The sequence below is a fragment of the Microbacterium sp. Marseille-Q6648 genome, from assembly GCF_943181415.1.
In the GTDB taxonomy this organism is placed as follows: Bacteria; Actinomycetota; Actinomycetes; order Actinomycetales; family Microbacteriaceae; genus Microbacterium.
Genome location: NZ_CALPBZ010000002.1, coordinates 286,040 through 343,710 on the forward strand (window position 1 = coordinate 286,040; position 57,671 = coordinate 343,710).

The window sequence follows — 57,671 nt, forward strand, 5'->3', positions numbered from 1 at the left end:
GCGATCGGCATCCTCATCTTCGCCGGCGTCATGACGCTGCCGATCATGTACGCGTTCGCGCTCGGACTGGGTGTCGTGGCCGCCTTCGACAACCCGGCGCGCCAGGCCTTCGTATCGGACCTGGTCTCGCGCGAGAACGCCTCGAACGCGGTCGCGCTCAACGCGGCATCCTTCAACGGCGCCCGCATGATCGGCCCCGCCGTCGGCGGTCTGGTCATCGTCGCCGTCGGCACCGGGTGGGTGTTCGTCCTCAATGCGGTCACCTTCCTGGCGATGCTCGCCGCGCTCCTGCTCATCCGCACGCACGAGCTGATCCCGCGGGTGAAGGCGCCGGGCTCCGCGCGGCTCGCGGACGGCTTCCACTATGTCGCCCGGCGGCCCGACCTCATCGTGACGTTCGCGATGGTGTTCCTTGTGGGCGCGTTCGGCATGAACTTCCCGATCTTCGCCTCGACCATGGCGCTGGAATTCGGCCAGGAGGCCGACGGCTTCGGGCTGCTCAGCTCGATCCTCGCGATCGGGTCCCTTGCCGGCGCGCTCATGGCCGCCCGCCGCGACCGCGCCCGCATCCGCGTCGTGATCGCGGGCACGCTGCTGTTCGCCGCGGCCGCCACCGTCTCGGCGTTCATGCCGACCTACTGGACATATGCCGTCACGCTCATGTTCACGGGGTTCGCGGTCGTGACCATGCTGACCACAGCCAACGGCTACGTCCAGACGACGACGGATCCGGCCCTGCGCGGACGCGTCCTCGCCTTGTACATGGCGATCCTCATGGGCGGCACGCCGATCGGCGCCCCCATCGTCGGGTGGGTGGCCGACGAGTTCGGCCCGCGCGCGGCGATCATGATGGGCGCGGGCGCCGCCCTCGTCGCGTTCGCCGTCGGAGCGACGTGGCTCATCGTCTCGGGACGCCTGCACCGCCATGAGCGGCGCCGCTTCCGTCTCACGCTCGACGAGACGCGCCCGATGTCGGTGATCCCGCCCGAGGAGTTCAGCGACCAGATCGCGCAGACCACGCCGCTGCGTCCCTCGTCGGAGCGGCGCGCCTCCTGACCCCCCGCCCCGGTGACGCGTGCGCACGCGTCACACCCGTGCGTGATTCCCCCGCACGCCGGTGCTGCGTGCGCACGCGTCCCAGGACGAGGACGGTGGGGGGCCCGGTGACGCGTGCGCACGCGTCACACCTGTGCGTGATTGCCACGCACGCCGGTGGTGCGTGCGCACGCGTCCCACGGGGGGAGGAGGGGCGGGGGATGCTGCGTCAGCGGTGCGCGATGACGACCGCCCGGGCCGGGGCGAACCCCTCGGCAGACACCGTCACCGTGATCTCACCGGCGCCGGTCGGCCGGACGATCGCCAGCGCGCGGCCGTCGTAGGTGGTCACGGTGTCGCTCGAGAAGGTCTCCTCGGTGCGGGCGCGGCCCGTGCCGAGGCCCGCCAGCTCGCCGGGCCCGGTCACCTCGACCCGGACGCGCGTATCGGCGTCGCACGGGACGATCCCGGTGGCGTCCTCCACTCTCGCGACGACGTAGACGAGGCCGTCGGGACCCGCCTCGTCCGATTCGGCGCGGGCCACGAGCGCGAGCGATCCCGCCGAGGACCGCAGCGCGTGCCGGCCGGATTCCGCGCCGGCGCGCCGCGCCACCGCCACGAGCTCCCCCGGCTGCCAGGTCGTCTCGAACCGCGCACGGAACGCCTTCTCGCCACCTACCGGCTCCACCCCGATCGAGACGCCGTCGAGGAGCAGCTCGACCTCGTCGGCATCGGCGTACACATCGACCGTGACGGGGGCGCCGGGCGCGGCATCCCACGACCACGAGGCGACCGTGTCATCCCACGACCACGGCGTCGTCGCCGTGGGGCGACCGTGGTGCTGCGGGCGGTGCACCGCGATGTAGGGGTCGGTCCGCAGCCCGTAGACGATCTCGCGATAGAACGACACCGTCCGGCGGTGGCCGGTGATGTCGAGATCGCCGCACTCCGCGGTCAGGTAAGGGAAAGGGCCGGCGGTTCCGGTGGGGGCGTAGCCGTCGACGTCGGTGTAGTCGACCCGGCCGATGCCGGCCTCGCCCAGGTAGTCCCAGCCGGTCCACGTGAAGTCGCCGATCACGTGCGGCAGCACTTCGACGAGCGCCCACATCGCATCGATGTGAGCCGGGAACGTCTCGGACCCGACGATCACGCGGTGGGGGTACTGCTCGGCATCCTGCCGATAGCGGGAGTCTGCGTAATTGAAGCCCACGATGTCGAGGACGGCGGCGGACTCCTCGATGGAGTCGCTGACGAGCGCCGAGGCGTTCATGCGGGCCATCTGCTCGCCCATGTTCGCCATCATCGTGTTCGGGTCGGCGGCTTCGAGTTCGGCCATGGCCTCGGACATCCGCGGCAGGTTGGCGATGATGCCGTTGATGCCGTTGGTGACCGGGCGCGTGGGGTCCAGTGCGCGGACCTCCTCTGCCAGGCGCCGGCTCCACGTCGCGCCGTGCGGGGTGCCGAGCTCGAGGATCTCGTTGCCGATGGAGTACATCACCACGCTGGGGTGGTTGACGTCCTTCGCCACGAGGGCGGCGACGTCGTGACGCCACGTGTCCGGGAAGGTCACCGCGCTGTCGAAGGCCGTCTTCGAGCGCGTCCACACGTCCGTGAGCTCGTCCATCACGAGTACGCCGTACCGGTCGCACGCGTCGAGCATCGCTCGGCTCATCGGGTTGTGGGCGCTGCGCAGCGCGTTGAACCCGGCCGCTTTCAGCAACCGCACCCGGCGGTCCTCGGCGGCATCGGGCGTCGCGGCCCCCAGTGGTCCGTTGTCGTGGTGCACGCACGCGCCGCGCATCAGCACCGGCAGCCCGTTGATGCGCAGGCCCCGCGCGGGGTCGACCTGAAGACGACGGATGCCGAAGGCCACGGTGTCGGCATCGAGGTGAACGTCGCCCTCGTCCAGACTCGTCCGGGCCTCGTACAGCCAGGGCGTGTCCGGGTGCCACAGCTGCGCGCCCGGGACGGCGATCCGCACGCGGGCGACAGCCTGCGAGCCGGGAAGCACCGTGACCGGCGCATCCGCGCGAGCTGCCACGGTGCCGTCGGGAGCGACGACCTCCCACGCGACGCGCGGCGTACGGGTGTGACGAGTGCCGTTCGCGACCGTCGTGGCGATCTCGACCACCGCGCGGTCCGCGTCGATGTCGGGCGTCGTCACCCGCGTCCCGCCCAGGGGCACGTGGACGGGGTCGGCAATCACCAGATGGACCGGCCGATGGATGCCCGCGCCGGAATACCACCGGCTGTCGCGATGCGCTCGGGCCTCGACGGTGATGCGCTGCGTCTGCCCGAAGCGGAGGAACGGGTCGAGGGCAACGACGAAGCCGTTGTAGCCGCTTGTCTCGTGCGCGACCACGGCGCCGTCGACGAACACGGTCGCGTCGCGGTACACACCCTCGAACTCCAGCTGGACCGTCTTGTCCCGCCATTCCAGAGGCACGTCGACGCTGCGGGCGTACTCGAAGACGCCGCCAGGGTGATATCCGCTGTTGACCCCCTGGTCGCTCGCGGCGGAGCGCGCGAGGTCGCGGATCGCGTCGTGCGGCAGACGCACCGGCCGCGGAGCCGTGTCGGGGGTGGGCTGCTCGAACGCGCCGAGCTTCGGGCCGACGGTCCACCCGTCGTGGAACGGGACGCGGATCATGCGAGGTCCTTCGATTCGGGATCGGCACCTTCGGCGCCGGACGCTTCGGTGGCTGAGATGGTCGGGGTGGCCTCGGCTTCAGCGGCCTCCGCTTCAGCGGCGCCGGCTTCCGTGCCGGCGGCTTCCGTGCCGGCGCGCGCGTCGAGCACCCGCTCGATCGAGCCCAGGTCGTAGCCGACCACGAAGCCGCGGAAGAACTCCGCGAGTGCGTCGGCCATGTCGACGACATCGCGATCGAGCAGCCACTGCACCTGCAGACCGTCCATCAGGGCAATGGTGGCGACAGCCGCGCGGACCGGATCGACACCGTCCTCGAGCCGTCCGTCGTCGGCGAGCTTGGCGAAGGCCAGCGAGATCATCTCGCGCGTCCACTCGTATCTGCGCACGAAGTAGGCGTGGGCGGGGTGATCGGGCGAGGTGGCCTCGGCGGAGAGCGTGGTGTAGAGCTCGACGACGCCGGGCGTGCCGGCGTTGTGGGCCGCGAGCGCGACCAGACCGCGAAGCGTGTCGGCCCCGTCCGGCTGGGTGACGTCCACGTAGCTGCGCGAGCGCTCGTCACGATGGTCGAGCACGGCCTGCAGCAGGGCGCTCTTGCTGCGGAAGTGATGCAGGAGACCCGCCTCGCTCATCCCGACGCGCGCTGCGACTTCACGCAGCGATCCGGAGCGGTACCCCGATTCGGCGAAGACCTCGAGCGCCGCGTCGAGGATGGCCGTGCGCGTGGCGGCGCTCTTGGCGTACTCTCCGCGAGGTTTGCGAGCGCGGGTGGTCGCCGCGGTCGCGGAGGTGTCCGTCATGGTCTCACCGTATCCCGCGGCTCCTCCCCCATCGGTGGTGCTCGCGGACCTTTCACGACCGTTCTATAACGAATTACGAGCGATCGCTAGTTTTTCAACGTAAAAACCTAGTGCTCATTCGGAATTGCTGTTACGGTCTCCTCCAGAAGGCGATCCACAGGGGCATCGCCGCTTAGAAGGGACCAAGGATGTTCCGTTGGAAGGCCACAGCAGCCGCCCTCGCGATCACCGCTCTCGCCCTCACCGGCTGCGCCGGCGGAGGCACTGACTCCGGCAACGGCGGCGGCAGCGCGAGCGGAGGCACCCTCACGCTCGGCGCGATCATCGAGCCGCTCACCCTCGACCCCGCCGGCGCCGAGTGGGGCAACCGCTCGCCGTTCTACCAGGCGATGTACGACACCCTCCTGCTCGCGACGCCCGAGGGCGAGATCGAGCCGTTCCTGGCGACCGCGTGGGAGTACAACGAAGACAACACCGTCCTCACACTGACGATCCGCGAGGACGTCACCTTCACCGACGGCAGCGAACTGACCGCCGACGTCGTGGTCGAGAACCTGCAGCGCTTCAAGGACGGCACCTCACCCGACGCGTCCTACTTCGCCGGCGTCACCTCCTTCGAGGCACCGGACGCGACCACTGTCACGATCACCCTCGACGCGCCGAACCCGGCGCTGCTGAACTACCTGACGCGCGACGCCGGCCTGATCGCCTCGAGCGAGGCCATCGCCGCGGGCGACCTCGCGACCAACCCGGTGGGCTCCGGGCCGTACGTGCTCGACACCGGCGCGACCGTGGCGGGCACGAGCTACGTCTACACGGCCAACGAGGACTACTGGAACCCGGAGCTGCAGCACTACGACCGCCTGGTCATCAATGTGCTCAGCGACCAGACCGCGGCCCTGAACGCCATCAAGGCCGGCGAGGCCAACGCCGTCAAGGTGACCTCGAGCGACAACCTCGCCGAGATCGAGGGCGCCGGCTGGACCGTCAACGCCAACGAGCTGGACGTCGCGAGCCTGCTGCTGCTCGACCGCGCAGGCGACATGAACGAGCCGCTCGGCGACGTCCGCGTCCGCCAGGCCATCAACCACGCGTTCGACCGCGAAGGCCTGCTGCAGGCGCTCGAGGGCGGCAACGGCACGGTGACCGGTCAGATGTTCCCGCCGTCGTCGGCCGCGTACGACGCCGAGCTCGACGAGTACTACGGCTACGACCCCGAGAAGGCCAAGGAGCTGCTGGCCGAGGCCGGCTACGAGGACGGCTTCACCCTCGAACTGCCGAACTCGGCACTCCTGGGCGGCACGACCTACACGCTGCACGAGCAGCAGCTGGCCGACATCGGCATCACGGTCGAGTACACCGACCCGGGCAGCAACTTCATCGCCGACCTGCTCGCGCCGAAGTTCCCCGCCGCCTACATCCCGCTCGAGCAGAACCCCGACTGGCAGCTCATCCAGTTCATGCTCTCGCCCACCGCGATCTTCAACCCGTTCAAGTACGAAGACCCGCAGGTGAACGAGTACATCGAGCAGATCCAGAACGGCGACGAGGCCACGCAGGACGAGGTCGTCAAGGAGCTCAACCGCTACCTCGTCGAGCAGGCCTGGTTCGCCCCCATGTACCGCGTGCAGGGCAACTTCCCGTCCGACGCGAACACCACCGTCGAGATGCTGCCGACCAACACCTACCCGGCCATCTACGACATCTACCCCGCCAACTGATCACTCCCCGGCCCGCCCGCGCACCGCGGGCGGGCCGGGACCGATCCCCTGGGACGACACATGCTGACTTTCATCCTCCGGCGCCTGCTCGCGGGCCTCGTGCTGATCTTCGCGGTCTCGCTCGTCGCGTTCACCATGCTCTACGCCGGCGGCGGAGACATCGCCCGCCGCATCATGGGCCAGAACGCCTCGGACGAGACCGTCGCCCTGCGCGCGCAGCAGCTCGGCCTCGACCAGCCCCTGGTCGTCCAGTACGTCAACTGGCTCACCTCGGCCATCACCGGCGACTTCGGGGTCTCGTGGTTCACGAGCCAGCCGGTCACCACCAGCCTGACCAGCCGCCTCGCCGTGACGCTCTCGCTCGTCATCGGCACCACCATCGTGGCCGCGATCATCTCGGTCGTCCTCGGCGTCCTCGCCGCCCGCCGCGGCGGATGGGTCGACGCCGTCGTCCAGTTCATCGCCGTCATCGGCTTCGCCGTCCCCGGCTTCCTCATCGCCCTCTACCTCGTGCTGTGGTTCGCAATCGAGCTGGGCTGGTTCAAAGCGACCGGCTACATCCCCATCGGCACCTCCTTCACGGGATGGCTCTCGTCGGTGACACTGCCCATCGCGGCCCTCTCGCTCAGCGCAATCGCGGCCGTCGCGCAGCAGGTGCGCGGCTCGGTCGTCGACGCGCTCTCGCGCGACTACGTCCGCACGCTCCGCGCCCGGGGCCTGAGCATGAACCGCGTCGTCTTCAAGCACGTGCTGCGCAACGCCGGCGGCCCCGCGCTGGCCGTCCTCGCCGTGCAGTTCGTAGGGCTCCTCGGCGGCGCCGTCATCGTCGAGCAGGTGTTCGCCCTTCCCGGCGTCGGCCAGCTGACCGTCAGCGCCACCAGCTCGGGTGACATCCCCGTCGTCATGGGCGTGGTCATCGCCACGGCCGTGATCGTCGTGGTCGTCAACCTCCTCATCGATCTCGCGCAGGCTGCGCTCAACCCGAAGGTGCGACTGTCATGACCGCCATCGAGACTCCCCAGACCACGCCGACGCGAGGACTCGCGCACCCGCACCTTCTGCGCCGCCTGGTCCGCCGGCCCCTCGCGCTGATCTCGCTGATCTTCCTCGCCGTCGTGGCGGTCATCGCCGTCATCGGCCCGCTCATCGCGCCGTACGACGCGAACGAGGCGTCGCTGTCGCTCATCCTCGCCCCGCCGAGCGCAGACAACCTCCTCGGCAATGACAGCGCCGGACGCGATGTGCTCTCGCGCCTGCTCGCGGCCACCCAGGTCAGCGTCGCCGCCGCACTCCTGGCGCTGGTGACCGCCCTGGTGATCGGCGTGATCTCGGGCCTGATCGCCGGATACTTCCACGGCTGGTTCGACGCGGTGTCGTCATGGGTCACGTCGCTGTTCATGGCGCTTCCGGGCATCGTCGTCCTCCTCGCCGTGCAGGCCGTCGTCGGCCCCTCGGTGTGGATCGCGATGTTCGTTTTCGGCATCCTGATCTCACCCGCCTACTTCCGCCTCGTCTACGCCTCGGTGAACGCCGTGCGCAGCGAGCTGTACGTCGACGCCGCACGAGTGTCGGGCCTGAGCGACCTGAGCATCATCGGCCGTCACGTCCTCTCGGTCGTCCGGGCGCCGATCATCATCCAGTCGGCCATCGTGGCGGGCATCACCATCGCGATCCAGGCGGGGCTCGAGTTCCTCGGCCTCGGCGACCTGTCGGTGCCCACGTGGGGCCAGATGCTCAACGACGCCTTCACCAACATCTACCGCGCACCGCACCTGATGATCTGGCCGTCGTTGGCGATCGCGCTGACCTCGATCGCACTGACCCTGCTGGCCAACGCCATGCGCGACGTCCTCGAGCGCACCGTCACGGTCCGCCGTCGTCGCCGCCGCGCCGTGACCACCGCGACCGGCTCGATGGCCGCCGTCACCACCTCGCTGTCCACCGGCGGCGGCGACCTGTCGTCCCTCGAGGACTCGACCGAGCTGCCGGTGGTCGAAGGCGCGACCATCGTCCACGACGACGCGCCGGGCACTCCCCGCGCGGACGACGTGCTGCGCATCCGCGATCTTCGCGTGGCCTACCAGCAGACCCAGGGCGAGGACATCGAGGTCGTCCACGGCGTCTCGCTCGACATCCGCAAAGGCGAGATCCACGGGCTCATCGGAGAGTCGGGCTCCGGCAAGACCCAGACCGCCTTCGCCGTGCTGGGGCTCCTCCCCCGCGGCGGGCACGTGACCGCGGGCTCGATCGACTACGAGGGGACCGAGCTGGCCGGTGGGGACGAAGGCGCCTATGCCGGCATCCGCGGAAAGCGCATCGGCTACATCCCGCAGGAGCCCATGTCGAACCTCGACCCGTCGTTCACCATCGGCTCCCAGCTGGTCGAGCCCCTGCGCACGCAGCTGGGGATGTCCAAGAAGGACGCCACCGAGAAGGCGCTCGCACTGCTGGCCAGGGTCGGCATCCCGAACCCGCAGCGCACGTTCGACGCCTACCCGTTCGAGGTATCGGGCGGCATGGCCCAGCGGGTCCTCATCGCCGGCGCCGTCTCGACCGACCCCGACCTGATCATCGCGGACGAGCCCACCACGGCCCTCGACGTGACGGTCCAGGCCGAGGTGCTCGATCTCCTTCGCGACCTGCAGTCGGAGCGTCAGATGGCGATGCTCCTCGTCACGCACAACTTCGGCGTCGTCGCCGATCTGTGCGACCGGGTCACCGTGATGCAGCAGGGACTGTTCGTGGAGCAGGGACCCGTGCGCACGATCCTCGGCAACCCCACCCACCCCTACACGCGATCCCTGCTGGACGCGATCCTCGACGAGGGACCCGCACGTCCCGCGTACACCGTTGGAGGCCGGTCATGACCGATCCGCTGCTGACCGTCGACGACCTCGTCGTCGAGTACCCCGGCAAGGGGTTCCGCGCGCAGCCCTTCCGTGCGCTCAAGGGCGTCTCGCTCGACATCCGTCCCGGCGAGACCGTCGGCCTGGTGGGCGAGTCGGGCTCGGGCAAGACGACCCTCGGCCGCGCCGTGCTGGGGCTGGCCCCCGTCTCAGGGGGAAGCATCTCCTACGACGGCCGCGACATCTCGCACCTGAACCGGCGTCAGCGCCGCGACCTCGCCAGCGAGATCCAGGTGGTGTTCCAAGACCCGTACTCGTCGCTGAACCCCAACCTCACGATCGAGCAGATCCTCGCCGAACCCCTCACCGCACGCGGCGTGGCCGGCAAGGAGGCCAAGGGCCGCGTGCGCGACCTGCTGGACGCGGTCGGCCTGCCCTCGGATGCCCGCAGCCGTCTGCCGCGGGAGTTCTCGGGCGGTCAGCGTCAGCGCATCGCGATCGCGCGGGCACTCGCCCTCGACCCGAAGCTCATCGTGTGCGACGAGCCGGTCTCGGCGCTCGATCTGTCGACGCAGGCACGTGTGCTCGACCTGTTCATCGACATCCAGGAGCGCACCGGCGTGGCCTACCTGTTCATCACGCACGACCTGGCCGTGGTCCGCCACATCAGCCACCGTGTCGCCGTCATGTACCGCGGCGAGATCGTCGAAAGCGGTGACGGCGACCAGGTCACCTCCGCCCCCGCGCACCCCTACACCCAGCGCCTCTTCATGGCCGCCCCCATCCCCGATCCTGACAAGCAGGAGCAGCGTCGCCGCGAGCGCCGCGAGTTCCTGGCGAGCCTGTCCTCGAAGGAGAAGCGGCATGACCGCCCCCACCCGCGTCCAGACCCCCGCCGTCGCCCACCTCGTGCCGCTTCTCGAGAAGCTGACGCTCGAGCAGAAGGCCGCCCTCGTCCAGGGGGCAGACTTCTGGACCACCGTCCCGCTGCCGCACATCGGCCTGCGCGCGATGACGCTGTCGGACGGCCCCGCGGGCGTCCGCGGCCCGCGATGGGATGAGCGGGAGCCGTCGCTGAACCTCCCGTCGGGCTCGGCGCTCGCCGCGTCATGGGACGAGGATCTGGCCTACCGCTACGGTGCGGCTGCGGCATCCGAAGCCCGTCGCAAGGGCGTCGACGTCGTGCTCGGCCCGACGATCAACCTGCACCGCTCGCCGCTGGGCGGGCGCCACTTCGAATGCCTGAGCGAGGATCCCGAGCTGACCGCCGGGCTCGGCGCAGCCTATGTCCGCGGGATGCAGGACAACGGCGTGGGCGCATGCCCGAAGCACTACGTCGCGAACGACAGCGAGACCGATCGCTTCACCGTCGACGTGCAGGTCGACGACCGCGCCCTGCGCGAGCTGTACCTGGCACCGTTCGAGCGCGCGGTCGAGGAAGCGGGCGCGTGGACGATCATGAGCGCCTACAACTCCGTCCACGGCGTCACCATGACCGAGAACGACCTGCTCGAGACGCCCCTGAACTCGGAGTGGGGCTTCGACGGCGTCGTCATCAGCGACTGGACCGCCGTGCGCTCGCTCGGATCCATCCCCGCCGCACAGGACCTGGCGATGCCCGGACCCGCCCCGGCATGGGCCGATCTGGTGGATGCCGTCCGCGACGGCCGCGTCGACGAGGCGGACCTCGACCGCAAGGTGCTGCGGCTCCTCCTGCTCGCCGAGCGCGTGGGCGCGCTCGAGGGTTCGGATGCCGCGGCGCCCGCACCCGTCGACGGACCCGCCTTCGCCCGCGAGGCCTCGATCGAGGGCACGGTGCTGCTGGCCAACGACGGCGTACTGCCCCTCGACGCCGGGTCGCTCTCGCGCGTCGCCGTCATCGGCCACAACGCCCGCGAGGCGCGCACGCAGGGCGGCGGAAGCGCCACTGTGCTGCCCGAGAAGATCGTGTCGCCCCTCGACGGCATCCGCGCCTCGCTCGCCCACGCGCAGGTGACGTACGAGATCGGCGCCGTCGTGCAGGAAGGCGTCGCCGAGATCCCGCTGGAGCAGCTGGTCAATCCGGCCACCGGCGAGCCCGGTCTGCGGGTGAGCTTCTTCGGCGCCGACGGCGCGGAGCTGTTCACCGAGGACCGGCGCGCGACCGCGCTGGTCTGGTTCGGCGGCGACGCCCCCATCGGCGCGAGCCGCACCGTCGTGCTCGAGACCCGCTACACCCCCGCCGAATCCGGCGAGATCCAGCTGGGCTTCGCCGGCGCGAACCCCGGCAAGCTCTTCGTCGACGGCGACCTCGTGCTCGACGACGCCCCCGTCCTCGAGGGCACCGACCTGGGCGCCGCGTTCCTCAATCCGCCGTCGCTGACCGCTGCGGTGCGCGTCGAGGCGGGACGCGCGATCGCCGTGCGCGCGGAGTTCACCCGCGCCCAGGGCGGCCCGCTGGACGGCGCGCTGAGCGTGACGCTCGGCATCGCGCCGGAGCGCACCGACCCCGCCGCGCTGATCGCGCGCGCCGTCGCCGCGGCCGAAGCCGCCGAGGTCGCGGTCGTGGTGGTCGGCACCAACTCCAAGGTCGAGTCCGAGGGCTACGACCGCGAGAACCTCGATCTGCCCGGCCACCAGGACGACCTCGTCCGCGCGGTCGCCGCGACCGGCACGCCGACCGTGGTGGTCGTCAACGCCGGGTCGCCCGTGGTGCTCCCGTGGGCGGATGAGGTGTCCGCGGTCGTGCAGGGATACTTCGGCGGTCAGGAGTTCGGTGCGGCGCTGGCCGACGTGCTGACGGGAGCTGCCGAGCCCGGTGGGCGCCTGCCCACCACGTGGCCCGCGGCCCTGTCCGACGTGCCCGTGACCGAGGTCGTCCCCACCGACGGCGTGCTGCGGTACACCGAGGGGATCCACATCGGCTCGCGCGCGTGGCTGAAGGCGGATGCCGCACCGGCGTTCGCGTTCGGTCATGGTCTCGGCTACACCACCTGGTCGTGGGGTGCCGCCCAGCGCGTCGGCGACGACGTGGAGGTTACCCTGGCCAACACCGGCGATCGTCCCGGCAAGCAGGTGGTGCAGGTCTACGCCGAGCGCCCCGACTCCACCGTGGAGCGCCCGGTGCGGTGGCTCGTGGGCTACGCGGTGGTGCGCGCCGAGGCAGGCCAGACGGTCACCGCCCGCATCCCGCTGCCGACGCGACGGTTCGCGTACTGGTCGGACGGCGCCTGGCGCCTGGAGTCCGGCGAGTACACGCTGCGCGCGGGCGCCTCGGTGGTCGATCTGCCGCTGGAGCTCGCGTGGCAGGTGCAGGCGTGACGACGGAGCAGGTTACCGGCGGCACCCTCCAGGGCCGCGCCGACGCCCGGCTGAACGGGATCGTCGAGCGGCTCGAGGGCTTCCTTTCGGCCGACCCCGACCTGTCGTTCCAGGCCGCGGCGTTCCAGGGCGGCGAGCCGGTGCTCGACGTGTGGGGCGGGCCGCACCTGTCCGAGGACTCGGTGATGGTGCCGTACTCGGTGACGAAGAACACCATCGGCGTCACCGTCGGTCTGCTCGTCGAGCAGGGAGTGCTCGACCTCGACGAGCCGGTGGCGGCCTACTGGCCCGAATTCGCGCAGAAAGGGAAGGCCCGCGTCACCGTCCGCCAGCTGCTCTCGCACCAGGCCGGCCTGCCGCAGGCAACGCCGGCGCTGACATGGCACGAGCTCCTCGATCACCACGCGGCTGCGGAGCGGCTCGCCGCGACGACGCCGTTCTGGCATCCCGGCAGCTCGTTCGGGTACCACGCGATCACGATCGGCAGCCTGGCGTCCGAACTGGTGTTCCGCGTCACCGGGCGCACGCTGCACGAGGTCTACGACACCGAGATCCGTCGCCCGCACGACATCGACTTCTTCCTCGGCCTGCCTCCCGAGCACGACCGTCGGCGCGTCGACACCCTGCCGATGATCCGCCCGGTGTCGGACTCGTCGACGATGTACAGCTCGGTGCTCGGCCCGATCGTGTGGAATGCGGCCGGACCGCCCGTCGACCTCGCCAACGACGAGGTCAGCTGGCGGTTCGGTCACCCCGCCGCCTCGGGCACCGGCACCGCACGCGGCCTCGCCCGCCTCATGGCGTCGGCGGTGACCGGTGTCGAGGGTGCGCCCGCGCTGCTGTCGCCGGACACGGTGGCGGCGATCGGCCAGCAGCAGGTCAGCGGCTATGACGAGGTGCTGGGGCAGCCGCACCGCGCGCACGGCATCGTCTTCCAGAAGCCGACTCCGTCGCTGCACTTCGGCGGTCCGCGGGCCTTCGGCCACGACGGCGCCATGGGTGCGCTGGCGTGCGTCGACCCCGACACGGGGGTCGCGTTCGCGTGGACCATCGCCCGCGGCCCGTGGCCCGGGGGCGCCGATCCCCGCGCCCTCGCACTCGCGCGCGACCTCGGAACCCTGCTCTCTTCCTGACCCTTACCCGCTCTTTCGCGGAGCGATCCGACATCATCGAGGAATCATGACCACGCTCCCCAACCCGCTGCTGAACGGCTTCCACCCCGACCCGTCGGTCGTGAAGGTGGGTGAGGAGTGGTTCCTGGCCACGTCGTCGTTCGAGTACCTGCCCGGCATCCCGATCCACCGCTCGCGGGACTTCGAGACGTGGGAGCTCATCGGCCACGTCGCCACGCGCCCCGGTCAGCTCGGCGTCGAGAACGTGCCGACGGGCGGCGGCGCATGGGCGCCGACGATCCGCCACCACGACGGCGTGTTCCACCTCGTGATCACCGACGCGATGGGCCGGGGGATGCTGCACTTCACCGCCGCCGATGCGGCCGGTCCCTGGTCGGACGGCGACGTCATCCTCACGCACGACGGCGCGGGGAGCGTGTTCGGCATCGACCCCGACATCGTGTGGGACGACGCGGGAACCGCCTACGTCACCTTCTCGGGACTCGTGCTCGACGGCGCCCTGAACCCGAACGAGCCGACGCACCTCGGCATCCAGCAGGTGAAGGTCGACCTCGACACCCACCGGGCGCTCGAGGAGCCGCGGTCGCTCTGGTCGGGCACAGGCCTGATGTTCCCCGAGGCGCCTCACCTCTACCAGATCGACGGCCGGTGGTATCTCGTCATCGCCGAGGGCGGCACCGAGCGTGGCCACACCATCTCGATCGCGCGCGGCGACGCGCCCGAGGGTCCGTTCGAGGGGGCCCCGGGGAACCCGCTCGTGTCGGCACGATCCACGCCGCGTCCCGTCCAGAACACCGGACACGGGGATCTCGTCCTCGGGCCCGACGGCCAGTGGCTGTGCGTGCTCCTCGGGGTGCGCCCCCGCAGCGGCACCCGGGCATTCTCCGCGCTCGGGCGCGAGACGTTCGTCACGCCCGTGAGCTGGAGTGACGGGTGGCCCGCCATCGCTCCCGTGGAGCTGAACCCGCGTCCGGGCACCCGGATCGACATCGCCTTCGACGCGCCGCTCGACGACGAGTGGGTGGCCGTTCGCCGCCTGCCGTCCGACGTGGCGTCGATCGAGGACGGCCGACTCGTCCTGGCCGCCGACGGCAGCACCCTCGCCGACCCGCGGCCGGTGTTCGTCGGCAGGCGGCAGGAGCATCTCTCCAACGAGGTGACCGTCCGCGTCGACGTCTCCGCCGGCACCGGCGGTCTCGCCGTCCGCTACGACGAGCGGTTCCATGTCGGTCTCGAGGTCGGCGGCGGCCGCATCGTCGCGCGCGCGGCGATCGGCGGACTGCTGCAGGAATGGGTGCACCCGTTCTCAGGCGACGAGGTCGACCTGCACATCGTCTCGCGGCGGCCCGCGGGCGGCGGCGGTCTCGTTTCGACGAGCGACGTCTTCCACCTGGCGGCGACCGTCGCCGGGGAGCGCATCGAGCTCGCGCAGGTCGATGGCCGGTTCCTGTCGTCCGAGGTCACCGAGTCCTTCACCGGTCGCGTGATCGGCCTGTACGCCATCGAGGGTCACATCTCCGCGAGCTCGTGGGTGGCCGAAGGGAACGACGAATGAGCACCTCCCCCACCGCCGTGCTGCGTGCCGAGCTGCGAGACGACACCGCCGACGTCGCGACTCCCACGCCCCGGCTGAGCTGGAGGGTCGAGGGCGCACCGGACGCGTGGCTGCAGGCTGACGCCGAGATCACCGACGGTCGGCAGACGGTGACGATCGAGGGCCGCGACAGCGTGCTCGTGGCGTGGCCGTTTGCGCCGCTCGAGCCCGGCGAGACCCGGGAGGTCGCGGTGCGGGTGAGCGCCACGACCGGCGCCCTGACCGAGTGGAGCGTACCTCGCACGGTGCGGGCCGCCTTCCTCGCCCCAGGCGAATGGGTCGCACAGCCGATCGGCCTTTCCGAGCCCGATCGGGATGCGCAGCCGTTCGAGGCCCGCACGTCGTTCACGATCGACCGGGCGGTGGCCTCGGCTCTCCTCTTCTGGACCGCGCTGGGGGTCGCAGAGCCCGCCGTCAACGGTGCGCCCGTCTCGGACGACGTGCTCGCCCCCGGCTGGACCGCATACCGCGACCGCCTCGTCCACGAGTCCGTCGATGTCACCGCTCTCGTGCGTCCCGGCGAGAACGTGCTTTCGGCCACGGTTGCCGGCGCCTGGTACACCGAGAAGTACGGCTTCTTCACCTTCACCGATCGGCTGTACGGAACGCAGCCGTCCTTCCTGGCGCAGCTGCGGGTGACCTACGCCGACGGAGCCGTCGAGACCCTCGCCGCCACCGGCGCCGGGTGGGAGGCCGCCGGAGACGGCCCCGTCGTCGACAGCGGTGTCTACCCGGGCGAGCACCAGGACCTCCGCCGCTCCGCGACCAGATGGACCCCGGCTCGCGTCGGCGCTGCGGCGAAACCCGGCTTCAACACGGTGCCCGTGCCCGAAGCCCGGATCGCCCCTCCGGTGCGCCGCATCGAGACCCTGCCGGTGTCGGCCGTGATCGACACACCGTCGGGCGGCCGCATCCTCGACTTCGGCCAGAACCTCGTCGGCCGACTCCGCGTCCGCGTCCGCGGTGAGGCGGGCCGGCGTGTGACGATCCGGCACGCCGAGGTCCTCGAGGACGGCGAGCTCGGCATCCGCCCCCTTCGCAACGCCGCGGCGACGGCGACCTTCGACCTCAGCGGCGGCGACGACGTCCTGGAATCCCGGTTCTCGTTCTACGGGTTCCGGTACGCCGAGATCACCGGCGCCGACATCGACCCGTCCGCCGTCGAGGCGGTCGTCCTCCACACCGACATGACGCGGACCGGGTGGTTCGCGGCATCCGACCCGCTCATCGAACGACTGCACGAGAACGTCGTGTGGGGCATGCGCGGCAACTTCCTGTCGATCCCGACCGACTGCCCGCAGCGCGACGAGCGCCTGGGGTGGACGGGAGACATCCAGGTGTTCACCCCGACGGCGAGCTTCCTGTACGACTGCGACGGGTTCCTGACGTCGTGGCTGCGCGACCTCGCGCACGAGCAGCGCCACACCGCCGACGGCTCGGTGCCGCTGGTGATCCCCGCCGCCCTGCCGTCGTTCGGCGGCGGCGGCCCGGTCGCCGCGTGGGGCGACGCGGCGACCGTCGTCCCGACGGTGCTGCACGAGCGCTTCGGCGACGCCGGCGTCCTCGCCGACCAGTACGACAGCATGCGCGCGTGGGTGGAGTCGGTCTTGACCGACGCCGGCGACTCGGGCCTGTGGGCCGGGCGCATGCAGCTCGGGGACTGGCTCGACCCCGCCGCGCCGCCCGACAAGCCCGGACAGGCCAAGGTCTCGAGCGACATCGTGGCCACCGCCTACCTCGCCCGCTCGCTGCAGCAGGTCGCCGATGCCGCACGCCTGCTCGGACGCCACGACGACGCCGCCCGCTACGACGTGCTCGCCGCGCGCAGCCGCGACGCGTTCACCGCCGAGTACGTCACGCCCGCCGGGCGCATGATGAGCGACGCCCCCACGGCCTACGCCCTCGCACTCGAGTTCGACCTGGTGCGCGAACCGCGCGTGCGCGCGGGACTGGCCGCGCGGCTGGCGGACCTCGTCCGCGAGGGCGGGTACCGCATCGGCACCGGGTTCGTCGGCACGCCGCTCGTCACCGACGCCCTGACCGACGGCGGCCATCTCGACGCCGCCGAGCGCCTGCTCACCCAGGCCGAGTGCCCGTCGTGGCTGTACCCCGTCACGATGGGCGCGACCACGGTGTGGGAGCGGTGGGACTCGATGCTGCCCGACGGGTCGATCAACCCGGGCGAGATGACCTCGTTCAACCACTACGCTCTGGGCGCGGTCGCCGACTGGCTGCACCGGGTCGTGGCGGGCCTCGCACCCGCCGAGCCCGCGTACCGCGCGCTGCGCATCGCTCCGCACCCGCTGGCCTCGCTCGCCCACGCCTCGGCGCGGCACATCACCCCGTACGGCGAGGCGTCGGTCGGATGGGTGCGCGACGGCGACGAGATCGTCGTCACCGCGACGGTTCCCGCCAACACCACCGCCGTGGTCGAGCTCGCCGGGCGCGAGCCGTTCGAGGTGGGGTCGGGCGCTCACGAATGGCGGATGCCGCACGTGGCGGCATCCGATCGTCCGCAGCTACCCGGACTCGACGCGTCGCTGGCCGACGTGATCGACGACCCTCGCGCCTACCGGGCGCTGCTCGACACGCTCGCCGAGATCGACCCGGAGCGCGCCGAGAGCGTGCGCGCCGAGACCCACTGGGGCCGGGGACGCACGGTGTCGACGGCGCTGATGTTCACTCCGCCGCCGGTGCTGGCCGCCGTGGACGCCGCGATCCGGACCGCCACCGCCTGACGCCCCGGGCGGCCGTGCCGGACGGCCGCGCGGGACGGGCCGGCTGGTCGCGCGGGACGGGCCCGGCTGGTCGGCTCGGTCCCGGCCTGCCGCTTCGGGTCGCGTGCGCACGCCGCCCCTGCGTGCGGGGTTCTCACGCACGCGAGGGGCGCGTGCGCACGCAGCCCGAGTCCGACGTCAGCGGACGGTGAGGATCACCCGCTGCCACGCCTTCAGCGGGGTGGGCGCGTCGTCGGTCGCCTCGGCGATCACGTGGATCGTCTCGCCGGGCCGCGCGTCGGCGGGCACGACGATCGAGGTTCGGATGCCGTGCTCGGCAGCCGGAGACACCTCACCGTCGTAGGTCCCGGCCTCGCGGTACACCCACCAGCGGCAGGACACATCGTCGCCGTCGGGGTCGCCCAGTTCGGCCGTGAGCGTCACCTCGGAGCCGGCGGACACATCGACGTCAGTGCCCTCCGCGATGCGGACGGTCGGGTGGTGATTGACCTCGGCGAACGGTCGCACCGTCCACTGCAGGCGTGCGGCGAAGTCCGCCTGCGCGTCGGCGAACCAGCGCACCACCGAGCCCTCGTCGCCCGTGGCCGACGAGTCCGCCCAGTCGGCTCCGCCGACCCGGAACGCGGCGTCCGCGAGGCCCCAGGTGTCAGCACCGTCGTCGGTGCGCACGTAGCGTCCGCCCCACCCGCCGTACGACGGGTGTTCGTGTGCGCGCAGGCCGGGCACGAGGAGGTTCAGCATGTTGGTCGAGTCGCCCTCCGAGATCCATTCGCCGGGCGGTTGAGGCGGCATCCACACCCCGTACCCCAGCGCACGCAGCTCGTCGGCCGACAGGCCGGACAGGTGGAAGTAGTCGGTCATGTCGCCCGGGACCATCTGACGCCCGTCGCCCCACACGCGGTACAGCGCGCCGAGGGGACCGACGCCGGTGACGTTGTCGCGCGTCCAGGACGCGCCGAGCAGATGGTGGTCCTCGGGGCGGATCGTCCGGCGCGCCATATAGCCCCACGCCAGCGTGGCGACCTCGATCACGCGGATGCCGGGCCACGCGACGGCGATGTAGTCGTCGTAGGTGTCGTCCTGCGACGCGAACTTGCTGATGACGGCCTTGGCCGACACGGTCGCGTGGACCGCCTCCCACTCCGGAGTTTCGCCGAAGCGCTCTTCGATCGACATGAGCGCTCGTGCCACCGTGCTCGGCCCCGCCCACAGCTGCAGGAACACCGGACCCGGCCGGTCGTCCAGGAGGACGTCGGCGATCAGGTCCGACCCCGGAGAGGCGTGGGCGGTGTCGCCTTCGAAGTCGACGTTCCCCTCGCGGATGACGCTCCGCAGCCGATCGGGTGCGGGGTAGCGCTCGTCATGCGTGACGAGCGTGTCGTAGACCTGGGCGTACGCGTCGACGGCATCGTCGATGAAGCGCTCGCCCGGAGCCCATCGCCACGACCTCTGCGGCTCGGTGTACTCGCGGTCGGGGAGGAAGAACTCGGTCCCGGCGCCGTCGCCCCGCCAGTGGAAGCGGCTGCTCGCATACACGAGGCCCTCGATCTCGACCTCGTTGCCGTAGAGCAGGAACCGGATCATCGAGTTCAGGTCGTCGAGTTCGGGGTCGGCGGTGACGATCGTCCGCGGCCGCGCGGTCACGAGGTCGCTCCGCCCGGCGCCGCAGCGTCGTCGGCGGGCCGGCCGGGCGCGTGCACCGCGGCCTGCTGCCACCGGTCGAACTCACCGAGCTTGAGATAGAAGTCCTCGAACATCAGTCGCGTGTCGACCCACGTGTACACGCGCAGGGGTCGCGCCCCGGGGACGACGCGGTACGAGCCATCGTCGTCGATCGCGGGCGTCGGCACGCTCTCGTAGCGGCTCGAGGACGGGTCGGGCTGGAACACCGACTGCAGCGCGGTCAGCAGAACGAGCGGCGAGTCGCCGAGCGCGTAGGTCTCGGCCGCGCCGCCGAGGTGGGCTGCGACCATCGCCATCACCCGGGCGACTTCGTCGTACAGGTGTCTTCCGAGCGGACCGGTCGCGGCGACGCGCAGCCGCAGCTCGGCATCCGACACCAGGCACTGCCGGTAGACGTCACGCGGCACCTGCCAGATCGGCAGCGCCGAGTCCTCGAAGACCACCTGGGCGGCGGCGACGTCGATGAGCAGGTTGTACTCGATCGGCATCGAGTCGGGCGGGGGCACGGCGAGTCCCTCGTGCTCGGCGCCGCCGATCCAGACGACGGTCATCCGGTCGGCGATGCGCGGTTCGCGGAGGTACGCCGAGGCCAGGTCGGTGAGTCCTCCGCCGGCGACGTAGAACAGGGGCGTCGCGACATCGTCGCGGAGGGCCTCGGCGATGATGGCGTCGACGGCCGGAGCGGGTTGCGGTGTGGTCCGGTTCGCCAGCGCGACGTCGGACCCGGCCGCGACGACGTGTGCGGCATCCAGCCCCATGCGGGCGAACACGTCGTGGACGATCGCCGCGGCGTTCTGCGCCTGTCGGTCGCTCGCGTCGAACGGGTCGTCCGCGCGCAGGTGCGACGCGACGATCAGGGGGATCTCGACGCTCGGAGAGAGCAGGTGGTGCACGAGCTGGAAGAGGTCGTCGGGGTCGCCCGAGAAGTCGTTGTCGATGATGACCCGCGCACGAGGCGGCGTCGTCGGGGCGATGGCCTGCCACGGCGCCTGACCGAGCGTCCAGCGACGCGGGGCCTGGACGGCTGCCGTCGCTTCGGGCGTGGGTATGGTGCTCATTCCAAGCCTCCGGTCATGCGAACCCTGGTCATTCGGACCCCTTCGTCGTCGGGCACAGCCTCCGCGATCGTACCACCGGTTGACCAATTCAGCCCGGCGGGCGGTCCTCGCCGGGGCGCGGTCGGTCGACGCGTAGCCCCCTGGCCCGCCGCGCGTGAGCCGTCACTCCTGTCCGGTGGAGCGACGGGAACCCGACACACGTGACGGCTCGCGGAGCCCGCTGACCGTCTCCCGACGCGCGGCCCCTAGCCCGCAGCGCGTGAGCCGTCACTCCTGTCCGGTAGAGCGACGGGAACCCGACACACGTGACGGCTCGCGGCCACGCTCACGCCTCGCCGGACCCACGTGACGGCTCGCGGCCCGCTCCCTCCGCGCCGAACAGCCCGCACCGCGCCGAACAGCCCGCACCGCACCGCACAGCCCGCTCCGCACCGCACGCCCGCCCGCACCGCACGCCCGCTCCGAACCGCACGCCCCACCCCGGCTCAGCGCGGTTCGCGCACTCCCACCCGCACGAGGTGGTCGTTGACGAAGCGGCCGTCGGGGTCGAGGCGCTCGAACACCGCGCGCGCGTCGGCCAGGCGCGGGTGCACGCGCTCGATGGCCTCGCGTTCCATGAGGTGCAGCTTGCCCCAATGCGGCCGCGCGCCGAAGGGTGCGAGCGCGGCCTCGATGTCGGGGAGCAGCCCCCGCACGGCCACCGGGTCGTTGTGCCACGTGAAGTGGATGGCGAGCACGTCCTGGCCGTACGCGGGGCTCAGCCACAGGTCGTCCGCGGCCGCGGTCCGCAGTTCGGTGACGAACAGGAGCGGGGCGATCCGGTCGGCGAGCTCGCGCACGGCCAGCAAGGCGCCGGGAGCATCGGATCGCGCGACGAAGTACTCGGACTGGATCTCGTCACCGAACGAGGGGGTTCCGTCGAGGCGGAAATGCGGCAGTCGCAGCATCCACGGGCCGGGGACGCCGCCCAGCTCGGTGACGTCGGCGAGATCCCCGAGCGGGTTCGCGCCGGGGTCGATGACACCGTCGAGCAGGGTGTCGGCGACGGCGTCGTCGTCCCGCTCCAGACGCGACTTCACCCACACCGCGCCGAACGTGTCGGGTTCCCAGAGCGAGAACACCGACACGCTGAAGCCCGCACCCGTCACCGCGTCGAGATCCTCGAGCGCGGCATCCCACGTGACCCCGCTGTAGATGTCCTGCCGCACGCGGAAGGCCGGCACGACGTCGAGCGTGACCTCGACGACGATGCCGAACGCGCCGACGCCGACCACGAGCGCGTCGAAGTCCTCGTCGCCGCGGCGCAGGTCGTGCACCTCGCCGTCCGCACCCACGTAGCGCAGCGCGCGCACCGACGCCGAGAGGGTCTGGTTGCCGTTCCCCGACCCGTGCGTCCCGGTCGCGGTCGCCCCGGCGGCGTTGATGTGCGGCAGCGAGCCCATGTTCTTGAGCGCCCAGCCGCGTTCGTGAAGCCACTGCGCCAGAACCCCGTAGCGGATGCCGCCGGCCAGCGTCACGGTGCGCTGCTGCTCGTCGAGAGCGAACTCGGCGGGGAGTCCCGTCACGTCGATCAGGGTCCCGGCGGTGTCCGGGAGATCGGTGAAGGAGTGCCTCGTGCCGAGCGCGTGCACCGGCCCCGGCGTCGCGACGGCACGGCGAACGTCGTCGACGCTCGTCGCCTCGACGATCCGCGGTGCGCTGTACTCGTAGGTTCCGGCCCAGTTGCGCGACATCGCGCTCCTCTCCTCGGTCCGCGATCTCAGTCGCGGCAGGTTCTCGGTCAGTGTCGGTCCGACCAGCGTATGGGCCGGTCAGTCCGTGGCTTCGGCAGCGAGCCGCGCGGACGCGGTCGCCATGTGCGCGGCCATCGCCGAGGCAGCGGCGTCCTCGTCGCCGCGCTCGACGGCTGCGAAGACGGCGTCGTGCTCGGCGATCGCAATGAGCGCGGCCGCCTCGTCGTGGACGGCGCGGTCGGCGTAGACCTGCAGCAGCGATCGGACCACGTGGAGCAGGTCGACGAGGGTGTCGTTCCCGGCGGCCGCGGCGAGCGCATTGTGGAAGTCCAGATCCGCGCGCGCGAAGGCCTTGAGATTCGTCGTGCCGGCGCGCATGCGCTCGACCGTCGCGCCGAGTGCTTCCCGATCGGATGCCGCAGCCCGGCCCGCGGCCAGACGGGCGACGTAGATCTCCAGACCCGATCGTAGCTCGAGCAGCTCGGCCGTGCTCTTGCGCCCGATCAGCAGCCCCCACCGAAGCGTCTGCGGAAGGAGGTCGCTGGCGGTCCCGCGAAGATAGGTCCCCGACCCCGGCCGCACGTCGACGATGCCGATGATCTCGAGGGCGGCGAGCGCCTCGCGCACAGCGGAGCGGCCGACCCCGAGCCCGGTGGCGAGCTGCCGCTCCGGAGGCAGCCGGGTGCCGGGTTCGATGGATCCGCTCGTGAAGAGATCCATCAGGCGGCGAGCGACTTCCGACACCGGCGTCCCCGCGGGAAGCGTGCCGAGGGATGCGGCGATGTCTGCCGACCGATCGGCGGGGTACGCGGGCATGGGGACACCTTACCCGGGCGCACGCCGCCCGCGCTTGCAATTGGTCAACCGGTTTGTGACACTGGAGTCATGCCCGCGGGGTTACCCACCCCTGCCCGACCGATCGAGGAGACGCGATGACGCGCCTGTGGAACGAACCCGCGGACTTCGCGGACGAGATGATCGACGGCTTCGTGGCTGCGAACGCGCGGTCCGTGCGACGGGTGACCGGTGGCGTGGTCCGCGCCACGGTATCCCCGCGAGGTCAGGTCGCGGTCGTGGTCGGCGGCGGCTCGGGCCACTACCCGGCGTTCGGGGGGCTCGTGGGCCAGGGGCTCGCGCACGGCGCGGCGATGGGCAACCTCTTCGCCTCGCCGTCGACGCAGCAGATCCACGCCGTGGCGAAGGCGGCCGACAACGGCGGCGGCGTGTTCTTCTCGTACGGCAACTACGCCGGCGACGTGCTGAACTTCGATGCCGCGCAGGAGCGGCTTCGCGCCGAGGGCATCGCATGCGAGACCGTCGCCGTAACGGACGACGTCTCCAGCGCCCCGCCCGCGGAACGGCACAAGCGCCGCGGCATCGCCGGCGACCTGACCGTCTTCCGGATCGCGGCGGCCGCCGCCGAGGCGGGCGCGGATCTCGGCGAGGTGGCACGGCTCGCCGGGCACGCGAACGACCGCACCCGCTCCTTCGGTGTCGCGTTCACCGGCTGCACCCTGCCGGGCGCCGAGAAGCCACTGTTCAGCGTGCCCGAGGGCCGCATGGCGGTCGGTCTCGGCATCCACGGTGAGCCCGGCATCGACGAGACAGGGATCCCGACCGCGGACGGCCTGGCCGAGATGCTCGTCGAAAAGCTGCTCGACGAGGTTCCCGACGGCGTGACGACCGACGGCGCCCGGGTCGTCCCGATCCTCAACGGCCTCGGGTCGCTGAAGTACGAGGAGATGTTCGTCGTCTACCGGCGCATCGCCCAGCTCCTCGAGGCCGCGGGCATCATCGCGGTCGACCCGCACGTGGGCGAGTACTGCACGAGCTTCGACATGGCCGGCACGTCGCTCACCATCTTCTGGCTCGACGACGAGCTCGAGCGGCTGTGGGACACTCCGGTCGACGCCCCCGCCTACCGCCGCGGCTCGGTGACCGCGGCCGCCCGTGCCGAAGTGGGGCCGGATGCCGCAACCGCCGCCGCCGAGATCCCCGACGCCGACGCGGATTCACGCGCGGCCGCGGCCGTGGTCGTTCGCGCCCTCGAGACGATCGTCGCCACGGTCGACGCGAACGTCGAGGAGCTCGGGCGGATCGACGCGATCGCCGGCGACGGCGACCACGGGATCGGCATGCAGCGTGGCTCGCACGCCGCTCTGACCGCGGGAGCCGCCGCACACGATGCGGGCGCCGGCGCCCGGACGACCCTCGAGCGCGCCGCCGACGCGTGGAGCGACAAGGCCGGCGGCACGTCGGGCGCCCTCTGGGGCGTCATCCTCACGAGCCTCGCCGCCGAGCTCGGCGACATCGGGCGACCGTCGGCGTCCACAGTCGCCGCGGGCGTCGCCGCCGGGTCTGCCGGGGTGATGGCCTACGGCAAGGCCGACGTGGGCGACAAGACCATGGTCGACGCGCTCGTCCCGTTCACTGACAGCCTTACCGCGGCCGTCGACAGCGGCGCCGCGCTCGCCGAGGCCTGGCGTCGTGCCGCCGAATCGGCGACCACCGCCGCCGCGGGCACCGCCGAGCTGCTCCCCCGCATGGGCCGGGCGCGCTCGCACGGCCAGAACAGCGTCGGAACCGTCGACCCCGGCGCGCACTCGCTCGCCCTCATCGTGACCGCCATCGCCGACGTCCTCGACGCCGGCCCCGCGAACCAGGAGAACCCGTCATGACCACCACCGCGCCCCTGCGCATCGTCATCGGCTGCGACGACGCCGGCTTCGACTACAAGGAGATCCTGAAGAAGGACCTGCAGGACAACCCCGGCGTCGCCTCGGTCGTGGATGTGGGCGTCGACGCCGACGGCCACACGCCGTACCCGAAGGTCGCGATCGAGGCCGCTGAGCAGGTCGCCGCCGGCACCGCCGACCGGGCGCTGCTCATCTGCGGCACCGGCCTCGGGGTCGCCATCGCGGCGAACAAGGTCCCCGGCATCCGCGCCGTGACCGCCCACGACTCGTTCTCAGTCGAGCGGGGCGTGCTCTCCAACGATGCCCAGGTGCTCACGATGGGCCAGCGCGTCGTCGGGATCGAGCTCGCCCGCCGTCTGGTCCGCGAGTGGCTCACCTACCGCTTCGACCCGACGTCGGCGTCCGCGGCGAAGGTCGCCGTGATCGGCGAGTACGAGAGCACCGGCAGCTGCTGATGCGCCGCGTGGTGGTGGGGGTGAGCCTGAAGGCGTACTTCGGGCGGCGTGACGCGCGCGCCTGGTTCGCCGCGGTCGCCGAGCGCCTGCACGACCACGCATCGGTGCGCACCGGCCGGGTGACGGTGTTCGTCATCCCCTCCTTCCTCCAGCTCGACGACGCCGTCGCCGCACTGTCCGGCACGGGCGTCGCCGTCGGCGCCCAGGACGTCTCGGCCTACCCGCCCGGCGCCTACACCGGTGAGATCACCGCCGCCGAGCTCGGCGAGTCCGGCGCGCTCTTCGTCGAGGTCGGCCACGCCGAGCGCCGCCGCCTGTTCGGCGAGACCGAGGCGGTCGTCGCCGCGAAGACCACTGCCGCACTGGGCGCGGGGCTCGTCCCGGTCCTCTGCCTCGGCGAAGACGAGCGAGCGGATGCCGCGGCCGCCGCCCGCGCGACCGTGGCGCAGCTGCGGTCCGCGCTCGAGGGCGCTGCCGACGGTCCCGTCGTCGTCGCCTATGAACCGGTGTGGGCGATCGGGGCCGCCGAGCCTGCCCCCGTGGACCACATCGTCACCGTCACCCGCGCCGTGCGCGCCGCACTGGATGCGCTTCCCGAGCGCGCGGGCTCGAGCATCATCTACGGCGGCTCGGCCGGGCCCGGCCTTCTCACGCGACTCGGCGACGACGTCGACGGCCTTTTCCTCGGTCGCTTCGCCCACGACCCCGACGCCCTCGTCTCCGTTCTCGACGAGGCCGTCGCCCTCGACGACCGGCGTCACGGCGGGCTGGAGGTCGCCCCGTGATCGGGCTCGGGACGTACGCGTTCTTCTGGCAGCACGCCGGACGAGAGTCCGCCCCGCTGTCACTGACCGGGGCCTTCGAGGCGACCCGCGAGATGGGCCTCGAGCTGTTCCAGATCTGCGACTTCGAACCGCTCGAGCGGATGAGCGACGACGAACTGGCCGTCGCGGCATCCACGGCCCGTGATCTGGGCCTCACGATCGAGCTCGGCACGAAGGGCATCGAGCCGGCTCGACTGGCACGCTTCCTCGAGATCGCGGCCGTCTTCGACGCGCGACTCGTGCGCAGCATGCTCTACAGCCCCGAGTCGCGGCCGTCGCTCGCCGATGCCGAGGACTGGATGCGCCAGGCGCTGCCTGCGTACGAGGCCGCGGGCGTCACGCTCGCCCTCGAGACCTACGAGCAGCTCGCGACGGCGGATCTCGTCGCCCTGGTCGAGCGCATCGGCAGCCCCCGCCTCGGCGTCTGCCTCGACCCCGGCAACGTCGTCGCGCGCCTCGAGCGTCCGCGTGACTGCGTCGAGGCCGTCGCCGACCACGTGAAGAACGTGCACGTGAAGGACTTCGCCTTCGCCCGGCAGCCCGGCTGGGTCGGCTTCACGTATTCCGGAACGCGCATGGGCGAGGGCCTGCACGACTATCCGCATCTGCTCGAGACCGTCCGCCCCCGTGAGCGTGGCATCAACGAGATCGTCGAGCACTGGCTGCCCTGGCAGGGCGACGCCGAGACCACCATCCGAACCGAGCGGGAATGGACCCGCGCCACCGTGGACTACCTGAGGAGCACGACATGACCACCACCACCAGCACCTACAAGATCGCCGTCGTCGGCGCCGGCGGCAAGATGGGCATGCGCGTGTCCGACAACCTCGCGCGCACGGATCACACCGTCTGGTACGTCGAGAACTCCCCCGCCGGTCAGCAGCGCACGATCGACGCCGGGCGCGAGCTCACCGACGCCCCCACCGCCGTCGCCGACGCCGACATCGTGGTGCTCGCCGTCCCCGACCTCGCGCTCGCCCCCGTCACGGCCGACCTGGTGCCGCAGCTGAAGTCCGGTGCGATCGTGCTGACACTCGACCCGGCGGCCGCTTACGCGGGACTGCTCACCACCCGCGAGGACGTCATCCAGGCCGTCGCGCACCCCTGCCACCCGTCGATCTTCCTGCAGCGCCAGACGCCCGAGGAGTGGGCCGACACGTTCGGCGGCATCGCCGCACCCCAGGACGCGATCGCGGCGATCGAGAGCGACGACCCGGCCAAGCAGGCCGTCGTCGAGGCCACCGTGCGCGCGATCTACGCACCCGTGATCGATGTCCACTGGGTCACGATCAAGCAGCTCGCCCAGCTCGAGCCCACCCTCGTCGAGACCGTCGCCTGCATGATCGGGGCCCTGCTCAACGAGGCGCTCGACGAGGCCGTGAACACCATGGGGGTCCCCGAGGCCGCCGCGCGCAGCATCCTGTACGGGCACACGCAGGTGGCGCTGGCGAATGGGCTCCGCGGCGACAACCCCTTCAGCGACGCGTGCCTCATCGCGATGGACTATGGCCGCGAGAGCATCATCAAGGAAGACTGGAAGAAGATCTTCCGCGACGACGAGCTCGACAAGAACCTCGCGCGGATGCTGCATCTCGACCGCATCGAGCGCGACCACAGCGAGCGCTGAGGGGAATCATGAGCAGGCTCGAAGGAAAGACCGCCCTCGTCACGGGCGCCGGAACCGGCATCGGCCTCGCGGTGGCCGAGCGCTTCGCCCGCGAGGGCGCGCGTGTCGTGATCGCCGATCGTGATGCGGATGCCGCGTCGCGAGCCGCGGCATCCATCGGCGACGCCGCGCGTGCCGCCGTCATGGACATCTCGGACGAGCTGTCGGTCGAGATGGCGTTCGCCGATCTCGTCGCCGACGAGTGGAGTCCCGACGTCGTCGTCGCCAACGCCGGCGTGCAGCTTTTCGGGCAGGACGCCGCGGCGGCCGACCTGGATCTGGACGTCTGGCGTCGCACGATCGACATCAACCTGACCGGGACGTTCCTCACCGTCAAGCACGCCGTCCGCGCGATGCTGGCGAGCGGGGGCGGGTCGATCATCCTCACCGGCAGCCCGACCGGCCTCAACGGCGAGGGCAAGGACTTCACCGCCTACAGTGCGTCCAAGGCCGGCATCCACGGGCTCGCCCGCACGGTCGGCGCCGCGTATGCCGATCGCGGCATCCGCGTGAACACGGTCGTGCCGGCGTACACCGAGACGTCGCTCGTGACCACCATCACGAGCGACCCGGAATCGCGTGCAGCGATCATCGGCCGCATCCCGATGGGGCGTGCGGGCACACCTCAGGACGTCGAGGGCATCATGGTCTTCCTCGCGTCGGACGACGCCGCCTTCGCCACGGGTGGCCTCTTCGCCGTCGACGGCGGCATGACGACGCTCTGACATGTCCTGGTTCTCGTCGTCGCGCCGCTGGGAGAGCGGCCCGTGGTCACTGCAGCTGCGCGACGACGAGATCGCCGATCTGTCGTACGAAGGCACCCGGGTGCTGCGGAGCGTCCGCACCGTCGTCCGTGATCGCAACTGGGATACCGCGCCGCTGATCGTCGATCGCGTGCGCGACACGGACGTCACCCTGACCCTGCACGTGCGATCCGAGGAGCTCGGCTCGAGCTTCCGCGGCATCGTCCGGGTCGAGGCTCGCGCGGCCGGACTGGTGGTGCTCACAGACCTGGAGTCGCAGCATCCGTTCGAGACGAACCGCACCGGACTCGTCGTGCTGCATCCGCCGCAGCTGGCGGGCACCGCACTGACGGTGACCCACCCCGGCGGGCTGTCGGAGCAGACCGGGTTCCCCGAAGCGATCAGCCCGCACCAGCCGGTGGTCGACATCGCCGCGCTCGCCTGGGAGCACGCGGGCCTCTCGGTCGCGATGGAATTCTCGGGCGACGTGTTCGAGATGGAGGACCAGCGCAACTGGACCGACGCCTCGTACAAGACCTACAGCCGTCCGCTGACGCTGCCCTTCCCCTACCCGGTCGCCGCCGGCGAGCGCGTGCAGCAGTCGGTGATGATCCGGGCGCAGCGGGTGAGGGCGCCCTTCGACGCGGATGCCGGCGCGGACCGCATCACGCTGACTGCGGGTGGGAGATTTCCGACGATCGCCCTCGGCGCCGCGACGGGACCCGATCCCGCGCCCGCCGTCGCACCGATCGGGTCGGAGGTGATCGTCGAGCTGGACCTGGCGACTCCGAACTGGCGCGCCGCGCTGGAACGCGCTGCGCGAGCGGGGCTGCCGCTGGACGTCCGGTTCGTCCTGGACCCGGCTGAGGCCGGCGAGATCGAGGCGCTCGCCGAGGCGGCCGGGGCCCTGCGGGGCATCGATGTGGTGCGCGTCGGGGCTTTCGAGCGCAGCGGCGACGCGCGCGATGTCACCGACGCCGACGTGGCGGCCGCGGTGCGCGGTGCGCTGGCCGACGCGGGAGCGGCCGTCGCGGTGATCGGCGGGTCGCGTTCCCACTTCACCGAGCTGAACCGCGAGCGCCAGCGCGTGCCGGACGATCTCGACGGCTGGGCGACGACCGTGACGCCGCTGTTCCACGCGCTGGGCACGGAGCAGCTCGTCGAGTCGGTGGCGATGCAGCGGCTCGTGGCGCGGCAGACGGTCGAGGACGCCGGTGGCCGCCCTGTCCACTTCGGTCCGGTGTGCCTGCGCCCGCGCTTCAACAACGTGGCGACCGCTGCGCAGCCAGGGCCGACCCGCTCCGACCTGTCGGAGGGCTACGGGGCGGAGTTCACCGGGGCGGTGGATCCGCGGCAGTCTGCTGCCGAGCTCGCGGCCTGGACGATCGCCAGCGCGGCCGCGCTCGGGATCGCCGGTGTCGCGTCCCTGGCCTACTTCGAGGAGTGGGGTCCGCGCGGCATCCGCACCGCGAGCGGTGACCCGCTGCCGGTCACGACGGCCGTCGAGGAACTCGCCGCGATGGCGGGCGGCGAACTGCTCTCGGGCGAGAGCCCCGACGGCCTGATCTGGGCGATCGGCTCCCGCAGAAACGGCGTCGAGAGCGCGCTCGTCGCCAATCTCGCCGCAGCCGCTCGGGTCGTGACGGTGTCTTTGCCATCCGGCGACATCGAGGTGTCCGTGCCCGCGTGCGGCTGGGTGCGCGTCGGTCGCTGACCCCAACCTGTGACGCGTGCGCACGTGTCACCCGCGTGCGTGGTTTTCCCGCACGCGGGGGCGGCGTGCGCACGCGCCCCGCAACAGGGGCACTGACAGACCGACCCGAGAAGCTGAGTCAGCTGCTCCCACTGACGCGCATGCGGCCCGAGCCGAACGGCAGCGCGGGCGCCCGATACTCGAGGGCCGGCGACTGCGACGGCTCGAGCCGAGTCTCCGCCTGCCCGAACCGCCAGACGCGATTGAAGAGGAAGACCCCGAGCAGCACCGTCTCGTCAGCGGGCACCTGCCAGGTGCCGAGCCCCCACTGCACCGGCTGGCCGCGCCCGCCGATCACCAGCGTCGGCCGGACGCCGGCGTAGAGCGCGAACCACGGTCGGTGCAGGGTCAGTTCGATGCGCCGCGTCGGCACGGCACCCGCGGTCATCCTGCGACCCTCGTGCTCGCGCGAACCACCAGCTCGGGATCGAAGACGCGGTGGACCTCGTCGATCCGGACCCCCTCGATCGCGTCGAAGAGCAGGTCCACCACGGCCGAGCCGTATCCGTCGTGGCGCCCGCTGACGGTCGTGAGGGGAATGAGCGACGCCTCGGCGAACTCGTTGTCGTCGTAGCCGACGATCGCGATCTCGCCGGGCACATCCACTCCCCCGAGGACGAGCGCCTGAAGGATGCCGAGGGCCAGCAGGTCGTTCGCCGCGAAGATGCCCTGCGGTCTCGCCTCCGGTGCGCGGGCGAGAAGAGCCGCGCCCACCTGGTGTCCACCGCGCACCGTGCGTTCTGGCATGTCGATCACCTCGAGCATGGCCTTGCCCGACGCGCGCACGACATCGCTCGCGCCGGCCAGCCGGTCCGCGACCTGGGGGATGCCGAGCGGGCCCCCGACGAGCGCCACGCGACGGCATCCGATCTCGAGAAGGTGGGTCATCGCCTGGCGGCCGCCCGACACGTCGTCGAGCGACACCGACGGCTGGTCGCTGTTCAGGGCGCGCTGACCGACGAGCACCGACGGGGTCCCGCGGCGGCGCACCTGCGCGAGACGCTCCTCGATCGGCTCGTGCGACGACACCAGCAGGCCCTGCACCCGGTGCTGCTCGAACACGGCCAGGTAGGCGTCCTCGCGCTCACGACTGCGGTGCGAGTTGGCCAGGAACACCGAGACACCGCGCTCGCTCGCACGGCGCTCGACGCTCTCGGCGATCTCGGCGAAGTGGGGGTTGCTGACGTCCGGGGCGATGTAGCCGATGACGCTGCTGACACCGGAGCGCAGCTGCCGGCCGGCGTGGCTCGGAACGAAGCCGAGCTGATCGATGGCCTGCTGGATGCGCCGGGCCTTGTCGAGCGACACGCGGTCGGGGTGGTTGAGGTAGTTCGAAACGGTGCCGATCGCGACGCCGGCTGCGGCGGCGACATCCCGGATGCCCATTCGTGTCACCCGCAGACTCCTTCGCGCCGCGATCGCGCAGTCTCGAGGCCGCGCAGTCCCGAGGCCACGCCGACGCGAGGCCGCTCCCGTTGCGAGCGTACCGGAGCCCTCAGCGCCAGTCGTGCTGCGCGGCGAACCCGAGCCGATCGCGGATCTTGCGCGTCGACATGAGCGATTCGTAGTCACCCAGGTCGTCCGCCACCCGCGTGCCGGGGAACCACCGCTCGGCGAGATCACGCGAAGGGATGCGCGAACCCGACTCCGGAGCGGCGACGTTGTAGACCTCGAAGCCCGGTCGCGCATGCTCCAGCGCCAAGGCGACCGCGAGGGCTCCGTCACGGGCGTCGATCCACGACCCGATGAGGTCCCGGCGGTAGTCCGGATCGGCGGCGCGATCGAAGGTGGCGTACTCGTCGGCGGCGACGACGTTGGTGAAGCGCAGAGCGGTGATGGATGCCGCATCGGTCCACTCCGCCAGCTGAGCCGCCATCGCCTCTTCGACCACCTTGCCGAGACCGTACGTGTTGCGCGCCCGGGTGACGGTCTCGTCCACGGGAAGGACGTCGGGAGCCTCCGCGAAGGGGAACCCCATCGCCGTGATGCTCGAGGCGAACACGAGCGTGCGGATGCCGGCACGATGCGCGGCGAACATCACATTGAACGACGCCGTCACGTTGTTCTGGAAGGTGGCCGCGTCGGGGACGACTCCGTTCACCGGGATGGCGGCGAGGTGGACGACGGCGTCGAGTCCCTCGTGCCGCGCCGTGACCCCGAGGAGCGCGTCCAGCGTCTGGCCGTAGTCCGAGAGGTCGACGCGGGTGAACCCGGCGCCGGTCGCGCCGGCGAGGTCGAAGCCGACGACCCGGTGTCCTCGCTCTGCGAGCAGCGCCGTCGTGGCGCGTCCGAGCTTGCCGCCGCTTCCCGTGACCCCGATGATCATCGCCACTCCCTCGGCCGCACCATTGAAACGTCACAATCGTATCGAGCGGAAGCCGCGATGTACAGATCATTCACCAGCGAATAGACTTGCACGGGTCACGGAAAGGAGCCCGGATGCCCACACGATACGGCCCCCCGATCGACGTCCAGCTGCGCCAGCTGACCAAAGTCGCCGTGATGTATCACGAGCAGGGCATCAGGCAGGCCCAGATCGCGCAGACGCTCGGCCTGTCGCAGGCGAAGGTCTCGCGCCTGCTCAAGCGCGCCGAGAGCCTGGGCATCGTCCGCACGACGGTCTCCATCGCCCCGGGCCTGCACACCGAGCTCGAGGGCCGACTCGAGAAGGCCCACGGACTCGACGAGGCCGTGATCGTGGACGTCGACGACACGGCGGACGACGCCGAGACGATCGCCGCGATCGGCGGCGCAGCCGCGGCGTACCTCGAGGGCGTCTTCACCGGCGACGACCGCGTCGGCATCTCCTCGTGGAGCCAGACCCTGCTGGCGACCGTCGACCGCATGCGTCCGGCCGTCACCCCCGCCGTCAGCCAGGTCGTCCAGCTGCTCGGAGGTGTGGGCGTTCCCGAGGTGCAGACGCAGGCCCAGCGCCTGGCCGGCGAATTCGCCCGCCTGCTGGGCGGCGCCCCCTACTTCGTGCAGGCACCCGGGCTCGTTCGCGACCGGGCGACACGCGACAGCCTGATGCGCGAGCCGGGGCTCGCCGCGGTGACCCAACGGTGGCGGGAGCTCACCGTCGCCGTCGTCGGGGTCGGGAGCATCGAGCCGAGCGACCTGCTCGCCGAGAGCGGCAACGCCTTCGACACGCGCGACACCGAGGCCCTCCTGGCGGCCGGTGCCGTGGGCGACATCTGCCACCGCGTCTTCCGCATCGACGGCACACCCGTCGACGGCGACATCGACGACCGGACGATCTCCATCCCGACCGCGGACTTCCTCGCGATCCCCCGGCGCATCGGCATCGCCGGCGGCTCCCGCAAGCTCGCACCGGTGCGCGGTGCGCTCGCGGGACGATGGGTGAACACGCTCATCACCGACGCGAAGACCGCGGAGGCCCTCCTCGACGCGTGACCGGGCCTCGGCTTCCGTACCCGACCTAGGGTGGAGGGATGACTGATTTCCTGGCGATCACCGGTGGCCGCGTCGTTCCCGTCAGCGGCGAGCCGATCGAGAACGGAACGGTCGTCGTCACCGACGGCGTCATCTCCGCCGTCGGCGGACCGGAGACGCCGGTGCCGGACGACGCCCGCGTGGTCGACGCCGCGGGCAGCTGGGTGCTCCCCGGCTTTATCGAGGCGCACGGGCATCTGGGCGTCCACGAGGGCGGCGAGGGCTGGTCGGGTGACGACACCAACGAGATGACCGATCCCAACGGCGCACGCTTCCGTGCGCTCGACGGCATCGACATCGAAGAGGTCGGCTTCCGCGACGCGCTTCGCGGCGGCGTGACGACGGCGGTGATCAAGCCCGGATCCGGAAACCCCATCGGCGGACGCACCGTCGCGATCAAGACGTGGGGCGGACGCACCGTCGACGAGCAGGTGCTCTCGCTCGACGTCTCGGTCAAGTCGGCGCTCGGCGAGAACCCGAAGCGCGTCTACGGCGACAAGAAGCAGACCCCGTCGACGCGACTGGGCGTCGCAGCCGTGCTGCGCGAGGCCTTCGTGAACGCGCGCAACTACGCCGAGAAGCGAGCAGCCGCCGCGACCAAGGGCGAGCCGTTCGACCGCGACCTCACCCACGAGACCCTCGCCGACGTCCTCGACGGGCGGCTGGCGTGGGACCAGCACTGCCACCGGCACGACGACATCGCGACCGCGATCCGCATCGCCGAGGAGTTCGGCTACCGGCTCGTCGTCAACCACGGCACCGAGGGCCACAAGATCGCGGACGTGCTCGCCGAGAAGGACATCCCGGTGATCTTCGGCCCGATGCTCACCTCCCGCTCCAAGGTCGAGTTGCGCGACCGCGGCATCGGCAATCTCGCCCTCATCGCCGCGGCCGGCGTGAAGGTCGCGATCACGACCGACCACCCGGTGGTGCCGATCGAGCAGCTTCGGCTGCAGGCCATCCTCGCCGTCCGCGATGGGCTGCCCGCCAAGACCGCACTCGAGGCGCTCACGGTCAACCCGGCATCCATTCTGGGGCTGGAGGCGCGCGTGGGTGCGCTCGAGGTGGGTCGCGACGCCGACATCGTGGTGTGGTCGGGCGATCCTCTCGCGATCGACTCCGACGTGCAGCACGCCTTCATCGCCGGTCGTCCCGTCGTCGAGCCCGCGGCCGGGGACGACGAGGCTCCGCGGATCGTGGACCGCTGGGAGAGGTTCGGCCGCACCTCCTGGATCCGCTGAGCGGATCCAGCAAGGCCGCGACCGACGAGCCTCAGCCCTTGACGGAGCCTGCCGCCAGGCCCGCCATGATCTTCTTGTTGAGGAACACGAAGACGATCAGCAGCGCGATGATGTTGATGCTGATCGCGGCGAACAGCGGCCCGTACTGGGTCGACCCGAACTCGTCCGACAGGCTCAGCAGCCCCACCTGGATGGTGGCGAGCTGCGGGCGGGTCGTGAAGGTCAGGGCGATCAGCAGGTCGTTGAAGACGCTGAAGAACTGGATGAGCGCGATCGTGAGCATCGCGTTCTTCATGAGCGGCATCGCGATGACGAAGAACGACCGCAGCGGGCTGCATCCGTCCATCGTGGCCGCCTCGAAGATCTCGCGGGGCAGCGATCGGAAGTACGCCGCCATGAGGAACGTTGTCAGCGGAATGCCCATCGCCGTGTAGGTGAGGATCATCGGCCACAGCGAGTCGGTGATGCCCAGCCGGAAGTAGACGGTGAACAGCGGCACGAGGATCATCTGCCCGGGCACCATGATGCCGCCCATGATGAAGAGCAGCATCGGATGCCGCCCCTTCCAGATCATTATCTCGAGGGCGTATCCGGCGGCGACACCGAGCACGACGATGAGGAACACGGACGGCAGAGTGACCAGCAGGCTGTTGCGGTAGTTGATGCCGACGTTTCCGCGGGTGAACGCGTAGATGTAGTTGTCGAGGTTGAACTGCTCGGGCAGAGCCCACGTCGGGTTGGCGAAGAACTCCGTCTGGGTCTTGAACGACCCCATGATCATCCAGAACTGCGGATACAGCACGACGAACAGCAGCAGCCCGACGACGAGCCAGATCGGCAGGCGGCGCAGAACGCGCATCGCCGTGCGGCCCGCGGACGTGCGGGGCGTGGGATCGACCTTGCGCGACTGCGGACGGGCCTGGGTGAGGGTCTGGGTGGCGGTCATGGTCAGTCCTCCACTCGCTTGCTCGAGGATCGGAACACCAGGAGCGTGAACATCAGGCACAGCAGCGTCAGGACCAGCGCAATCGTGCTGCCGTAGCCGTACTCGGCGTACTCGAAGGCCGTGCGGTACATGTACAGGGTCAGCGGCGCCGTCGTCGTTCCGGGGCCGCCGTTGTTGAGGGCGAGCAGGCTGTCGAAGACCTTGAGGGTGGCGTTCAGGCTGAAGATGATCGACGACAGCAGGATCGGCAGCGACAGCGGGACGATGATGTGCCGCACGAGCTTGAGTCCGCTCGCGCCGTCCAGCCGGGCCGATTCGATGACCTCGTCGGGGATGTCGAGGAGCCCGGTGTACAGCAGGACGGCGTAGAAGCCCATCGAGCTCCACAGGGTCATGCCGATCGCCACCGTCATGGTGCCGATGGTGGTGGCGAGGAACTCGGTGCTCTCACCGCCGAAGAACGTGATGATGTCGTTGACGGGGCCCTGGTTCTCGCCGACGGCGACGAGGCTCTTGAACAGAAGCGCCACCGCGACGGTCGGCAGGACCATGGGGAAGAAGACCGCCGTACGCACGAAGGCGCTGCCCTTGCGGAGCACGAACACGTACAGCAGCGCGAGCAGGTATCCGAGAGTCACCTGGGCGATCGTGACGATGATCGCGAAGCTGACGCTCACCCACACCGAGTTGAGGGCGGCCGGGTCGGAGAGGAACTTCCCGAAGTTGTCGAAGCCGACGAACTCGAACCCGCGCAGGGTGTTGCCGGAGAAGAAGCTGAGGCCCAGCGACCACACGACCGGGACGACCTTCAGCAGCACGTAGATGAGGAGGGTGGGCAGCAGGAGGATCAGGATGGTCTTCCTGTCTCCGAACACGCGCGACATGGCGATCCTTTCTGCGGCGGACACAGTCCGGCCCCCGCGACGCGGGGGCCGGACCGGGACGATCAGCCGTTGGCGTCGATGCTCGCCTGGAGCTGTGACATGTACTCTTCCGCGGACATGTCGCCGTTGGTGAGCAGCGACACGTTGGACGAGGCCAGCGAGTTGGTCTGCGAGTCGAACAGCGCCTCGAACCACAGCACGGTCTCGCTGATCGAGGCCATGCGCTCCTGGATGTCGGCGGTCGTGGCCGGGATGTCGCCGACGTCGCCGTTGACCTGGAAGCCCGAGAGCACACCGGCGTCGCTCAGCGCCTGCTGACCGTAGTTCTCGGCGATGCACGCGAACCAGTCGGCCGTGGCGGCCCCGTAGGTCTTGGGGTTGATGGCCATCGCCGCGCCCGCGTTGGCGGGGTACTGGTCGATGGACCCGGCACCGCCGTCGACGGTCGGGAACGGCATGAAGCCGATGTTCTCGGCGCCGACCTGGTTCTGAGCCGGGTCGTTGATGGCCCCGAGCGCCCACGTGCCGTTGTACTGCATGGCGGCCTCGCCGCTGAGCAGCGCGGCGGTGGCCTGGTCGCCGCTCCGCGAGATGAACCCGTCACCGAACGCGCCCGAGAGCGCGAGGTCCTGCAGCGCCTGGGCACCGGCGACGTACTCGGGGTCGGTCAGCTTCGCCTCGCCGTCGCGCACCTGGGCCATGGCGTCGGGGCCGACGTTGCGGAAGATGTGCAGACCCATGAGGCGCGTGAGCGGCCAGCCGTCGGCGCCCGCCTGCGCGATCGGGACATAGCCCGCGTCGGCCGCCGCCGTTGCGACATCGACGAGTTCGTCGAAGGTCTGCGGCTCTTCGACGCCGAGCTCGGCGAAGATCTCCTTGTTGTACCAGACGCCCTCGAGGTTGTACTGGTACGGCATCGAGACCATCTGGCCGTAGACGTTCTTCACGGTGGATGCCGCGGCGGGCAGCACCTGGTCCCAGACGCCGGCCTCGGTGAAGGCCTCCTCGTAATCGAGCACGAGCTCGCCCGCCCCCAGGTCGCCGTCCGGGCGAACCTGAGCGGTGCCGGCGATGAAGTGGGACGGCAGCGCGTCCTGGCTGGCCAGCAGCGTGACCTGCTGGACGGTGTCGGCCTGGGCGATCGTGCGGTGCTCCAGCGGAAGGGCCTCGTTCTCGGCCTCGCACTGGTCGGCGGCGAGCGCGTCGAGCTGGTCACGGAGGACCTGGTTCTCGTTGGCGCTCAGCACCTCGAAGACCTCGCCGTCCGTGCCGATGCTCCCACCGGACTCGGAGCCCGATCCGGAACCGGCATCGGTACCGCCGGCGCAGGCGGAAAGGGGTACGGCGGTGACGAGCAGGATGCCCGCGGCGATCATGGTGCGCCGTCTGCGACGGATGTTCATACGTCCTCCTTGACGAACGGCCGCAGGCGTTGCGGCGACGTGCTGTGTCTCACTGCGAGTGTAGGGAGAGGTGGTTGCACAGTCAACCCTGAATCATTATTCATCGATCGCAATCTTGAGCCGCCAGCTGGTCGGCTCGAGGGGCAGTCTGTGCGCGGCGGGCAGGCCCGGGCCGACCGACGCCGAGCCGAGCCCGAGCTGGCCGTGATCGAGGTTCAGCCAGACCGCCCCGCTGTCGCGGAGCTCGTGGGGGAAACGCGCCCTCTGCAGGTCGAGGGACGTCCAACGACGCGCGGCGAAGTCGAAGACCGGGCCCCCCGTCACCCGCAGCGTCGGAACCCCCGGCCCGGACAGCGCCAGATTCCGGGTGTGCACGTGATTGCCGTTCTCCTGCGGCACCGGGTAGGGCACCTGCATGTCGTCGATGGCAGAGCTCCACCGACCGAGACGCGATCCTGCGAACGAGTCGCGGTAGGTCTCGCCGGGACCGCGCCCGTACCAGTCGGCGCGGGCGTAGTCGCGGGGCAGTTCGAAGACGAGTCCGAGTCGCGGGAGCACGATGTCCAGAGCGCGCAACGGCGTGGGCGACCAGGGCCCGACGAAGGATGCCGTCACCTCGAGTTCCACGATGTCCTCGACGCAGCTCCACGCCATCTCGAACTCGACGGCATGGGCATAGGTGGACGCGGCGAGGCGACCCGTCACCCGCACTCCGTCGTCGACGATGCGGACGTCATCCACTCTCGGCACCATCCGATCCATCCCGACGGCGGACCACGTCGCGGCGAGATCGTTGCGTCCACCCTGCCCGCGGTCGTTCTCGGTGGGCGCGCGGTGCACGTCGAGCCGGGGCCCGTCGAGCTCGGCGCGTCCGAGGCGGGTGAGTCGGCCCGTCCCTGGGTCGATGACCGCCGGCCCGAGGTGGATCCCGCGCGACGTGGCGCGAGCAGTCGACCGGGGAGCGCGGGACGACGGCGGGGGCGCCGGACGACGGCATCCCTGCCCCCAGGCGCCCAGGTGCCCGGCCGGCGCCCACCTCGATGAGTCGGCCGTGCGCGCCTCGACGGTCATGACGATCTCGCCCCGCGGCGGGAAGGCGACCGTCGGAACGGCGATCTCGACGTCGGTTCCCGCCGGCACCGGCGGGACGTCCAGCACCCCACCGGCGATGTCTACGCCATCGGCCGCGAGAGTCCAGGACCACTCCAGATCCGAGGTGTCGACGGCATGACGCAGATTCCGGATGGTGACGACCTCGCCCACGTCGATGCGGACCGGCTCGTAGGCCTTGGCCAGCTCGACGAGTCCGGGCGTCGGCGTACGGTCCGAGAACACCAGTCCGTCGAGGCAGTATCGGCCGCCGTTGGGGCGGTAGTCGACGGCGCCGCCGTGAAGCGTGAACGGGGTGCCGTCGGGCGTCTTCGCGGCGAAGCCGTGGTCGATCCACTCCCACACGAAACCGCCGCAGAAGCGGTCGTGCGATTCGAGGACGCGCTGGTACTCCTGCAGCCCGCCGGGCCCGTTGCCCATGGCGTGGGCGTACTCCACGAGGAGGAACGGCAGCGAGCGGCGGCGGGCGTCCTCCTCGTCGGTGATGCCCTCGGGACGCGGATCCTCGCGTCGCCCGATGGCCTCGAGCTCGTCGAGTCCGGGGTACATGACCGAGAAGAAGTCGGAGTGACGGTAGGACGGATCCCGCTCGTAAAGGATCGGACGCGTGTCGTCACGATCCCGGATCCAGGACTCCAGAGCGGCGAAGTTGTCGCCCGTCCAGCTCTCGTTAGCCATCGACCACACCACGACGCTCGGATGGTTCTTGTCCCGCTCGACCATGCGCTCGACGCGATCGAGGAGCGCCGGCAGCCAGTCCGGATCAGCGGGCGGGTTGCCCTCCCACCCGGCGTAGATGAAGCCGTGCGTCTCGATGTCGCACTCCTCGACCACCCACAGCCCGTACTCGTCGCACAGCCGCAGGAACTCCGGATGCGGCGGGTAATGACTCGTGCGCACCGCGTCGACGTTCGCGCGCTTCATCATCTCGATGTCGCGCACCATAGTGTCGCGGTCCAGCGCCCGCCCGCGCACCGCGTCGTGCTCGTGGCGGTTCACGCCCCGGAAGCGCAGCGGTCGACCGTTGGCCATCAGCCTCCCGTCCGCGATCTCCACGCGGCGGAAGCCGACGGCCAGCTGCACCGCCTCGCCCGCCGTGCGCAGCGTGCCCGCATAGAGCCTCGGCCGGTCGGCGCTCCACGGCTCGACCGCCACCCGCACGGTCTCCCCCGCCGGCATCCGGATGCCGAGCTCGGGGATCTCCACGACGGCGGCGGACCCGTCGGCGACGGTCGCGTCGACGCGCAGGGCCCCCTCGCCGGTGAGCGGGTCGTAGTCGGCGTGGACGTGATGGTCGTCGATGGCGTCGTCGGCGCGCTCGATGAGCTCGACGTCGCGGAAGATCCCGGGAAGCCACCACATGTCCTGGTCTTCGAGGTAGGTCCCGCTCGACCACCGCTGCACCCGGACGGCGAGCACGTTCCGTCCCGGTCGCACCGGCGCATCGAACTCGAAGGGAAGCCTGCTGCCGGTGGACCACCCCAGCTCCTCGCCGTTGAGCCACACCTTCGCGCACGAGTCCACGCCCTGGAACCTCAGGACGGCGCGACGCAGGTCGGCGGGGACGTCGAAGACCAGCCGGTGATCCCCGGTCGGGTTCTCGGCCGGCACCCGGGGCGGGTCGATGGGGATCGGGAGAGCCGTGTTCGTGTAGAGGGGGCCCTCCGGGTCGCCGATGAGAGAGCGGGCCGCCCCGCCGGCGAGGGGGGTGACCTCTTCGAGCACCCAGTGCGAGGGGATGCGGAGCCTGTCCCACTCGCTGTCGTCGAAGTCCTCGCGGGCGAAGTCCGGCCCGGTGCCCTCGCCGGTCGCGGCGAGTCGGAATCGCCACGTGCCGTTGAGCGACAGCGTGCGCGCGTCGGTGACCGCGTCGGCACGAGGACGACGCCTCCCCGATCCCGGTGCATGCGTCTGCCAGTATCCGGTCACGGGCGCACTCGGGTGATCAGCAGCGCCAGCGCCTCCCCCTCGGGCAGCGACACCGGCTCGGACTCCCCTGCGTACGCGTCGTTGCGCTTCACCTCGGTGATGACGAACGGCCGGCCGACGGGTTCGACGGTCATGTTCCAGGTGTCGATCACGCTCACCTCGAAGGTGTCGCCGACCTCGAGCCGCTCTCCGTCGCCCCCCTGCGGCAGCCGGAACGACCACTGCGCGGGCGCGCGCCGACCGAGGTACTGCACGTACTGGTCGCGGGCGACACCGGCCACATGGGCGGGGTCGTCCCATTTGTCGATCGGGTCGAGACCGGGGATGCGCAGGCCTTCGAGGATGCGGCGCAGAAAAGCCAGCCGCGCCGGCGACTGCCCTCGCAGGCGCCCGCCTTCGACGATGTGCAGACTGCCCGACTCGGTGACGAAGCTCTCTCCGTGCGAGGCATAGCAGCCGGCCACCGTGGCGATCCAGAACTGGTGCACGAGCTGCGCGGCGTCCAGGTCTCCCCACCGCTCGGGGGTGTCGCCCTCGTACTTGATCTCGTCCAGGACGACGGGTTTGCCGTAGACGTCGCGATAGAGGTTCGCGCGCCCGAACTCGGTGGTGACATGGCCGTTCTGGATGGAAGCGTGGGTGATCCACGGCTGGTTGTGGTCGTGCAGCTCCACCCAGTTGTGGATGGAGCGCAGGTGATCGTGCGCGTCGACCCGTGCGAGCAGTTCGCCCATGCGGTCCCACCGCTCCGCCGGACGGTCGGTGAGCTGGTCGAACTCGTTGCACAGCGACCACCACACGTGCGGGAAGGCGCCCAGCCGGGCCACGAGGTAGCGCAGGTACGCGGCATCCTGCTCCTCGGTCAGCCCGTCGAGCCCGAAGACCCCCCGGTCGTACGCGTTGAAGACGAGCACGTCGGCCTGGATGCCCCGATCCCCGAGCGCGGCGACCAGATCGTCGAGCCGACGGAAGAACGCGACGGACGGGCGCGAGACGTCCCAGCCGTCGCCGTCGCGCTCGAAGGGGAGGAGCTCGGGATCATGCTCGACGTAGTTGCCGGCCTGCGGGAAGACCATGAAGCGCAGCTTGTCGAACCCCGCCTCGGCCACAGCGTCGATCGTCTGCGCGCGCAGCGCCTCGCCCTGGTGGATCCAGTTGTAGACCGTGGTGCCGACCGGCCGGAACGGCGTGCCGTCGGCGTGAGCGAAGTGGAATCTCCCGGCCACGCGGACCGGACCCCGAGTCGAGGAGGCGACGACGTCGACACGGCCCTGGCGTCCGTCCAGCAACGGCTCGTCGCTCGCGGTCTGCCAGGTCCAGGACCCCGGCACCTCGGGGGCGAAGCGCACGAGGTATCGCGTGCCGCCGTCCCAGAACCCCAGCACCGTGCGCTCCTGCGCGCCCGGTCCGACGAACCGCGCCGTCAGCGGGACGCGGTCGGCCGGAATCGGCACGTCGGGACCTTCGAACGCGAGCTCGAAGGGCGTGTGGACGGGATGGGATGCGGCGGTTGCGGTCATCGGCGACCTCCTCGTCGTCAGGGTGGGGCCGCCGGGAGTCCCCGCCGACATTGAAACGTACCAAAAGTCTGCCGCACGCACCGTGGAATGGGCTACCATCCGACTGAAACGTTTCGAAATCGAAGAGGATTCATGAACGCACGCGTCGACCGCCCGCGCATCGAGCACCACCGCACCGCCCTGGGGATCGGCGAGGCCTCACCGCGACTGTCGTGGCGGGTGGTGGCGGCCGATGCGGGGTGGCGACAGCGGGCGTACCGGGTGGTCATCGAGCGCGAGGGCAACGAGGCGACGCACGAGGTGGCGTCCGCCGAGCAGGTCCTCGTCCCGTGGCCGGGCGAGGCGCTGCGCTCCCGCGATCGGGCCCGCGTGCACGTTCAGGTCCGCGGCGAGGATGGGCAGTGGTCGGCGGCGTCCCCCGCCGTCGAGGTCGAAGCGGGGCTGCTGCGCCCTGAGGACTGGACAGCGCGCCCGGTGGGAGCGCGCCGACTCGAGCCCCGCGACTCCGACACGCGCCGTCCGACCCTGGTCCGTCGGGAGTTCTCCGTCTCGGCGGGCCTCGTGCGAGCGCGCCTCTACGCCACCGCGCACGGGCTCTACGAGGCCGAAGTGAACGGCCGGCGCACCGGCGACGACACCCTGTCGCCCGGGTGGACGTCGTACGACGCACGGTTGCGGTACTACACGTACGACGTCACCGATCTGCTGCATCCAGGGGCCAACGCGATCGGCGCGTGGCTGGCCGACGGATGGTACCGCGGACGGATCGGGTGGTACGAGGGCTTCCGAAATGTGTTCGGCGAGGACCTCTCCTTCCTCGGACAGCTCGAGCTGACGTACGCCGACGGCTCTCGCGAGGTGATCGCCACGGACGCCTCGTGGCGTGCCGCCGACAGCCCGATCCTCCGCTCCGGCATCTACGACGGCGAGGACCACGACGCGCGGCTGGAGCAGCACGGCTGGTCCTCGCCCGGCTTCGACGACTCGGCGTGGGAGCCGGTCGCCGTGCGTCACCGGGATCCCGCGACGCTCGTCGCCCCCACCGCGCCGCCGGTGCGGTGCACCCAGGAGCTCGCGCCGGTCGCGGTGCTCACCTCTCCGGGCGGCAACCGGATCCTCGACTTCGGTCAGAACCTCGCCGGCCGCGTAAGGATCCGGGTGTCGGGTCCGGCCGGCGCGGTGGTGCGCCTGCGGACGGCCGAGGTGCTGCAGGACGGAGAGCTCTACACGCGCCCGCTGCGGTCGGCCCGATCGACCGATCACTACACCCTCGCCGGCCGCCCGGAAGGCGAGGAGTGGGAACCCCGGTTCACCTTCCACGGGTTCCGCTACGTCGAGGTCGACGGGTGGCCGGGCGATCTCGACGCCGATGCGGCCGCCGGCGGCCTCGTCGCCCGCGTCCTCCACACCGATCTCGAGCGCACCGGCTGGTTCACCTGCTCCGACCCGGACGTCGATCGCCTGCACGAGAACGTGGTGTGGGGAATGCGCGGCAACTTCGTCGACCTGCCCACCGACTGCCCGCAGCGTGACGAGCGAGCGGGATGGACCGGCGACATCCAGGTGTTCGGGCCGACGGCATCCTTCCTCTTCGACGTCTCGGGCATGCTCTCCGGCTGGCTGCGCGATCTCGAAGCCGACCAGCTGCCCGACGGCACCGTGCCCTGGTACGTGCCGGTGATCCCCGCCCACCGCATGTGGACCCCGATCCGCCCGGGTGCCGCGTGGGGCGACGCCGCCACGATCCTGCCGTGGACGCTGTACGTGCGGTTCGCGGACGCCGGGGTGGTGCGCGCGCAGTTCGACAGCGCCCGGCGCTGGGTCGACCTCGTCGAGAAGCTCGCGGGCGATGACCGCGTGTGGGACGAGGGGTTCCAGCTCGGCGACTGGCTGGACCCCGCGGCACCGCCCCACGACCCCGCCGATGCGCGCACCGACCGGTACCTCGTCGCGACGGCCTACTTCGCGCGCTCGGCGCGGATCGTGTCGTGGATGGCGGAGCTTCTGGGCGACGCGGACGCGCACGAGCGGTACGCCCGCCTCGCCGACGAGGTCACGACCGCCTTCGCCGGCGCGTACCTCCGCCCCGACGGACGGATGAGCAGCGACGCCCCCACCGCGTACGCCCTGGCCCTCATGTTCGACCTGCTGCCGGACGACGACCGTCCGGCAGCAGGCCGGAGACTGGGCGAGCTGGTACGCGAGGCGGGCAACCGGATCGCCACGGGCTTCGTGGGAACGCCCCTGGTGTCGGATGCCCTCACCGCTGCGGGCGAGATCGACACCGCCTACGACCTCCTGCAGGAGCGCGGCTGCCCGTCGTGGCTCTACCAGGTCGACCAGGGCGCCACCACGGTGTGGGAACGCTGGGACTCGCTGCTTCCCGACGGGACGGTGAACCCCGGGGCGATGACCTCGTTCAACCATTACGCGCTCGGCGCCGTGGCCGACTGGATGCACCGCGTCGTGGCGGGGCTCGCACCGGATGCCCCCGGGTACCGGCGGATCCGCTTCGCACCGCGACCCGGCGGCGGCCTCACCCACGCCGCAGCGCGTCACCTCACCCCTTACGGCGAGGCCGCGATCTCGTGGCGGCTCGAACACGGCTCCCTCCATGTGGAGGTCGTCGTGCCCGTCGGCGCCGAGGGCGTGCTGGACCTGCCGGGACGACCCGCCGAGACACTCGGGCACGGGACGCACACGAGGGTGTCGCCGCTCGCGTGACGGCCCGGGCTGCAGCCGGCTCGCTCGGGGCCGGCTACAGCCCGTCGACCGCCTCGCGCAGGCGGCGGATGCCGGAGCGCAGGCTCGTGAGGACGGGCACATCGACGTCGGCGGCGTCGGCCGCCGACGCCATGGAGGCCTGCGCGAGAACGATGACGTCGGTGTCGGGCGCACGTCGCTCGATCGCCGCGGCGACAAGGCGGTCGTGCGCGGGCCGGTCGCCTCCGGCAACGGCCGCGAACGCGCCGTCGATCACCTCGCTCGAGATCTGCGGGACCCGACCGGCGAGCTCGGCCCGCTCGCGCACGAGCGCGATTGTCGGGCCGAGCGTCGTCGGGAGCGTCGCCAGCACCGTGATGCGCTCCCCCGCCGAGACGGCTTCATCGGCCATGGCCTCGTCGATGCGCATGACCGGAACCCCCAGTCGCTCCGAGGTGGGGGCGGCCAACTGCGAGATCGACGAGCAGGTCAGCATCACGATGTCGGCACCCGCCGACGCGGCGGCCTGCACGAGGTCGGCCACCCGGTCGGGCACCGAATCCGCGCGTTCGGCGTCAGCGAGGTCGGCCACGATGCGGTCGTCCAGGTAGTTGATCGGGGTCACGCCCGGGAGGTGCTCCTTCGCGAGTTCCGCGACGAGCGGGATGACGACCGCTCCGGTGTGGAGGAAGGCCACGCGTGGTGTGTCGGACATTCTTCGATCATCCCCTTCGATGCGCATCGGCACGAGTCGAACCGTGATGCATATTCATTCAACGTTGCGAGAAGTTGCAGTGCCAGGATAACCTTTCAGGGCTCGATGGGAAAGGACAGCCAATGACGGCCACCGCCGCGCTCCGCGCACACGCCGCCCTCACCCCGCTCACGGCGAGCGGCGCCCGGTGGGAAGGGGGCTTCTGGGCCGCGATCGCCCGTCGCACCCACGAGGTGACCGTTCCCTCGATGTGGAACATGCTGCAGGACCCCTCGGTGAGTCCGGGATTGACCAACTTCCGGGTCGCAGCGGGGCTGGAGCCCGGCATCCATCTCGGACCTCCGTTCATGGACGGCGACTTCTACAAGTGGCTCGAATCGGCGATCACCGATCTCGAGACCTCCCCCGACCCCGAGCTGGCCGCGCGCATCGAGGGCATCGCGGCGCTGATCGCGTCGGTGCAGCGCGAGGACGGCTACGTGCACACGCCGACGGCGATCGCCGCCCGCAACCGCGAGCAGGTCGTCGCGCTCGCGGACCGCTTCAACTTCGAGACGTACAACCTCGGGCACCTCATCACGGCGGGCGTGCGCCACCACCGGGTCACCGGTTCGACGACGCTGCTCGAGGTCGCCGAGGGAGCCGCCCGCTTCCTCGAGATGCTCGCGACCGACAAGCCCCGAGAGCTCGCCCGCAGCGCGATCTGCCCGTCGCACTACATGGCGGTCATCGACCTGTATCGCGCGACGGGCGACGACCGGTACCTGCGCCTCGCCGAGGCGTTCGTCCGCGTGCGCGACGACTTCGACGAGGGCGGCGACGACAATCAGGACCGTCTCCCGGTGCGCGAGCAGACGACCGTCGCCGGCCACGCGGTGCGCGCGAACTACCTCTACGCCGGCCTCGCCGACCTCGTCGCCGAGACCGGGGATCCGCAGCTGCGCGACGTGCTGGATCGACTCTGGCGCGACGTCGTCGACACCAAGCTCTACATCACCGGCGGCTGCGGGGCGCTCTACGACGGCGCCTCGCCCGACGGCCACCCCTGGCAGAGCGAGATCAGCCGCGTCCACCAGGCCTACGGCCGCCCTTACCAACTGCCGAACACCACCGCTCACAACGAGTCCTGCGCGCAGATCGGCATGATCCTGTGGAGCGAGCGCATGCTGGCCCTCGGCGCCGACGGCCGGTACGCGGACGTCATCGAGAACATCTCCGTCAACTCCCTGCTGGCGAGCATCGGCCTCGAAGGATCGACGTACTTCTACACCAACCCGCTCCGTCAGGTGCGGGACCTTCCTTTCCCGCTCCGGCGCGCCGGTGACACCGCGCTGCACCCCACGCCCGCGCCGCCGCCCTCGGACGAGCGCGTGCGGCAGGAGTACCTCAGCTGCTTCTGCTGCCCGCCGAACATCGCGCGCACGCTCGCCCAGCTGCACGAGCGGATCGCCTCGTCGTCCGAGGAGGGGCTCTTCGTCCACCAATACGGCGGGACCGGCATCCGGCATGCCTTCGACGAGGGCCGGATGCTGGGGCTCGAAGAGCGGTCGGACTACCCGTGGGACGGTCGCGTCGTCTTCACCGTCACCGAGGCGGCGGGCGCAGTGCCGCTGCACCTGCGGGTTCCGGGCTGGTCGGAGGACGCGACGGTCAGCGTGAACGGCCGACGGTTCGATGCCCCCGAGACCGACGGGTACGTCCGACTCGACCGCTCCTGGTCTCCCGGCGACACCATCGAACTCGACCTGCCGATGCCGGTGCGCGTGCTGCGCGGGCACCGACTCGCCGAGGAGATCACCAACCAGGTGGCCGTCCAGCGCGGCCCCGTCGTCTACTGCCTCGAGAGTCTCGACCTTCCGGACGGGGTCGTTCTGGAGCGGGCCGCATTCCGGCGCGGTACGGCGCTGCGTCCGGTCGAGGCCGAGATCGCCAGCCAGCGGGTGATCGTGCTCGAGACCGAGCTCGCGATCCTCCCCGCAGGCGGCGATCACCTGTATGACGACCTCGACGACGCGCCCGTGCAGACGGCGCCCGCCCGCCTGATCCCGTACTTCGCCTGGAGCAACCGGGGCCCCTCCGAGATGTCGGTGTGGCTGCCGGTGGTGTGGTGATCCGGTGAGCGCCGCGCACGTCGTCGCGACGTACCACGTCGAGACCTCCCTCCCGCTGGAGCACGCGGCCGAGGTCCTCGCCGGAGAGCAGTCCACCGGCACCTTCGTCCGCGTGGAGCGCGAGTCCGACGCGGTGCGGGCGCGGTTCGCGGCGCAGGTCGAGAGCGTGGAAGAGGTGCCGCTGACGGGCGCCTGCGCGCTGCCCGGCTCGGTCGGCGATCCGGGCGCGCGCCGCCGCGCCGTCCTGCGGCTGCGCTTCCCGCTCGAGAACTTCGGTCCGTCGGTGCCCAACCTGCTCGCCGCCGTCGCCGGGAACCTCTTCGAGCTCAAGGAGCTGTCGGCCATCAAGCTGATGGACCTCGATCTTCCTCCCGCGTTCGCGCGACGTTACGCCGGACCGCAGTTCGGCGTGACGGGCACCCGCCGACTCGTGGGACGCCCGGACGGCGCGATGATCGGAACGATCGTCAAGCCCAGCATCGGCCTCGCCCCCGCCGAGCTCGCCGAGCTGGTGGGCGAGCTCGCGACGGCGGGGGTGGACTTCATCAAGGACGACGAACTGCAGGGCAACGGCTCACACGCCCCCCTGGCCGAGCGCATCCGCGCCGTCATGCCGGTGCTCGAGCGCCACGCCGACCGCACCGGCGTCAAGCCGATGTACGCCTTCAACATCACCGACGACATCGACCGCCTCGAGGCCAACCACGATCTCGTGGTCGCGGCCGGCGGGACGTGCATCATGGTGTGCATCAACATGATCGGTCTCTCGGGCCTGGACTACATCCGCCGACGCTCGCAGGTGCCCATCCACGGACACCGCGCCATGTTCGGCGCGGTCAGCAGGTCGCAGCAGGTCGGCATCCACTTCCGGGCCTGGCAGAAGCTCGTGCGCCTGGCCGGTGCCGATCACCTCCACACCAACGGGATCTCGAACAAGTTCTACGAGTCCGACGCCGAGGTCCTCGCCGCCATCGCCGCGGTGCGCGAGCCGCTCCTCGGCCTCACGCCGACCGTGCCGGTGCTGTCGTCGGGGCAGTGGGGAGGACTCGCGCACGCCACGTACGCCGAGGTGGGCACCACCGACCTGCTCGTCCTCGCCGGCGGCGGCATCCACGGGCACCCCGACGGCGCGCGATCGGGCGTGGCGAGCATGCGCGATGCCTGGGCGTCGGCGGCGGCCGGTGAGACCATCGACGACGCGCTCGAGCGCTCCGAGCCGCTGCGTCGCGCCGCAGAGAGGTTCGGCCCGGTCCGTGTGTAGCCCGCAGGTCGCGTTCTACGGAGACGACTTCACCGGAAGCGTCGACGTGCTGCTGCAGTTCGCGCGCCGCGGCTGGCGCGGACGCCTCTTCGTGGGCGTTCCCGACGCCGCACTGCTCGACGCTGCAGCTCGGGAGTGCGACGTCGTGGGAATCGCCGGGATCGCCCGATCGCTCCCGACCGGCGACCTCGACCGCGAGGTGCGCCCGGCGTTCGAGGCGCTGCTGCGGCTCGGCCCTCACGTGGTGCAGTACAAGGCATGCTCGACCGCCGACTCGTCGCCCGCGATCGGCAGCCTCGGCCGGGTGATCGAGATCGGCCGGGACGTCGTCGGCGAGGGCACGGTGCCCCTGCTGTTCGCCCAGCCGGACTTCGGCCGGTACACCCTCTTCGGCCACCACTTCGCGCGTGAGGGATCGGTGGTCCACCGACTCGACCGGCAGCCGACGATGTCGACGCACCCGTCCACGCCGATGACGGAATCTGATCTGGCCCGGCACCTGTCGCAGCAGACCGCACTCCCGATCGGCGGCATCCCCTTCACCTCGTACCGCACCCCCTCTGCGCTGCGCGACGACCTTCGGGCCTCGGATGCCGCAGCCGTCGTCCTGGACGCCGCCGACGACGCCCACCTCATCCTCATCGGCGAGGCCGTCCTGGGGCTCCCGGCACCGGTGTTCGCACTCGGCTCCGGCGGGCTGTCGCACGGGCTCGCTGCGGCGCGGCCCGGTCCCGGCGGCGGGGTGCCGTCGTCGACGCCGTCGCGGGGACCCGTGCTCGCGGTGTCGGGTAGCAGGTCCGCGACGACGCGCCGTCAGATGGATGTCGCGGCGGACGCCGGCTGGCTGACCGGCCCTCTGCCGGCAGACCCGGCATCCCTGCCCGACACCCTGGGCCGGGTCGTCGACGCGCTCGCCGCGGGCCGCAGCGTGGCTCTCGGATCGGACGGCGCCGACCTGTCGCACGCTGGGGCCGACGCCCTGCCGGCGATCGCCCGCGCCGCGGCGGTCGTCATCGACGAGGCCGTCAGGGCGCGCGCCACGCGGCGCGTGATCGTCTGCGGCGGCGACACCTCGAGCCGGGTCGTGACCCTCCTCGGCGTCTCGTCGCTGTCGCTCGCGGCGAACCCGACGGCGAACGTCGTTCTGCTGACCGCGCAGTCGGCGGACCCCGCGATCGACGGCCTCGAGATGCTCCTCAAGGGCGGGCAGGTGGGCGACGACGACCTCTTCGTCGCGACCCGGGCGCTCGGCGGCGGTCCCGCGTGAGCATCGCCGTTCGACGCCGTGTGCCGGCCGGTGTGGCCGCCGCGGTCGCCGAGGCGTCTCGTCTCAAGACCGGCGCGCTGGACCGCGCGGCGTACGCGCCCGACGCGTCGCACTACCTGCGCACGCCCGAGGCGGTCATCGTTGCCGCCGATGCCGCGGAGGTGGGGCGCGTCATGCGCGCCGCGTCCGAGTCGCGCATGCCTCTCACGTTCCGTTCGGGCGGTACGAGCCTGTCGGGCCAAGCCGCGGGCGACGGGCTGCTCGTCGACGTCCGGCGCGGCTTCCGCGACATCGAGGTGACCCACGGCGGGCGCCGCGTGCGGGCACAGCCCGGCGCCACGGTCCGGCAGGTGAACGCGCGCCTGGCGCCCTACGGGTTCCGCCTGGGCCCCGACCCCGCCAGCGAGGCGGCGTGCACCATCGGCGGAGTGGTCAACAACAACTCCAGCGGCATGGCATGCGGCACGGACGAGAACACCTACCGCACGCTGGAGTCGCTCGTCTTCGTCCTCCCCTCCGGCACGGTGGTCGACACCGCCGCGCCCGACGCCGACTCCGCGCTGGCCGCCGCCGAGCCCGACCTGGTGGACGCCCTCCTGCGGCTGCGCCGACGAGTGGTGTCGAACCCGTCGTCGGTCGACAGCATCCGCCGCTCCTTCGCGATGAAGAACACGATGGGCTACGGGGTCAACGCCTTCCTCGACCACTCCACGCCCGCCCAGCTGCTGGCCCATCTGGTGATCGGCAGCGAGGGGACGCTCGCCTTCGTGGCGGAGGCGACCTACCGAACCGTGCCGGTGCGCCCGCGGGTCGCCACGGCACTGGCGGTCTTCGACGACCTGGATGCCGCGACGCGGGCGCTCCCCCGGCTGGTCGAGACCGGCGCGGCCACGCTCGAGCTCATGGACGCCACCTCGCTGCGCGTGGGGCAGCGATCGGCCGGAGCGCCTTCGCAGATCCTGGGCTTCGAGGTGCGCGACGAGGCGGCGCTGCTGATCGAGTACCACGCGTTCGAGGAGGACGAGCTGTCGCAGAGCATCGCCGAGGGCGACCGCGCGCTCGCCTCGCACCGCCTGCGCGCACCCGCCCCGCTCGTCACCGACGCGGCGATGCGCACTGCCGCCTGGAAGCTCCGGAAGGGCCTGTACGCCTCGGTCGCCGGCGCCCGCCCGAGCGGAACCACGGCCCTGCTCGAGGACGTGGTGGTCCCCGTCCCTGAACTCGCCGCCACGTGCGCCGCGCTCCAGCACCTCTTCGCCCGTCACGGCTACGACGACAGCGTGATCTTCGGTCACGCCAAGGACGGCAACATCCACTTCATGCTGACCGACCGCTTCGACAGCGACCGGCAGCTGGCTCGTTTCGCGGGCTTCACCGAGGACATGGTCGACCTCGTCCTCGCAGCCGGCGGCAATCTGAAGGCCGAGCACGGCACCGGGCGGGCGATGGCGCCGTACGTCCGACGGCAGTACGGCGACGAGCTGTACGACGTGATGTGCGAGCTCAAGCGGGCCTGCGATCCCGCCGGCATCCTCAACCCCGGGGTCATCATCGACGACGACCCCGACGCGCACATGCGGCAGATCAAGCCGGCGGTGTCGATCGAAGCCGAGGTCGACCGGTGCGTCGAGTGCGGATACTGCGAGCCGGTCTGCCCGTCGAAGGATCTCACCCTCACCCCGCGGCAGCGCATCGTGGCCCGCCGCGCGATCGCCCGCGCCGAAGCCGCCGGCGATCGCGACCTCGTCCGCGAGCTGGAACGGGAGTACGACTACGCCGCAGTCCAGACCTGCGCCGTGGACGGCATGTGCCAGACGGCGTGCCCGGTGCTGATCAACACCGGCAGCCTCGTCAAACGGCTGCGCCGCGAGAGCGCCGGCGCGCTCGCCGATGCCGCGTGGGCGGGTGCCGCCCGCGGGTGGGGGCCTGCGAGCCGCGCCGCGGGCTCGGCGCTCACCGCGGCGCGCCACGCGCCGGCCGGACTCGTCACGGCCGCGACCGAGGTCGGCCGCGCCGTCCTCGGCGACGAGGTCGTCCCGCGCTACTCCGAGGATCTGCCGCGGGGTGGTGCGCCGCGCTCCAGGCTGGGGCCCGAGATCGGCTCCGGATCGCAACCGCCCGTCGCGGTGTACCTGCCGGCCTGCGTGAACACGATGTTCGGGCCCGCCGACGAGGGGGTCGGCGTCGCCGAGGCCTTCCGCCGGCTGGCCGAGCGCGCCGGCATCCGTCTGGTCGTGCCCGACGGGATCGACGCACTCTGCTGCAGCACTCCGTGGACGTCGAAGGGGCACGCGGCCGGGCGCGCGATCATGCTCGAGCGTGTGGCCTCCGCCGTGGCCGAGGTCACACGCGGCGGTGAGCTGACCCTCGTCACGGATGCCTCGAGCTGCACCGAGGGCTTCATCCACCTTCTCGCCGATGCGGGGGTGACGGCCCGCGTCGAAGACGCCGTCGCGTTCGCCGAGCGCGAGCTGCTCCCCCGCCTGGGCGAGGTCTCGCCGCTGGTGGCGAGCCTGGCCCTGCATCCGACGTGCTCATCCGCCCAGCTGGGGCTCGATCCGTCGCTGCGCCGGGTGGCCGAAGCGGTCGCGGTCGACGTCGTGGTGCCGGAGTCGTGGGGCTGCTGCGCGTTCGCGGGCGACCGCGGGATGCTGCATCCCGAACTCACGGCTTCGGCGACCGCCGCCGAAGCAGCCGAGGTGCGGTCCCTCGGCGCCGAGGCGCACGCGTCGTGCAACCGCACATGCGAGCTCGGGATGACGCGAGCCACCGGCGCGGACTACCGCCATGTGCTCGAGCTGCTCGAAGAGGCGACGCGCCCCACCGTCGGTTGAAGCCGTCGACGTCGAGCGGGATCAGCGGCCGGTGGATTCCCGGACGACGAGCTCGGGCCGGAACCGGATGCGACGCTCGTGCCCGCCGTCGGGGTCCGCGAGGTCCTTCAGCAGCAGGTCGACGGCGGAGTAGCCGATGAGGTGCGCCGGCTGGCGGATCGAGCTCAGCGGCACGACGGTGGCCGCGGCGAAGTCGATGTCGTCGTAGCCGATGAGCGCGATGTCGTCGGGCACGCGGACGTCGGCCATGAGGGCGAACGCCTGCAGCACGCCGACGGCCAGCAGGTCGTTGGCGGCGAACACCGCATCGGGCCGGTCGGCCGGATCCCGCGCGAGCAGCTGCTCACCGGCATCCCTTCCCTGCAGCACGGTCAGGGCGGGCATCTCGATCACCTCCAGCGACGCGCCGGGATGCGCGGCGACCGCGTGGCGCGCTCCTTCCAGACGGTCCACGACCTGCCTCGTCGAGCGCGGCCCGCCGACGAAGGCGATGCGGCGGCGTCCCTGCTCGATGAGGTGCGCCACCGCGAGGTGACCACCCTCGACGTCATCGACGGCGACGGATCCGAATCCGGCATCCTCGACCTCGCGGTCGACGAGGATCACCGGCACGCCGCCGTCGCGCAGTCGCTCGAGCAGCCCGAGGTCGTCGGTCGTCGGAGTCACGAGCACGCCGTTGACCCGCTGCTCGCGGAACAGGTCGATGTACGCGGTCTCGCGGTCCTGCCGCTCGTCGCTGTTGCCGAGCAGCACCGTCATGCCGCCCTCGGCAGCGCGCGCCTCTGCGCCGCGGGCGACCTCGGCGAAGAACGGGTTGCCCACGTCGAGCACGATGAGGCCGATGCTGCGGCTGCGGCCGGCCCGCAGCTGGCGCGCCGCGTCGTTGCGGACGAAACCGAGGTCGGCGATGGCCTTCTGCACCCGGGCGACGGTCTCGGGCGCGACCTTCGCCGGACGATTGAGGACGTTCGAGACGGTGCCCACCGAGACGGATGCCGCGAGCGCGACATCGCGAACGCTCACCGCCATGGTGCTTCTCCTCTCGCGCGCCGGCGCGCGGTCGGGCACGCTCGTCTGGGCCGAGTGTAGGGCACGGGAGGACCTCCGAAGCCCGCTCGCCTAGGCCTGCGCGAGGTCGGCCACCCGCGCCACCGCGGGCTCGGTCACACGGATCCGGTGCCTCCCGTGGGTCAGCTCATCGGGCGCCGGCGCATCGTCGACCGTGACCACGGAGTCCGGTCCGACGGGCAGGTCCAGTCGTGCGCGAGCACCGAAGGGCACCTCGAGTACCGCCTCGAGCGCTCCCCCGTCGATGCGCCAGTCGATCGAGAGGACGCCCAGCCGCGTGTCGATCGTCGCCGCGGCGTGATCGAGCCCGTCCGCGGGGCGGGGCGCCACGTGAACGAGCCGGTAGCCGGGCTCGTCGATGTCGGGGGCCAGCCCCGCGACCGTCCGGTAGACCCAGTCGATCATCGCGCCGTACGCGTAGTGGTTGAACGACAGCATGCTGCCGCCCTCTCCGCTGCTGTCCTCCGAGCTCGGCTCGGCGTCCATCGCCCCGCTGTGGATCGAGCCGTCCGGAAGGATCGCGTCCCACCGCTCCCACACGGTCGTCGCACCGCGGTCGACCTGGTACAGCCAGGACGGCGCCTCGCGACGCAGCAGCATGAGGAACGCCTCGTCGAGGTGCCCGGCTCGCGACAGTGCGAACAGCACCAGCGGGGTGCCGAGGAACCCGGTGGCGATCCGCCCGCGCTCGGCGCGGACGTTCGCTGCGAGCTCGCGCGCGATCTCGGGACGTCGCGCGGCGGGCGCGATGTCGAACTCCAGCGCCAGTGCCGCACCGGTCTGGGTCGTCACGGCCTCGGCTCCCCACCGATCCCACGTGGCCGCGGCCACACGATCGGCCAGCGCCTCGTACTCCGACGCGCGCGCGGCCTCGCCGACGGTCCGTTCGGCGCGGGCGAGCAGGCGCGCCGAGCGGACATAGAACGCGTTGGCGACGTAGTCGCTCGACACCTTCGCCTGCCACGGCCGCTCACCGGGGGCGTCCGGGTCGAGCCAGTCGCCGTACTGGAAGCGCTCGGTGGGCAGCACCACGTCGTCGCCCGCCCTCCGGCGCAGGTGCTCGACCCACCGCCGCATGCTGTCGAGCTGCCGCGTGAGGATCTCGTCCGACCCGTACGACTCGTATACGGCCAGCGGGACGATCGTGGCGGCATCCGCCCACCCGGCCCGTCCCATGTTGGGGATGGGCGCACCGCCCATGCTGATGTCGACCGGGCGGATGATGTCGGGCACGACCGAGGGCACTCCGCCCTCATCTGTCTGGTCGATCTCCAGATCGCGCAGCCACGACGCCCAGAACGCCTCGGAGTCCATGAGCGTCGATGCGGTGGCGACGAACGCCTGGGCGTCGCCGGTCCAGCCGAGCCGCTCGTCCCGCTGCGGGCAGTCGGTCGGGACCGAGACGAAGTTGTCGCGCTGCGACCAGAAAACGTTGGAATGGAAACGATCGAGCGCGGCGTGCGAGGAGTGGAACGAGCTCCGCGCGGGGAGGTCGCTCGAGATCGCCACCGCGACGGCCGAGACCACCTCGGCGCCCGTCACCTCGGCATACCGGAACCCGTGGAAGGTAAAGACGGGTTCGAGGACGTGCTCACCGTCGCGATCGAGGATGTACACGTCCGTCGCCTTCGCCGATCTCAGCGCCGCCGTGTGCAGCGCCCCCGAGGGCTCGAGCACCTCGGCGTGACGGATCTCGACGCGGTCGCCCGACGAACCGCGTACGGTCATGCGCACCCAGCCCGACACGTTCTGCCCTGCGTCCAGCTGCACGCCCTCCTGTCGGGTCGTGGGCGTCATCGGAAGCTCCGCGACGATGCGGACGGGCGCGGCCAGCCGGGGCTCGAAGAGGTCCATGTCGACGTCGATCGCCTCGACGGGGCCGAAGTCCGCGCCGTCGAAGCCGGGTTCGTGCACTCGCGGGTCGGCTGCCCGCAGGTCGGTGACCGTCCCGTCGTAGATCGAGGCCGACTGCACAGCTCCGAACCCACCCGTCCAGCGCGTGTCGGTGGCGACCACGACACGGCCGTCGACCTCGAGCTGAGCGAGCGCGCCGATGCGGTCGCCGTAGATCGCCGAGCGTCGGGCGAATCCGAAGCTGCCGCGATACCACCCCTCGCCCACGGCGAGCACGATGACGTTCGCACCCTCCCGCAGCAGAGACGTCACGTCGACGGTGTCGATCAGGATGCGCTCCTGGTACGACGTCCACCCAGGAGTGAGCAGGGCATCGGATGCCGGAACGCCGTTGACCCACGCGTCGACGAGACCGAGCGCACTCAGCCGCAGCCGCGCGCTGCCCGTGGGACCGGACACGTCGAACTCGCGACGCAGCAGCTGCACCGGCCCGCCGATCGGGCTCGGGATGCCGACCACCCTCGCCTCGAGCGCGGAACCGGCGACACCCGCCTCCACCACACAGGTGTCGCTCCACTCGGTCCACCCGTTCGCGGTGGCGATCCGCACGGCGAAGGCGCGGCGCTCGCCGGCACCGAGGTCGCCCGCCGTGACGCCGATGGAATCCGCACCCTGCACCGTGGGCCGCGGTTCGAGACCGCCGTCGACCTCACCGACACGGAGCTGGTAGCCGACCTGGCGCGCTGACGGGTCGTCGCTGCGCACCTTCCAGCTGAGGCGCACCGGTCCGGGCGGAACACCGAGCACATCGGAGGCGGTGGCGGCGGACACCTCGACCACCCGGGTGCGGGCGTCGACGGTGGATGCAGGCGGCAGCGCGGGCATGACGTGGTCCTCTCGTGCGCGCGCTCCGTCGCGCGCGCACTGACATCCTGAAACGGTTCAAC

39 protein-coding genes and 1 pseudogene (1 of these 40 cut by a window edge) are annotated in these 57,671 nt (G+C 71.3%); 23 read left to right on the forward strand and 17 right to left on the reverse strand.

What is annotated here, in order from left to right:
- A protein-coding gene (locus NFR93_RS08890) for an MFS transporter (protein ID WP_251452183.1) crosses the window boundary here: on the forward strand, positions 1-1,056 show its 3' portion. The gene continues 270 nt to the left of window position 1, outside the view; the window shows 1,056 of its 1,326 coding nt (coding positions 271-1,326); its start codon lies off the left edge, out of view; the stop codon is at positions 1,054-1,056.
- Between the two features lie 208 nt (positions 1,057-1,264).
- Here the strand turns inward: NFR93_RS08890 and NFR93_RS08895 are convergent, their stop codons facing one another.
- Positions 1,265-3,685, reverse strand: a complete 2,421-nt coding sequence (locus NFR93_RS08895; protein WP_251452184.1) for a glycoside hydrolase family 2 TIM barrel-domain containing protein — start codon at positions 3,683-3,685, stop codon at positions 1,265-1,267.
- The gene (locus NFR93_RS08900; RefSeq protein WP_251452186.1) at positions 3,682-4,482 is read right to left on the reverse strand and encodes a TetR/AcrR family transcriptional regulator; all 801 of its coding nucleotides are present in this window, start codon (positions 4,480-4,482) and stop codon (positions 3,682-3,684) included. The genes NFR93_RS08895 and NFR93_RS08900 overlap by 4 nt, the downstream gene beginning before the upstream one ends.
- A gap of 188 nt (positions 4,483-4,670) precedes the next feature.
- Here NFR93_RS08900 and NFR93_RS08905 point away from each other — a divergent pair, with 188 nt between their 5' ends.
- The 8 genes and pseudogenes from NFR93_RS08905 to NFR93_RS08940 all read left to right on the forward strand — a co-directional run bounded on the left by NFR93_RS08905 (position 4,671) and on the right by NFR93_RS08940 (position 17,814).
- The gene (locus tag NFR93_RS08905) at positions 4,671-6,203 is read left to right on the forward strand and encodes an ABC transporter substrate-binding protein (RefSeq protein WP_251452187.1); all 1,533 of its coding nucleotides are present in this window, start codon (positions 4,671-4,673) and stop codon (positions 6,201-6,203) included.
- 60 nt (positions 6,204-6,263) lie between these two features.
- On the forward strand, positions 6,264-7,205 hold the full coding sequence (locus NFR93_RS08910) for an ABC transporter permease (RefSeq protein WP_251452189.1): 942 nt from the start codon (positions 6,264-6,266) through the stop codon (positions 7,203-7,205).
- Positions 7,202-9,070, forward strand: coding sequence for a dipeptide/oligopeptide/nickel ABC transporter permease/ATP-binding protein (locus NFR93_RS08915; RefSeq protein ID WP_251452191.1), 1,869 nt, complete (start codon positions 7,202-7,204; stop codon positions 9,068-9,070). Before NFR93_RS08910 ends, NFR93_RS08915 begins: the two co-directional genes overlap by 4 nt.
- Positions 9,067-9,888 (forward strand): annotated as a pseudogene (locus tag NFR93_RS08920) (ATP-binding cassette domain-containing protein); the annotation flags it as partial. The gene NFR93_RS08915 and the pseudogene NFR93_RS08920, both read left to right, overlap by 4 nt.
- A gap of 25 nt (positions 9,889-9,913) precedes the next feature.
- Positions 9,914-12,349 (forward strand): glycoside hydrolase family 3 protein, encoded by a 2,436-nt coding sequence (locus tag NFR93_RS08925; RefSeq protein ID WP_251452197.1) that lies wholly within the window; start codon positions 9,914-9,916, stop codon positions 12,347-12,349.
- Positions 12,346-13,482: a serine hydrolase domain-containing protein gene (locus NFR93_RS08930; protein ID WP_251452198.1), complete on the forward strand. Its 1,137-nt coding sequence runs from the start codon at positions 12,346-12,348 to the stop codon at positions 13,480-13,482. The genes NFR93_RS08925 and NFR93_RS08930 overlap by 4 nt, the downstream gene beginning before the upstream one ends.
- Positions 13,483-13,528: 46 nt before the next feature.
- Positions 13,529-15,037, forward strand: a complete 1,509-nt coding sequence (locus NFR93_RS08935; protein WP_251452199.1) for a glycoside hydrolase family 43 protein — start codon at positions 13,529-13,531, stop codon at positions 15,035-15,037.
- A complete protein-coding gene (locus tag NFR93_RS08940) occupies positions 15,034-17,814 on the forward strand; it encodes an alpha-L-rhamnosidase (protein ID WP_251452201.1) in 2,781 nt (926 codons plus the stop codon). Before NFR93_RS08935 ends, NFR93_RS08940 begins: the two co-directional genes overlap by 4 nt.
- Positions 17,815-17,991: 177 nt before the next feature.
- On the opposite strand, the gene NFR93_RS08945 is transcribed toward NFR93_RS08940, so the two are convergent.
- The 4 genes from NFR93_RS08945 to NFR93_RS08960 all read right to left on the reverse strand — a co-directional run bounded on the left by NFR93_RS08945 (position 17,992) and on the right by NFR93_RS08960 (position 23,104).
- Positions 17,992-19,458 (reverse strand): DUF1593 domain-containing protein, encoded by a 1,467-nt coding sequence (locus NFR93_RS08945; protein WP_251452203.1) that lies wholly within the window; start codon positions 19,456-19,458, stop codon positions 17,992-17,994.
- The gene (locus NFR93_RS08950; RefSeq protein WP_251452204.1) at positions 19,455-20,555 is read right to left on the reverse strand and encodes a nucleoside hydrolase; all 1,101 of its coding nucleotides are present in this window, start codon (positions 20,553-20,555) and stop codon (positions 19,455-19,457) included. Before NFR93_RS08950 ends, NFR93_RS08945 begins: the two co-directional genes overlap by 4 nt.
- 485 nt (positions 20,556-21,040) lie before the next feature.
- Entirely contained in the window at positions 21,041-22,288 is a 1,248-nt protein-coding gene (locus NFR93_RS08955) for a D-arabinono-1,4-lactone oxidase (protein WP_251452207.1), read from the reverse strand.
- Between the two features lie 78 nt (positions 22,289-22,366).
- A complete protein-coding gene (locus NFR93_RS08960) occupies positions 22,367-23,104 on the reverse strand; it encodes a FadR/GntR family transcriptional regulator (RefSeq protein ID WP_251452208.1) in 738 nt (245 codons plus the stop codon).
- Positions 23,105-23,220: 116 nt separating this feature from the next.
- On the opposite strand from NFR93_RS08960, the gene NFR93_RS08965 reads away from it, so the two are divergent.
- The 7 genes from NFR93_RS08965 to NFR93_RS08995 are packed head-to-tail and all read left to right on the forward strand — an operon-like array spanning position 23,221 to position 30,386.
- Positions 23,221-24,966: a dihydroxyacetone kinase family protein gene (locus tag NFR93_RS08965; RefSeq protein ID WP_251452209.1), complete on the forward strand. Its 1,746-nt coding sequence runs from the start codon at positions 23,221-23,223 to the stop codon at positions 24,964-24,966.
- On the forward strand, positions 24,963-25,439 hold the full coding sequence (locus NFR93_RS08970) for a ribose-5-phosphate isomerase (protein WP_251452211.1): 477 nt from the start codon (positions 24,963-24,965) through the stop codon (positions 25,437-25,439). The genes NFR93_RS08965 and NFR93_RS08970 overlap by 4 nt, the downstream gene beginning before the upstream one ends.
- 20 nt (positions 25,440-25,459) lie before the next feature.
- On the forward strand, positions 25,460-26,224 hold the full coding sequence (locus tag NFR93_RS08975; RefSeq protein WP_353049908.1) for a triose-phosphate isomerase family protein: 765 nt from the start codon (positions 25,460-25,462) through the stop codon (positions 26,222-26,224).
- Positions 26,221-27,015 (forward strand): sugar phosphate isomerase/epimerase family protein, encoded by a 795-nt coding sequence (locus NFR93_RS08980; RefSeq protein WP_251452215.1) that lies wholly within the window; start codon positions 26,221-26,223, stop codon positions 27,013-27,015. The genes NFR93_RS08975 and NFR93_RS08980 overlap by 4 nt, the downstream gene beginning before the upstream one ends.
- A complete protein-coding gene (locus tag NFR93_RS08985) occupies positions 27,012-27,890 on the forward strand; it encodes a phosphogluconate dehydrogenase C-terminal domain-containing protein (protein WP_251452217.1) in 879 nt (292 codons plus the stop codon). The genes NFR93_RS08980 and NFR93_RS08985 overlap by 4 nt, the downstream gene beginning before the upstream one ends.
- Positions 27,891-27,898: 8 nt before the next feature.
- Positions 27,899-28,654, forward strand: coding sequence for an SDR family NAD(P)-dependent oxidoreductase (locus NFR93_RS08990; protein WP_251452219.1), 756 nt, complete (start codon positions 27,899-27,901; stop codon positions 28,652-28,654).
- 1 nt (position 28,655) lies between these two features.
- Positions 28,656-30,386, forward strand: coding sequence for a D-apionate lactonase family protein (locus tag NFR93_RS08995; protein WP_251452221.1), 1,731 nt, complete (start codon positions 28,656-28,658; stop codon positions 30,384-30,386).
- Between the two features lie 118 nt (positions 30,387-30,504).
- Here the strand turns inward: NFR93_RS08995 and NFR93_RS09000 are convergent, their stop codons facing one another.
- The 3 genes from NFR93_RS09000 to NFR93_RS09010 form a co-directional block, all read right to left on the reverse strand.
- Positions 30,505-30,813: a hypothetical protein gene (locus NFR93_RS09000; RefSeq protein ID WP_251452223.1), complete on the reverse strand. Its 309-nt coding sequence runs from the start codon at positions 30,811-30,813 to the stop codon at positions 30,505-30,507.
- The gene (locus NFR93_RS09005) at positions 30,810-31,811 is read right to left on the reverse strand and encodes a LacI family DNA-binding transcriptional regulator (RefSeq protein ID WP_251453015.1); all 1,002 of its coding nucleotides are present in this window, start codon (positions 31,809-31,811) and stop codon (positions 30,810-30,812) included. Before NFR93_RS09005 ends, NFR93_RS09000 begins: the two co-directional genes overlap by 4 nt.
- 109 nt (positions 31,812-31,920) lie before the next feature.
- Positions 31,921-32,751, reverse strand: coding sequence for an NAD-dependent epimerase/dehydratase family protein (locus NFR93_RS09010; RefSeq protein ID WP_251452225.1), 831 nt, complete (start codon positions 32,749-32,751; stop codon positions 31,921-31,923).
- A gap of 113 nt (positions 32,752-32,864) precedes the next feature.
- Here NFR93_RS09010 and NFR93_RS09015 point away from each other — a divergent pair, with 113 nt between their 5' ends.
- Positions 32,865-33,839 carry a sugar-binding transcriptional regulator gene (locus tag NFR93_RS09015; protein ID WP_251452227.1) on the forward strand — a complete coding sequence of 325 codons (975 nt, stop codon included), beginning with the start codon at positions 32,865-32,867 and terminating at the stop codon, positions 33,837-33,839.
- A 38-nt stretch (positions 33,840-33,877) separates the two neighbouring features.
- The gene (locus NFR93_RS09020) at positions 33,878-35,119 is read left to right on the forward strand and encodes an amidohydrolase (protein ID WP_251452229.1); all 1,242 of its coding nucleotides are present in this window, start codon (positions 33,878-33,880) and stop codon (positions 35,117-35,119) included.
- A 31-nt stretch (positions 35,120-35,150) separates the two neighbouring features.
- On the opposite strand, the gene NFR93_RS09025 is transcribed toward NFR93_RS09020, so the two are convergent.
- The 5 genes from NFR93_RS09025 to NFR93_RS09045 all read right to left on the reverse strand — a co-directional run bounded on the left by NFR93_RS09025 (position 35,151) and on the right by NFR93_RS09045 (position 42,911).
- The gene (locus NFR93_RS09025; protein WP_251452231.1) at positions 35,151-36,065 is read right to left on the reverse strand and encodes a carbohydrate ABC transporter permease; all 915 of its coding nucleotides are present in this window, start codon (positions 36,063-36,065) and stop codon (positions 35,151-35,153) included.
- Between the two features lie 2 nt (positions 36,066-36,067).
- Complete coding sequence (locus NFR93_RS09030) at positions 36,068-36,949, reverse strand: carbohydrate ABC transporter permease (protein WP_251452233.1); 882 nt, start codon at positions 36,947-36,949, stop codon at positions 36,068-36,070.
- A gap of 62 nt (positions 36,950-37,011) precedes the next feature.
- Entirely contained in the window at positions 37,012-38,352 is a 1,341-nt protein-coding gene (locus NFR93_RS09035; protein ID WP_251452241.1) for an ABC transporter substrate-binding protein, read from the reverse strand.
- Between the two features lie 96 nt (positions 38,353-38,448).
- Positions 38,449-41,391 carry a glycoside hydrolase family 2 TIM barrel-domain containing protein gene (locus NFR93_RS09040; RefSeq protein WP_251452243.1) on the reverse strand — a complete coding sequence of 981 codons (2,943 nt, stop codon included), beginning with the start codon at positions 41,389-41,391 and terminating at the stop codon, positions 38,449-38,451.
- Positions 41,388-42,911 (reverse strand): apiosidase-like domain-containing protein, encoded by a 1,524-nt coding sequence (locus tag NFR93_RS09045; RefSeq protein WP_251452244.1) that lies wholly within the window; start codon positions 42,909-42,911, stop codon positions 41,388-41,390. The genes NFR93_RS09040 and NFR93_RS09045 overlap by 4 nt, the downstream gene beginning before the upstream one ends.
- A gap of 132 nt (positions 42,912-43,043) precedes the next feature.
- Here NFR93_RS09045 and NFR93_RS09050 point away from each other — a divergent pair, with 132 nt between their 5' ends.
- Positions 43,044-45,635: a family 78 glycoside hydrolase catalytic domain gene (locus NFR93_RS09050; protein ID WP_251452247.1), complete on the forward strand. Its 2,592-nt coding sequence runs from the start codon at positions 43,044-43,046 to the stop codon at positions 45,633-45,635.
- 34 nt (positions 45,636-45,669) lie between these two features.
- Here NFR93_RS09050 and NFR93_RS09055 read toward each other — a convergent pair whose 3' ends face one another.
- The gene (locus tag NFR93_RS09055) at positions 45,670-46,329 is read right to left on the reverse strand and encodes an aspartate/glutamate racemase family protein (protein WP_251452249.1); all 660 of its coding nucleotides are present in this window, start codon (positions 46,327-46,329) and stop codon (positions 45,670-45,672) included.
- 122 nt (positions 46,330-46,451) lie between these two features.
- On the opposite strand from NFR93_RS09055, the gene NFR93_RS09060 reads away from it, so the two are divergent.
- From NFR93_RS09060 to NFR93_RS09075, 4 genes are read left to right on the forward strand one after another with little or no spacing between them, the layout of a single operon-like run.
- Positions 46,452-48,440, forward strand: coding sequence for a glycoside hydrolase family 127 protein (locus NFR93_RS09060; RefSeq protein WP_251452251.1), 1,989 nt, complete (start codon positions 46,452-46,454; stop codon positions 48,438-48,440).
- Positions 48,441-48,444: 4 nt separating this feature from the next.
- On the forward strand, positions 48,445-49,701 hold the full coding sequence (locus NFR93_RS09065) for a RuBisCO large subunit C-terminal-like domain-containing protein (RefSeq protein WP_251452253.1): 1,257 nt from the start codon (positions 48,445-48,447) through the stop codon (positions 49,699-49,701).
- The gene (locus NFR93_RS09070; protein WP_251452255.1) at positions 49,694-50,968 is read left to right on the forward strand and encodes a four-carbon acid sugar kinase family protein; all 1,275 of its coding nucleotides are present in this window, start codon (positions 49,694-49,696) and stop codon (positions 50,966-50,968) included. Before NFR93_RS09065 ends, NFR93_RS09070 begins: the two co-directional genes overlap by 8 nt.
- Positions 50,965-53,802 carry an FAD-binding and (Fe-S)-binding domain-containing protein gene (locus tag NFR93_RS09075; protein ID WP_502846276.1) on the forward strand — a complete coding sequence of 946 codons (2,838 nt, stop codon included), beginning with the start codon at positions 50,965-50,967 and terminating at the stop codon, positions 53,800-53,802. The genes NFR93_RS09070 and NFR93_RS09075 overlap by 4 nt, the downstream gene beginning before the upstream one ends.
- A gap of 21 nt (positions 53,803-53,823) precedes the next feature.
- On the opposite strand, the gene NFR93_RS09080 is transcribed toward NFR93_RS09075, so the two are convergent.
- Positions 53,824-54,831 (reverse strand): LacI family DNA-binding transcriptional regulator, encoded by a 1,008-nt coding sequence (locus tag NFR93_RS09080; RefSeq protein WP_251452257.1) that lies wholly within the window; start codon positions 54,829-54,831, stop codon positions 53,824-53,826.
- A 90-nt stretch (positions 54,832-54,921) separates the two neighbouring features.
- Positions 54,922-57,609 (reverse strand): family 78 glycoside hydrolase catalytic domain, encoded by a 2,688-nt coding sequence (locus NFR93_RS09085; protein WP_251452264.1) that lies wholly within the window; start codon positions 57,607-57,609, stop codon positions 54,922-54,924.
- Positions 57,610-57,671: the final 62 nt, after the last annotated feature.

What these genes read in the sequence shown, in the direction of transcription:
- NFR93_RS09005 (WP_251453015.1), bottom strand. Translation starts at nt 31,811, where the DNA reads ATGGGCATCCGGGATGTCGCCGCCGCAGCCGGCGTCGCGATCGGCACC.
- NFR93_RS09030 (WP_251452233.1), bottom strand. Translation starts at nt 36,949, where the DNA reads ATGTCGCGCGTGTTCGGAGACAGGAAGACCATCCTGATCCTCCTGCTG.
- NFR93_RS08910 (WP_251452189.1), top strand. Translation starts at nt 6,264, where the DNA reads ATGCTGACTTTCATCCTCCGGCGCCTGCTCGCGGGCCTCGTGCTGATC.
- NFR93_RS09015 (WP_251452227.1), top strand. Translation starts at nt 32,865, where the DNA reads ATGCCCACACGATACGGCCCCCCGATCGACGTCCAGCTGCGCCAGCTG.
- NFR93_RS08995 (WP_251452221.1), top strand. Translation starts at nt 28,656, where the DNA reads ATGTCCTGGTTCTCGTCGTCGCGCCGCTGGGAGAGCGGCCCGTGGTCA.
- NFR93_RS09060 (WP_251452251.1), top strand. Translation starts at nt 46,452, where the DNA reads ATGACGGCCACCGCCGCGCTCCGCGCACACGCCGCCCTCACCCCGCTC.
- NFR93_RS08990 (WP_251452219.1), top strand. Translation starts at nt 27,899, where the DNA reads ATGAGCAGGCTCGAAGGAAAGACCGCCCTCGTCACGGGCGCCGGAACC.
- NFR93_RS08935 (WP_251452199.1), top strand. Translation starts at nt 13,529, where the DNA reads ATGACCACGCTCCCCAACCCGCTGCTGAACGGCTTCCACCCCGACCCG.
- NFR93_RS08915 (WP_251452191.1), top strand. Translation starts at nt 7,202, where the DNA reads ATGACCGCCATCGAGACTCCCCAGACCACGCCGACGCGAGGACTCGCG.
- NFR93_RS08965 (WP_251452209.1), top strand. Translation starts at nt 23,221, where the DNA reads ATGACGCGCCTGTGGAACGAACCCGCGGACTTCGCGGACGAGATGATC.
- NFR93_RS08950 (WP_251452204.1), bottom strand. Translation starts at nt 20,555, where the DNA reads ATGAGCACCATACCCACGCCCGAAGCGACGGCAGCCGTCCAGGCCCCG.
- NFR93_RS09080 (WP_251452257.1), bottom strand. Translation starts at nt 54,831, where the DNA reads ATGGCGGTGAGCGTTCGCGATGTCGCGCTCGCGGCATCCGTCTCGGTG.
- NFR93_RS09020 (WP_251452229.1), top strand. Translation starts at nt 33,878, where the DNA reads ATGACTGATTTCCTGGCGATCACCGGTGGCCGCGTCGTTCCCGTCAGC.
- NFR93_RS09010 (WP_251452225.1), bottom strand. Translation starts at nt 32,751, where the DNA reads ATGATCATCGGGGTCACGGGAAGCGGCGGCAAGCTCGGACGCGCCACG.
- NFR93_RS08955 (WP_251452207.1), bottom strand. Translation starts at nt 22,288, where the DNA reads ATGTCGCGCAACTGGGCCGGAACCTACGAGTACAGCGCACCGCGGATC.
- NFR93_RS08960 (WP_251452208.1), bottom strand. Translation starts at nt 23,104, where the DNA reads ATGCCCGCGTACCCCGCCGATCGGTCGGCAGACATCGCCGCATCCCTC.
- NFR93_RS08985 (WP_251452217.1), top strand. Translation starts at nt 27,012, where the DNA reads ATGACCACCACCACCAGCACCTACAAGATCGCCGTCGTCGGCGCCGGC.
- NFR93_RS09050 (WP_251452247.1), top strand. Translation starts at nt 43,044, where the DNA reads ATGAACGCACGCGTCGACCGCCCGCGCATCGAGCACCACCGCACCGCC.
- NFR93_RS09085 (WP_251452264.1), bottom strand. Translation starts at nt 57,609, where the DNA reads ATGCCCGCGCTGCCGCCTGCATCCACCGTCGACGCCCGCACCCGGGTG.
- NFR93_RS08940 (WP_251452201.1), top strand. Translation starts at nt 15,034, where the DNA reads ATGAGCACCTCCCCCACCGCCGTGCTGCGTGCCGAGCTGCGAGACGAC.
- NFR93_RS09035 (WP_251452241.1), bottom strand. Translation starts at nt 38,352, where the DNA reads ATGAACATCCGTCGCAGACGGCGCACCATGATCGCCGCGGGCATCCTG.
- NFR93_RS08905 (WP_251452187.1), top strand. Translation starts at nt 4,671, where the DNA reads ATGTTCCGTTGGAAGGCCACAGCAGCCGCCCTCGCGATCACCGCTCTC.
- NFR93_RS08900 (WP_251452186.1), bottom strand. Translation starts at nt 4,482, where the DNA reads ATGACGGACACCTCCGCGACCGCGGCGACCACCCGCGCTCGCAAACCT.
- NFR93_RS08895 (WP_251452184.1), bottom strand. Translation starts at nt 3,685, where the DNA reads ATGATCCGCGTCCCGTTCCACGACGGGTGGACCGTCGGCCCGAAGCTC.
- NFR93_RS08970 (WP_251452211.1), top strand. Translation starts at nt 24,963, where the DNA reads ATGACCACCACCGCGCCCCTGCGCATCGTCATCGGCTGCGACGACGCC.
- NFR93_RS09045 (WP_251452244.1), bottom strand. Translation starts at nt 42,911, where the DNA reads ATGACCGCAACCGCCGCATCCCATCCCGTCCACACGCCCTTCGAGCTC.
- NFR93_RS09055 (WP_251452249.1), bottom strand. Translation starts at nt 46,329, where the DNA reads ATGTCCGACACACCACGCGTGGCCTTCCTCCACACCGGAGCGGTCGTC.
- NFR93_RS09000 (WP_251452223.1), bottom strand. Translation starts at nt 30,813, where the DNA reads ATGACCGCGGGTGCCGTGCCGACGCGGCGCATCGAACTGACCCTGCAC.
- NFR93_RS08925 (WP_251452197.1), top strand. Translation starts at nt 9,914, where the DNA reads ATGACCGCCCCCACCCGCGTCCAGACCCCCGCCGTCGCCCACCTCGTG.
- NFR93_RS09025 (WP_251452231.1), bottom strand. Translation starts at nt 36,065, where the DNA reads ATGACCGCCACCCAGACCCTCACCCAGGCCCGTCCGCAGTCGCGCAAG.